Source organism: Streptomyces sp. NPDC091209 (genome assembly GCF_044757755.1).
Lineage (GTDB): Bacteria > Actinomycetota > Actinomycetes > Streptomycetales > Streptomycetaceae > Streptomyces.
Genome location: NZ_JBIVVR010000016.1, coordinates 101090 through 157890, shown reverse-complemented (window position 1 = coordinate 157890; position 56801 = coordinate 101090). Strand labels below are relative to the sequence as shown.

At 70.9% G+C, this 56801-nt stretch carries 48 protein-coding genes and 1 pseudogene; 25 read left to right on the top strand and 24 right to left on the bottom strand.

What is annotated here, in order from left to right:
- Positions 1-49: 49 nt before the first annotated feature.
- Positions 50-1075, bottom strand: coding sequence for an ATP-dependent 6-phosphofructokinase (locus tag ACIQRL_RS35310; protein WP_401339292.1), 1026 nt, complete (start codon positions 1073-1075; stop codon positions 50-52).
- A gap of 256 nt (positions 1076-1331) precedes the next feature.
- Here ACIQRL_RS35310 and pta point away from each other — a divergent pair, with 256 nt between their 5' ends.
- From pta to pyk, 3 genes are all read left to right on the top strand, one after another.
- On the top strand, positions 1332-3422 hold the full coding sequence (gene pta, locus ACIQRL_RS35305) for a phosphate acetyltransferase (RefSeq protein ID WP_401339290.1): 2091 nt from the start codon (positions 1332-1334) through the stop codon (positions 3420-3422).
- Positions 3419-4681: an acetate kinase gene (locus ACIQRL_RS35300; protein WP_401339289.1), complete on the top strand. Its 1263-nt coding sequence runs from the start codon at positions 3419-3421 to the stop codon at positions 4679-4681. Before pta ends, ACIQRL_RS35300 begins: the two co-directional genes overlap by 4 nt.
- A gap of 96 nt (positions 4682-4777) precedes the next feature.
- Positions 4778-6208, top strand: a complete 1431-nt coding sequence (pyk, locus tag ACIQRL_RS35295) for a pyruvate kinase (RefSeq protein ID WP_401339287.1) — start codon at positions 4778-4780, stop codon at positions 6206-6208.
- A gap of 92 nt (positions 6209-6300) precedes the next feature.
- Here pyk and ACIQRL_RS35290 read toward each other — a convergent pair whose 3' ends face one another.
- The 4 genes from ACIQRL_RS35290 to ACIQRL_RS35275 form a co-directional block, all read right to left on the bottom strand.
- The gene (locus ACIQRL_RS35290) at positions 6301-7590 is read right to left on the bottom strand and encodes a hypothetical protein (protein WP_401339286.1); all 1290 of its coding nucleotides are present in this window, start codon (positions 7588-7590) and stop codon (positions 6301-6303) included.
- Positions 7580-8155, bottom strand: a complete 576-nt coding sequence (locus tag ACIQRL_RS35285) for a DUF6114 domain-containing protein (RefSeq protein ID WP_401339284.1) — start codon at positions 8153-8155, stop codon at positions 7580-7582. Before ACIQRL_RS35285 ends, ACIQRL_RS35290 begins: the two co-directional genes overlap by 11 nt.
- A gap of 121 nt (positions 8156-8276) precedes the next feature.
- Positions 8277-8912, bottom strand: coding sequence for a DUF6230 family protein (locus tag ACIQRL_RS35280; protein ID WP_401339281.1), 636 nt, complete (start codon positions 8910-8912; stop codon positions 8277-8279).
- A 621-nt stretch (positions 8913-9533) separates the two neighbouring features.
- Positions 9534-10511: a tetratricopeptide repeat protein gene (locus ACIQRL_RS35275; RefSeq protein WP_401339279.1), complete on the bottom strand. Its 978-nt coding sequence runs from the start codon at positions 10509-10511 to the stop codon at positions 9534-9536.
- A 245-nt stretch (positions 10512-10756) separates the two neighbouring features.
- Here ACIQRL_RS35275 and ACIQRL_RS35270 point away from each other — a divergent pair, with 245 nt between their 5' ends.
- On the top strand, positions 10757-11419 hold the full coding sequence (locus ACIQRL_RS35270; protein ID WP_401339277.1) for a TetR/AcrR family transcriptional regulator: 663 nt from the start codon (positions 10757-10759) through the stop codon (positions 11417-11419).
- 424 nt (positions 11420-11843) lie between these two features.
- On the opposite strand, the gene ACIQRL_RS35265 is transcribed toward ACIQRL_RS35270, so the two are convergent.
- The 4 genes from ACIQRL_RS35265 to ACIQRL_RS35250 form a co-directional block, all read right to left on the bottom strand.
- The gene (locus tag ACIQRL_RS35265) at positions 11844-13544 is read right to left on the bottom strand and encodes a methylmalonyl-CoA mutase (RefSeq protein ID WP_401339275.1); all 1701 of its coding nucleotides are present in this window, start codon (positions 13542-13544) and stop codon (positions 11844-11846) included.
- Positions 13545-13617: 73 nt separating this feature from the next.
- The gene (locus ACIQRL_RS35260; RefSeq protein WP_401339273.1) at positions 13618-13956 is read right to left on the bottom strand and encodes a DUF3817 domain-containing protein; all 339 of its coding nucleotides are present in this window, start codon (positions 13954-13956) and stop codon (positions 13618-13620) included.
- A 120-nt stretch (positions 13957-14076) separates the two neighbouring features.
- Positions 14077-14586 carry a MarR family winged helix-turn-helix transcriptional regulator gene (locus ACIQRL_RS35255; RefSeq protein WP_401339271.1) on the bottom strand — a complete coding sequence of 170 codons (510 nt, stop codon included), beginning with the start codon at positions 14584-14586 and terminating at the stop codon, positions 14077-14079.
- Positions 14587-14731: 145 nt separating this feature from the next.
- On the bottom strand, positions 14732-16084 hold the full coding sequence (locus tag ACIQRL_RS35250; RefSeq protein WP_401339268.1) for an MFS transporter: 1353 nt from the start codon (positions 16082-16084) through the stop codon (positions 14732-14734).
- A gap of 160 nt (positions 16085-16244) precedes the next feature.
- Here ACIQRL_RS35250 and ACIQRL_RS35245 point away from each other — a divergent pair.
- Positions 16245-16571, top strand: a pseudogene (locus ACIQRL_RS35245) (ArsR/SmtB family transcription factor); the annotation flags it as partial.
- A 127-nt stretch (positions 16572-16698) separates the two neighbouring features.
- Positions 16699-17697, top strand: a complete 999-nt coding sequence (locus ACIQRL_RS35240) for a glycoside hydrolase family 6 protein (RefSeq protein ID WP_401339266.1) — start codon at positions 16699-16701, stop codon at positions 17695-17697.
- Positions 17698-17767: 70 nt separating this feature from the next.
- Here ACIQRL_RS35240 and ACIQRL_RS35235 read toward each other — a convergent pair whose 3' ends face one another.
- The 4 genes from ACIQRL_RS35235 to ACIQRL_RS35220 form a co-directional block, all read right to left on the bottom strand.
- The gene (locus ACIQRL_RS35235; protein WP_401339264.1) at positions 17768-19732 is read right to left on the bottom strand and encodes a galactose oxidase-like domain-containing protein; all 1965 of its coding nucleotides are present in this window, start codon (positions 19730-19732) and stop codon (positions 17768-17770) included.
- A 3-nt stretch (positions 19733-19735) separates the two neighbouring features.
- A complete protein-coding gene (locus tag ACIQRL_RS35230; protein ID WP_401339262.1) occupies positions 19736-21517 on the bottom strand; it encodes a glycosyltransferase family 2 protein in 1782 nt (593 codons plus the stop codon).
- 239 nt (positions 21518-21756) lie between these two features.
- A complete protein-coding gene (locus ACIQRL_RS35225; protein WP_401339260.1) occupies positions 21757-22050 on the bottom strand; it encodes an MTH1187 family thiamine-binding protein in 294 nt (97 codons plus the stop codon).
- Positions 22047-22391: a DUF3817 domain-containing protein gene (locus tag ACIQRL_RS35220; protein ID WP_401339258.1), complete on the bottom strand. Its 345-nt coding sequence runs from the start codon at positions 22389-22391 to the stop codon at positions 22047-22049. The genes ACIQRL_RS35225 and ACIQRL_RS35220 overlap by 4 nt, the downstream gene beginning before the upstream one ends.
- Positions 22392-22582: 191 nt before the next feature.
- Between ACIQRL_RS35220 and ACIQRL_RS35215 the strand changes: the two genes are divergently transcribed.
- The 4 genes from ACIQRL_RS35215 (at position 22583) to ACIQRL_RS35200 (ending at position 25245) form a co-directional block, all read left to right on the top strand.
- Positions 22583-23215, top strand: coding sequence for an AIM24 family protein (locus tag ACIQRL_RS35215; protein ID WP_401339337.1), 633 nt, complete (start codon positions 22583-22585; stop codon positions 23213-23215).
- 1 nt (position 23216) lies between these two features.
- Positions 23217-23867, top strand: coding sequence for an AIM24 family protein (locus ACIQRL_RS35210; protein WP_365879607.1), 651 nt, complete (start codon positions 23217-23219; stop codon positions 23865-23867).
- Positions 23864-24664, top strand: coding sequence for an AIM24 family protein (locus ACIQRL_RS35205; RefSeq protein ID WP_401339257.1), 801 nt, complete (start codon positions 23864-23866; stop codon positions 24662-24664). The genes ACIQRL_RS35210 and ACIQRL_RS35205 overlap by 4 nt, the downstream gene beginning before the upstream one ends.
- A 104-nt stretch (positions 24665-24768) precedes the next feature.
- A complete protein-coding gene (locus ACIQRL_RS35200) occupies positions 24769-25245 on the top strand; it encodes a MarR family winged helix-turn-helix transcriptional regulator (RefSeq protein ID WP_401339255.1) in 477 nt (158 codons plus the stop codon).
- A gap of 2 nt (positions 25246-25247) precedes the next feature.
- On the opposite strand, the gene ACIQRL_RS35195 is transcribed toward ACIQRL_RS35200, so the two are convergent.
- The 3 genes from ACIQRL_RS35195 to ACIQRL_RS35185 form a co-directional block, all read right to left on the bottom strand.
- Entirely contained in the window at positions 25248-26534 is a 1287-nt protein-coding gene (locus ACIQRL_RS35195) for an MFS transporter (RefSeq protein ID WP_401339253.1), read from the bottom strand.
- Between the two features lie 965 nt (positions 26535-27499).
- Entirely contained in the window at positions 27500-28456 is a 957-nt protein-coding gene (gene meaB / locus ACIQRL_RS35190; RefSeq protein ID WP_401339334.1) for a methylmalonyl Co-A mutase-associated GTPase MeaB, read from the bottom strand.
- Positions 28457-28496: 40 nt separating this feature from the next.
- Positions 28497-29699 carry an acetyl-CoA C-acetyltransferase gene (locus tag ACIQRL_RS35185; protein ID WP_261707192.1) on the bottom strand — a complete coding sequence of 401 codons (1203 nt, stop codon included), beginning with the start codon at positions 29697-29699 and terminating at the stop codon, positions 28497-28499.
- A 148-nt stretch (positions 29700-29847) separates the two neighbouring features.
- Between ACIQRL_RS35185 and mce the strand changes: the two genes are divergently transcribed.
- The 5 genes from mce to ACIQRL_RS35160 all read left to right on the top strand — a co-directional run bounded on the left by mce (position 29848) and on the right by ACIQRL_RS35160 (position 37400).
- On the top strand, positions 29848-30288 hold the full coding sequence (gene mce, locus ACIQRL_RS35180; RefSeq protein ID WP_261707191.1) for a methylmalonyl-CoA epimerase: 441 nt from the start codon (positions 29848-29850) through the stop codon (positions 30286-30288).
- 243 nt (positions 30289-30531) lie between these two features.
- Positions 30532-34380: a polarized growth protein Scy gene (gene scy / locus ACIQRL_RS35175; protein ID WP_401339251.1), complete on the top strand. Its 3849-nt coding sequence runs from the start codon at positions 30532-30534 to the stop codon at positions 34378-34380.
- 182 nt (positions 34381-34562) lie between these two features.
- Positions 34563-35498: a cellulose-binding protein gene (locus ACIQRL_RS35170; protein ID WP_401339249.1), complete on the top strand. Its 936-nt coding sequence runs from the start codon at positions 34563-34565 to the stop codon at positions 35496-35498.
- Between the two features lie 136 nt (positions 35499-35634).
- Entirely contained in the window at positions 35635-36630 is a 996-nt protein-coding gene (locus ACIQRL_RS35165) for an ABC transporter ATP-binding protein (protein ID WP_401339248.1), read from the top strand.
- A gap of 2 nt (positions 36631-36632) precedes the next feature.
- Positions 36633-37400 (top strand): ABC transporter permease, encoded by a 768-nt coding sequence (locus ACIQRL_RS35160; RefSeq protein WP_401339246.1) that lies wholly within the window; start codon positions 36633-36635, stop codon positions 37398-37400.
- Here ACIQRL_RS35160 and ACIQRL_RS35155 read toward each other — a convergent pair.
- Positions 37381-37794: a VOC family protein gene (locus ACIQRL_RS35155; RefSeq protein WP_401339244.1), complete on the bottom strand. Its 414-nt coding sequence runs from the start codon at positions 37792-37794 to the stop codon at positions 37381-37383. The two genes, ACIQRL_RS35160 and ACIQRL_RS35155, sit on opposite strands and share 20 nt — an antisense overlap.
- A 93-nt stretch (positions 37795-37887) precedes the next feature.
- Between ACIQRL_RS35155 and ACIQRL_RS35150 the strand changes: the two genes are divergently transcribed.
- Positions 37888-39000, top strand: a complete 1113-nt coding sequence (locus tag ACIQRL_RS35150) for a WYL domain-containing protein (protein ID WP_401339242.1) — start codon at positions 37888-37890, stop codon at positions 38998-39000.
- 342 nt (positions 39001-39342) lie between these two features.
- On the opposite strand, the gene ACIQRL_RS35145 is transcribed toward ACIQRL_RS35150, so the two are convergent.
- The gene (locus ACIQRL_RS35145) at positions 39343-40230 is read right to left on the bottom strand and encodes a hypothetical protein (protein WP_401339241.1); all 888 of its coding nucleotides are present in this window, start codon (positions 40228-40230) and stop codon (positions 39343-39345) included.
- 302 nt (positions 40231-40532) lie between these two features.
- Between ACIQRL_RS35145 and ACIQRL_RS35140 the strand changes: the two genes are divergently transcribed.
- The 3 genes from ACIQRL_RS35140 to ACIQRL_RS35130 all read left to right on the top strand — a co-directional run bounded on the left by ACIQRL_RS35140 (position 40533) and on the right by ACIQRL_RS35130 (position 43777).
- The gene (locus tag ACIQRL_RS35140; protein ID WP_401339239.1) at positions 40533-41456 is read left to right on the top strand and encodes a hypothetical protein; all 924 of its coding nucleotides are present in this window, start codon (positions 40533-40535) and stop codon (positions 41454-41456) included.
- 228 nt (positions 41457-41684) lie between these two features.
- The gene (locus ACIQRL_RS35135) at positions 41685-42935 is read left to right on the top strand and encodes an ABC transporter ATP-binding protein (RefSeq protein ID WP_401339238.1); all 1251 of its coding nucleotides are present in this window, start codon (positions 41685-41687) and stop codon (positions 42933-42935) included.
- Positions 42932-43777 carry an ABC transporter permease gene (locus tag ACIQRL_RS35130; RefSeq protein ID WP_401339236.1) on the top strand — a complete coding sequence of 282 codons (846 nt, stop codon included), beginning with the start codon at positions 42932-42934 and terminating at the stop codon, positions 43775-43777. Before ACIQRL_RS35135 ends, ACIQRL_RS35130 begins: the two co-directional genes overlap by 4 nt.
- Positions 43778-43817: 40 nt before the next feature.
- Here the strand turns inward: ACIQRL_RS35130 and ACIQRL_RS35125 are convergent, their stop codons facing one another.
- On the bottom strand, positions 43818-44150 hold the full coding sequence (locus tag ACIQRL_RS35125) for an ATP/GTP-binding protein (RefSeq protein ID WP_401339233.1): 333 nt from the start codon (positions 44148-44150) through the stop codon (positions 43818-43820).
- Positions 44151-44371: 221 nt separating this feature from the next.
- Between ACIQRL_RS35125 and ACIQRL_RS35120 the strand changes: the two genes are divergently transcribed.
- On the top strand, positions 44372-45400 hold the full coding sequence (locus ACIQRL_RS35120) for an LLM class flavin-dependent oxidoreductase (protein WP_401339231.1): 1029 nt from the start codon (positions 44372-44374) through the stop codon (positions 45398-45400).
- Between the two features lie 101 nt (positions 45401-45501).
- On the opposite strand, the gene ACIQRL_RS35115 is transcribed toward ACIQRL_RS35120, so the two are convergent.
- A complete protein-coding gene (locus ACIQRL_RS35115; protein WP_328553369.1) occupies positions 45502-45894 on the bottom strand; it encodes an SCO5389 family protein in 393 nt (130 codons plus the stop codon).
- Positions 45895-46258: 364 nt separating this feature from the next.
- On the opposite strand from ACIQRL_RS35115, the gene nucS reads away from it, so the two are divergent.
- Complete coding sequence (gene nucS / locus ACIQRL_RS35110; protein ID WP_401339228.1) at positions 46259-46930, top strand: endonuclease NucS; 672 nt, start codon at positions 46259-46261, stop codon at positions 46928-46930.
- A 70-nt stretch (positions 46931-47000) separates the two neighbouring features.
- On the opposite strand, the gene ACIQRL_RS35105 is transcribed toward nucS, so the two are convergent.
- From ACIQRL_RS35105 to ACIQRL_RS35090, 4 genes are all read right to left on the bottom strand, one after another.
- Positions 47001-49541, bottom strand: coding sequence for an ATP-binding protein (locus ACIQRL_RS35105; RefSeq protein WP_401339226.1), 2541 nt, complete (start codon positions 49539-49541; stop codon positions 47001-47003).
- Positions 49542-49810: 269 nt separating this feature from the next.
- Positions 49811-50134 carry an STAS domain-containing protein gene (locus ACIQRL_RS35100; RefSeq protein WP_401339225.1) on the bottom strand — a complete coding sequence of 108 codons (324 nt, stop codon included), beginning with the start codon at positions 50132-50134 and terminating at the stop codon, positions 49811-49813.
- A 216-nt stretch (positions 50135-50350) separates the two neighbouring features.
- Positions 50351-51199, bottom strand: coding sequence for a 3-hydroxyacyl-CoA dehydrogenase family protein (locus ACIQRL_RS35095; RefSeq protein ID WP_401339222.1), 849 nt, complete (start codon positions 51197-51199; stop codon positions 50351-50353).
- A 160-nt stretch (positions 51200-51359) separates the two neighbouring features.
- Positions 51360-52001, bottom strand: coding sequence for a TetR/AcrR family transcriptional regulator (locus tag ACIQRL_RS35090; protein ID WP_401339219.1), 642 nt, complete (start codon positions 51999-52001; stop codon positions 51360-51362).
- Positions 52002-52082: 81 nt separating this feature from the next.
- On the opposite strand from ACIQRL_RS35090, the gene ACIQRL_RS35085 reads away from it, so the two are divergent.
- The 4 genes from ACIQRL_RS35085 to ACIQRL_RS35070 all read left to right on the top strand — a co-directional run bounded on the left by ACIQRL_RS35085 (position 52083) and on the right by ACIQRL_RS35070 (position 56424).
- Positions 52083-52865, top strand: a complete 783-nt coding sequence (locus tag ACIQRL_RS35085; RefSeq protein WP_401339216.1) for an ABC transporter ATP-binding protein — start codon at positions 52083-52085, stop codon at positions 52863-52865.
- Between the two features lie 13 nt (positions 52866-52878).
- Positions 52879-53628 (top strand): ABC transporter permease, encoded by a 750-nt coding sequence (locus ACIQRL_RS35080; protein ID WP_401339214.1) that lies wholly within the window; start codon positions 52879-52881, stop codon positions 53626-53628.
- Positions 53629-53641: 13 nt separating this feature from the next.
- On the top strand, positions 53642-54214 hold the full coding sequence (locus ACIQRL_RS35075; protein WP_401339213.1) for a cob(I)yrinic acid a,c-diamide adenosyltransferase: 573 nt from the start codon (positions 53642-53644) through the stop codon (positions 54212-54214).
- A gap of 383 nt (positions 54215-54597) precedes the next feature.
- Positions 54598-56424, top strand: a complete 1827-nt coding sequence (locus ACIQRL_RS35070; RefSeq protein ID WP_401339212.1) for a glycosyl hydrolase family 18 protein — start codon at positions 54598-54600, stop codon at positions 56422-56424.
- Positions 56425-56801 lie beyond the last annotated feature (377 nt).

Genomic DNA, 56801 nt, shown 5'->3' with positions numbered 1-56801 from the left:
GAGGGCCCGTCCACCGGCCCGGTTCCGGTCCCCGAGGGGACCGAGGGGACTAGAACACCGACTCGGCCTCGTCCATCCGGTCCTTCGGGACCGTCTTCAGTTCGGTGGTCGCGTCCGCGAGCGGCACCATCTCGATGTCCGTGCCGCGCAGCGCGGTCATCATGCCGAAGTCACCGCGGTGCGCGGCCTCGACGGCGTGCCAGCCGAAGCGGGTGGCGAGGACACGGTCGTACGCGGTCGGCGTGCCGCCGCGCTGGACATGGCCGAGGATGACCGGCTTGGCCTCCTTGCCGAGCCGGCGCTCCAGCTCGTACGCGAGAGCCGTGCCGATGCCCTGGAAGCGCTCGTGGCCGAACTTGTCGATCGCGCCGTGGCCGTAGTCCATGGTGCCCTCGGCGGGGTGGGCGCCCTCGGCGACGCAGATGACGGCGAACCGCTTGCCGCGCGCGAACCGCTCCTCGACCATCGCGACGAGGTCGGAGGGGTCGAAGGGGCGCTCGGGCAGGCAGATGCCGTGGGCGCCGGCGGCCATGCCGGACTCCAGGGCGATCCAGCCCGCGTGCCGGCCCATGACCTCGACGACCATCACGCGCTGGTGGGACTCGGCCGTGGTCTTCAGGCGGTCCATGGCCTCGGTGGCGACGCCGACGGCGGTGTCGAAGCCGAAGGTGCGGTCCGTCGCGGAGATGTCGTTGTCGATCGTCTTCGGCACGCCGACCACGGGCAGTCCCGCGTCCGCCAGCATCCGGGCCGCGGTGAGGGTGCCCTCGCCGCCGATCGGGATGAGCACGTCGATACCGAACTCGCGGGCCATGTCCTGAGCGTTGTCACAGGCCTCGCGGAGCCGGTCGCGCTGCAGCCGGGAGGAGCCGAGGACGGTGCCGCCGCGGGCGAGGATGCCGCTGACCGCGTTGAGGTCGAGGGTGCGGTAGTGGCCGTCGAGGAGCCCGGCGTAGCCGTCCTCGAAGCCGATGACCTCGTCCCCGAAGTTGGTGACCGCTCGGTGCACGACCGACCGGATCACTGCGTTCAGGCCAGGGCAGTCGCCGCCTGCGGTGAGAACTCCGATGCGCATCGTGCTGTGTCTCCTGCTCCCTGCTGGTTCGTGTGAGCCGCTTCGATTGTTTCACGGCCCGGGGTGGGCCGCCGATTCCCTCCGACGGCCCAGCCGCCGGGCCACCGGGACGCCGGTTCCGGCGGCCCGGCACGTCTGCCCTGGCGGGCGTCCTAGCCAGCGCCGGAGGTATTGTCAAGAGGGTTCTGCTCACGTTGGTGGGCCCTTTTTCCGAGCCCAGAAATCAGCCTGGCGACGAAACGGATGGAGAGCACGCGTGACGCGCAGCGTGTACGTGACCGGGATCGACCGAGGTGACGGCCGTCAGGTCGTCGAACTGGGGGTCATGGAGCTCCTGACCCGCCAGGTCGACCGGGTGGGGGTGTTCCGTCCGCTCGTGCACGACGGTCCGGACCGGCTCTTCGAGCTGCTGCGGGCCCGCTACCGGCTGGCGCAGGACCCGGCGACGGTGTACGGCATGGACTACCACGAGGCGTCCGCGCTCCAGGCCGAGCAGGGTACCGACGAACTGGTGTCCACGCTCGTCGACCGGTTCCACCTGGTCGCCCGTGACTACGACGTCGTCCTCGTGCTCGGCACCGACTTCGCCGGCACGCAGGTCCCGGACGAGCTGGCGCTCAACGCCCGTCTGGCGAACGAGTTCGCCGCGTCCGTGATCCCGGTCGTCGGCGGCCGGGACCAGAGTGCCGAGTCGGTGCGCTCCGAGACGCGCAACGCCTACCGCGCGTACGACGGGCTGGGGTGCGACGTCCTCGCCATGGTGGTGAACCGGGTGGCCCCCGAGGACCGGACGGCGGTCCTGGAGCGGCTCGACTCGCGGCTTCCGGTGCCCTGTTACGTCCTTCCGGACGAGCCCGCGCTCTCCGCTCCCACGGTCGCGCAGATCACCCAGGCGCTCGGCGGCGAGGTGCTCCTCGGCGACGACGCGGGGCTCGCCCGTGACGCGCTCGACTTCGTCTTCGGCGGCGCGATGCTGCCGAACCTCCTGCGGGCGCTGACCCCCGGATGCCTTCTGGTCACCCCGGGGGACCGGGCCGATCTGGTGATCGGCACGCTCGCCGCGCACAGCGCTGGCACCCCGCCCATAGCCGGCATCGTGCTCACCCTGGACGAGCGGCCCAGCAGCGAGATCCTCACGCTCGCGGCCCGCCTCGCGCCCGGCACCCCGGTCGTCTCGGTGGCCGGGAACTCCTTCCCCACCGCGACCGCGCTGTTCGCCATGGAGGGCAAGCTGAACGCGGCCACGCCCCGCAAGGCGGAGACCGCGCTCGGCCTGTTCGAGCGGTATGTGGACACCACCGACCTGCTGAAGCGGGTCTCCGCGCCCAGCAGCGACCGGGTCACCCCGATGATGTTCGAGCACAAGCTGCTGGAGCAGGCCCGGTCCGACAAGCGCCGTGTCGTGCTTCCCGAGGGCACCGAGGAGCGGGTCCTGCACGCCGCCGAGGTGCTGCTGCGCCGGGGTGTTTGCGATCTGACCCTGCTCGGCCCGGCCGACCAGATCCGCAAGAAGGCCGCCGACCTCGGCGTCGACATCAGCGCCACGCAGCTCATCGACCCGCAGACCTCGCCGCTGCGGGACTCCTTCGCCGAGAAGTACGCGAAGCTGCGCGCCCACAAGGGCGTGACGGTCGAGCTGGCCTACGACGTGGTGGCGGACGTGAACTACTTCGGGACGTTCATGGTGGAGGAGGGCCTCGCCGACGGCATGGTGTCGGGGGCCGTGCACTCGACGGCCGCGACCATCCGGCCCGCCTTCGAGATCATCAAGACCCGGCCGGAATCGAGGATCGTCTCGTCGGTCTTCTTCATGTGCCTGGCCGACAAGGTCCTGGTCTACGGCGACTGCGCGGTGAACCCCGACCCGGACGCCGAGCAGCTCTGCGACATCGCCATCTCCTCGGCCGCCACCGCCGAGCAGTTCGGGGTGGAGCCGCGGATCGCGATGCTGTCGTACTCCACGGGCACCTCGGGTTCGGGCGCCGACGTCGACAAGGTGCGCGAGGCCACCGAGCTGGTACGCCAACGCCGCGGCGACCTGCGGATCGAGGGACCGATCCAGTACGACGCCGCCGTCGAACCGTCGGTCGCGGCGACCAAGCTGCCGGAGTCGAAGGTCGCCGGGCAGGCGTCCGTGCTGATCTTCCCCGACCTCAACACCGGCAACAACACCTACAAGGCCGTGCAGCGTTCGGCCGGCGCGATCGCCGTCGGCCCGGTGCTCCAGGGTCTGCGCAAGCCCGTCAACGACCTGTCCCGCGGCGCGCTCGTCCAGGACATCGTCAACACGGTCGCCATCACGGCGATCCAGTCCCAGACCCCCGACCGGAAGGCTGCCCGGCAGTGAGCGCCCACCCGTCCCCCTCCGCCGCCCCCGCCGACGAGCCCTCCTCCCCGTCGGCCACCCGCGTCCTCGTCCTCAACTCCGGTTCCTCGTCGGTGAAGTACCAGCTGCTCGACATGCGCGACAGCTCGCGGCTCGCCGTCGGCCTGGTGGAGCGCATCGGCGAGGGGACCTCGCTGCTGCGGCACACCGCGCTGACGACGGGTGAGACCCGGGAGAGGGCCGCGGAGTTCGCCGGCCACGAGGCCGCGCTGAAGGCGGTGGCGGCGGAACTGGCGGTGGACGGACTCGGCCTGGACTCCCCCGAACTGGCCGCGATCGGCCACCGGGTGGTGCACGGCGGGCGGTCCTTCAGCGCGCCGACCGTCATCGACGAGGCGGTCCTGGCGGAGATCGAGCGGCTGATCCCGGTGGCGCCGCTGCACAACCCGGCGAACCTCACCGGCATCCGCACCGCGATGGCGCTGCGCCCCGACCTCCCGCAGGTCGCGATCTTCGACACGGCGTTCCACACGACGATGCCGGAGTCGGCCGCGCGCTACGCGATCGACGTGGCGACCGCCGACGAACACCGCATCCGCCGCTACGGCTTCCACGGCACCTCGCACGCCTACGTCTCCCGGGCGACCGCCGAACTCCTCGGCAAGGCGCCCGAGGAGGTCAACGTCATCGTGCTGCATCTGGGCAACGGGGCCTCGGCGTCGGCGGTCAGGGCCGGCCGGTGCGTGGACACCTCGATGGGGCTCACGCCCCTGGAGGGCCTGGTGATGGGAACACGCTCCGGCGACGTGGATCCGGCCGTCATCTTCCATTTGGAGCGCGTTGGCAAAATGTCCACGGACGAGATCGACACTTTGCTCAACAAGAAGAGCGGTCTGATCGGTCTGTGCGGCGACAACGACATGCGGGAGATCCGCCGCCGTGTCGACGAGGGCGACGAACAGGCCCGGCTCGCCTTCGACATCTACATCCACCGACTGAAGAAATACATCGGCGCCTACTACGCGGTCCTCGGCCGGGTGGACGCCGTCGCCTTCACCGCCGGAGTGGGCGAGAACGCCGCCCCGGTGCGGGAGGCCGCGATCACGGGCCTGGAGGAACTGGGGCTCGCGGTCGACGGCGAACTGAACGCCGTGCGCGGCGGTGAGCCCCGGCTGATCTCACCGCCGTACGCGCGCGTCGCGGTCGCCGTGGTGCCGACGGACGAGGAACTGGAGATCGCCACACAGACGTATGCGCTGGTCGGAAAGGGCAACGCCTGAGCGGGCCGGAAAGCCACGCCTGAGCGCCCGCCCGCCCATTTGTATCTTCCACCAGACGGAATATTCCGTAGCGAAACAAACCGATAGGATCGCCCCATGCGCCGTTCGAAAATCGTCTGTACTCTCGGCCCCGCGGTCGACTCCCACGAGAAGCTGGTCGAGCTGATCCAGGCCGGCATGAATGTGGCCCGCTTCAACTTCAGCCACGGATCCCACGCCGAGCACCAGGGCCGGTACGACCGTGTCCGCGCCGCCTCGGCGGAGACCGGTGTCGCCATCGGTGTGCTCGCCGACCTGCAGGGCCCGAAGATCCGCCTGGAGACCTTCGCCGAAGGCCCCGTCGAGCTGGAGCGTGGCGACGAGTTCGTCATCACGGCCGAGGACGTGCCGGGTGACAAGCACATCTGCGGCACGACCTACAAGGGTCTGCCCGGGGACGTCTCCCACGGCGACCAGATCCTCATCAACGACGGCAACGTCGAGCTGCGCGTCGTCGAGATCGACGGCCCCCGGGTCAAGACGGTCGTCATCGAGGGCGGCGTGATCTCCGACCACAAGGGCATCAACCTGCCCGGCGCGGCCGTGAACGTGCCGGCGCTGTCGGAGAAGGACGTCGAGGACCTGCGCTTCGCCCTGCGGATGGGCTGCGACATGGTCGCGCTGTCCTTCGTGCGTGACGCCAACGACGTGAACGACGTCCACAAGGTGATGGACGAGGAGGGCCGCCGCGTCCCCGTCATCGCCAAGGTGGAGAAGCCGCAGGCGGTCGACAACATGGAGGGCGTCGTCGCGGCGTTCGACGCCGTCATGGTGGCCCGTGGCGACCTGGCCGTCGAGTACCCGCTGGAGCGGGTCCCGATGGTACAGAAGCGCCTCGTGGAGCTGTGCCGCCGCAACGCCAAGCCGGTGATCGTCGCGACCCAGATGATGGAGTCGATGATCACCAACTCCCGTCCGACGCGCGCCGAGGCCTCCGACGTGGCCAACGCGATCCTGGACGGCGCGGACGCGGTCATGCTGTCGGCCGAGTCCAGCGTGGGCGCGTACCCGGTCGAGACCGTGAAGACGATGTCGAAGATCGTCGTCGCGGCCGAGGAGGAGCTCCTCTCCAAGGGCCTGCAGCCGCTGGTGCCGGGCAAGAAGCCGCGCACGCAGGGTGGTTCGGTCGCCCGTGCCGCCTGCGAGATCGCCGACTTCCTCGGCGGCAAGGGCCTGGTGGCCTTCACCAAGTCCGGTGACACCGCCCGCCGGCTCTCCCGCTACCGCGCCGCCCAGCCGATCCTGGCCTTCACCACGGACGAGGGCACCCGCAACCAGCTCACGCTGAGCTGGGGCGTCGAGTCGCACGTCGTGCCGTTCGTGAACAGCACCGACGAGATGGTCGAACTGGTCGACCGCGAGCTGCAGAAGCTCAAGCGGTTCAACGAGGGCGACGTCGTCGTGATGACCGCGGGTTCGCCCCCCGGTGTTCCCGGCACCACCAACATGGTCCGGGTGCACCACCTGGGCGAGGTCGACCACGCCTGATCCCCCGGCCTCCGTACGCCGCTGAGGGCGCCCCCTGCGAACAGGGGGCGCCCTCAGCGTTTTGTGCGGCTCCCGGACGGGCTCTGGACGACTCAGCCGGTCGTGTACTGGTGGAGTCCGGGGACGGTCAGGGTGCCGCCGAACTGACCCGCCTGAACGACCGTCACCTTGGTGAAGTAGATCAGCGGGATGTTCAGCGGCGGAGGGTTGTCCGGGTCGAACGTGATCGGGATGAGCCCGAGCAGGTTCCCGGAGATGCTCTCCGTGTACATGATCGTCTTGCCGTCACGGATGGTGGACGTCGAGCCCTTGGCCGCCTGCACGTGGTAGGTCTTGCCGCTCAGCTTGTCGTCCACCGTCTGGTGCAGGTCCCCGATGTCGGTGCCGTCGGAGATGACGTACTTCAGGACCTTCTTGATCGTGCCGTCGGCGGTCCGCACCTTGACGATGCCCTGGTAGTCGGCGCCCTTGAGGGTCAGCGAACTGGCGCTGAGGTGCCAGGGGTCGACCGGCAGGGTGACCGCGTTGTCCACACCGCCCGTGTCGTCGGTCGCGACCGGGCAGTCCGCGGCGTTCGTGGTGGCGCTCGCGGACGGGCTGGGCGACTCGGTGACCGCGTCGGCCGCCTTCTTGTCCGTCTCGGTGGTGTCCGAGGCGGCCTTCGACGCCGTGTCGGTGGCCTTCTTGGTGGTGTCGTCCACCGTATCGGCGACCTTGCCGGTCGTGTCCTTGACGGTGTCGGAGACGCTCGTGCCGTCGGACGCGCTCGCGCTCGCACTCGCCGAGGCGGACGGCGCGGGGGTGGAGCTCGCCGTCTCGTCGGGCGTGAGGATGTCCTTGATGGCGTCGCCGACGCCCAGCGGGTCGAGCGGGTTCGTGGTGCTCGCCGACGCCGAGGGGGTCGGCGTGGACGCGCTGCTGTCCGCCACCTTGCCCGACGTGCTCGCGGCGGAGGACCCGGAGGGCGTGGGCGTGGCCTTGTCGTCGGAACCTGAATCCGACGAAGAGGTCTTGCCCGGTACCGCGGACTCCGACGACGCGGAGGGGGTCGGTGTGGCCTGGTCGGAGGACGCGCTCGCGCTCGCCGAGGCGGACGGCGTCGGGGTGGCCGACGCGTCCGTGCCGGTCACGGCCTCGACGCACGCCTGGTACTCGTCCGCCGTGAGGGTCTTGGACGTGGAGTGGTCGTCGGCCTGGGCGAGCGTCGGGACGAAGCCCATGCCCATGAGGACGGCCGTCGGCATCGCCGCGATGGCTATCGCCTTGCCGGCAGGCATCTGGATCCTGGTGAGCAGCGGCTTCCTCGGGGCCGCATGGCGCGGCCCGGTTCTCACACGGGACGCCTCCACATCAGTCCCGTGGGTCACCTCGTCAGCCGGCACTGTGCCTCCCGTCCGCCCCGTTGCTCGGGCTCGTTCCTGACAGATCGTTCGGGTCGTCCGCACCGTCCGCCGCCTCGGGTCCGACGGGCTCGGCCGCCGCACTGTCCGGCAGGCCCTCCTTGCCGAGGGACCGCTGCGTGGAGTACCCCTCGTCGGGTTCGCCGGGAACCCAGGAGACCGCCATGGCGCCGCCGACCAGGGCGAACAGGAAGCCGACCAGGAAACCGCCGAGGTTGGCCACCGGGATGGACACCAGAGCGAGGAGGATCGCGGCGACACCCGCGAACGTCCGTACGTGCTTCTGGAACCAGAGGCTGATCCCGAGCACGACGAGGAGTACGCCGATGATCAGGGAACCGGCGCCGGCGGTGGTGGACATCGCCAGCGTCAGATGGCCGAGCTGAAGGTGCGCGTACGGGAAGTAGGCGATGGGGACACCGCCGAATCCGATGAACAGACCGGCCCAGAACGGGCGGTCGCCCCTCCAGTCACGGAAGTTCCGCCGGAACACCTGAAGGTAGTGCTCATCGTTCTGGCCGGGCGCGGCAGGAGTCTCGGCGCTCATGGAAACAGCTCCCTGGAACGGCATTGCTGTGAGAAGTACGCGTTGAATGCTCCGCGTACGACGGGCGGAGCGGGCGGGGCGGGCGAAGCGGCCTGGGCCTCCTCGCCCACCCCTGGGGTGCTCAGTAGCACTCGTGGGTGCCCGCGGACACCGACATCCTCAGACCGCTGAGCTTGAACGTGCCGGCGGTGGTCGCCCACGCCGTCTGCTTCACGTCGGTCAGCGTGGCCGAGTCGGCCTGCTGGGCGAACCCGTAGGGGTTGGCCTGCTCGTTGCCACCCTTCATGCCCGGACCCTTGGAGGCGTCCTTGGCGGCAACACCGATGTCGATGCCACGGAACGTCGCGTCGGCGCCGAGGTCCTCGACGTCGATGTACAGGTTGTCCGCGTGAACCGGCGTACCGCTGCCGCCGGCCTTCAGCACGAGGCTGACGGAACCGAGGTAGGGGATACCCGGGGTCACGACGGACTGGCACATGTTGGTGATGTCAGCGCTCTTGAACGCCGACACCGCGACGGGGTGCAGCGCCGACTTGCCGTCAAGGCTGGTACCGGTGTCGAGGGCTCCGTACTGCGAGAAGCCCGTGCCGTCAAGCTTGTCCGCGGACACCTTGAACGACTGACCGGAAACGCTGAACGACGCGGCGAGGGCACCCTGCGCGAGGGCGACACCTATCGCTGCCGTGGCTGCCACGCTGGGCACCATGACGACGGCGAACCGCTTCCATCTGGTACCGCCACGCACCTGGGACATCATAATTTCCTCCTTCTCGGACGTACATCTCCTGGCCCTGACTGCCACGTTGCGGCGGCTCAGCCGGGCAGGGATGGGAGAAGTGCTACGTCCTCGGGAAGGAGAGCGCCTGTACCCGGAGGTGCAAATGCACCCGAATCACCGGCGATCACCCCCGAGCGACAACCACTGGTCGCGCCTGACACACATCACGCACAACCTGCTGGACAGGCTCTGCCGAACGGCAAAGACCCCCCTGCCCAAGAACCGACCGCACTGGCCGCCGGCCCTACTCGGTGGGGACCCAGAAAGTCCGCCGACCCGATTGGCTGTCGGGGTGCGGGAATGGACCGAGCGTCGCCGATCGTGGTGCATTCTCGCCGCGTGCACAAGGGGGTTCGTTACTCGCTAGTAACGGCGGGATAACCGAAGAACGACCCGTCGGTATCGGGCGGCGACTCAGGGTGGCACCACCGGGGGTGACACAACGGTCAAATGCCGGACGGAACCAGACAGTTCAACGCCCTCGACTTACTACGAGTAACAGCGGCCGCGTTTACCAAGTTTTGGTAAAGCGCGGCCACATGTACCCCTCTCGCCCAATCTTTCACCTGGGCGTCACAGGCCCTGACGTTTAGGGACTGGTCAGAACAGAGCCCGGGCCAGTGCCCGGCGCGCCGCGACCACGCGCGGGTCGTCGGCCCCGACCACCTCGAAGAGCTCCAACAGCCGCAGCCGTACGGAGTCCCGGTCGTCGCCCGCCGTGCGCCGCACCGTCTCGATGAGCCGCCCGAAGGCGTCCTCGACATGGCCGCCGACGAGGTCCAGGTCGGCCCCGGCGATCTGCGCCTGCGCGTCACCGGGCTTCTCGGCGGCGTCCTTGCGCACCTGCTGCGGGTCGAGGCTCTGCACCCGGTGGAGCAACTCGGCCTGGGCCAGACCCAGTTTGGCCTCCGTGTTGCCCGGGTCGTCGCCCAGCACGTTCTTGTAGGCCTGGACGGCACCGCCGAAGTCACCCGCGTCCAGCGCCTGGACGGCGGCCTCCAGCAGCGCGTCGTGCGGTCCGGCCGGCATCTCCTGCGCAACGGGGGCCCCGCCCGGCTCGGCGTCGGCGTCGACCGCCAGACCGGTCAGTCCGAAGCGCTGCTCGGCGACCTGGACGAGCTGGTCGAGGGTCCCGCGGATCTGCGCCTCGGCGGCGGCTCCCTGGAAGAGCGGCAGGGCCTGTCCGGCCACCACCGCGAAGACGGCCGGGATCCCCTGGACCCCGAACTGCTGCATCAGCATCTGATTGGCGTCGACGTCGATCTTGGCGAGCACGAAGCGCCCGTTGTATTCGACGGCCAGCCGCTCCAGGACCGGGCTGAGTTGCTTGCAGGGCTCGCACCACTCGGCCCAGAAGTCGATGACGACGGGCACCTCGGTGGAGCGCTGCAGGACGTCGTGCTCGAATCCCGCCTCGTCGACGTCGATGACAAGGCTCGCGGGGGTCACCGCGCCACCCCCGCCGCCCTGCCTGGCGGCTTCGGCGCGCGCCTGCTCCGCCTTCGACTTGGCCTCCTGGGCCGCCTTCACCGCGGCGAGGTCGACGACTCCGCTCATGGACATGTTCCGTGGCTGCATGAGTACATCCTCCCCCTTCCTCGCGCACGTGTGAAAAGCGTTGTGAAAGCCAAGCCGTTTCCTGCGTGTTCGGCGCCGGGTCCCCACCTGGCGCCAGTGCGGTTGTCGCCGCGTTCGAGCTTTCGCTACGAGTCGTAGCGTAACTGGACGGGAGCATGCCCGTGCGCCGTCTCCCGGTGATCTCCCTCACGACTTCACAGAACTGCCGGATATGGCCACCGAAGCGGCCGGATATGGTCACTGACATGCAATGTCGCTCCCAGGCCGCCCGTACGGGCCGCCCCCGCAGCGCCGCCGCGGACGCCGCGATCCTGGAGGCGACGCGCACGGCCCTGGTCGAACTGGGCTGGTCCAAACTGACGTTGGGGTACGTGGCGACCCTCGCCGGGGTGGCCAAAACGACCCTCTACCGTCGCTGGGCGGGCAAGAACGAACTCGTCGTGGACGCGGTGGCCGAGCTCTTCGACGAGCTGGAACTCCCCGACCGGGGCAGTCTGGCCGCCGACATCGAGGGCGTGGTGCTGCAGTTCGCGGCGATTCTGGACCGCCCGGAGGCGAAGACGGCGCTGATGGCCGTGGTCGCGGAGTCCACCCGGGACGAACCGCTGCGCGAACGCATCCGCACGTCCATCGTCGACCGGCAGAAGCGTCTGGTCATGGAGGGCCGCGCCCGCGCCCAGGCGCGCGGCGAACTCCCCCCGGAGGCGGACCCGGCCAGCGCCGACCGCACCGCCGCCCTGATCTTCGACGTGGTCGCCGGAGCGGTCGTCCACCGCACGCTGGTCAGCGCGGAGCCCGCGGACGAGGAGTGGGTGCGCTCGTTCACCCGGATCCTGCTCCTGGGCCTGACCGGAGCGGCAGCCGACGAACCGGCGCCTCCCTCGACGGAGGGCCCGGCCGGAGTCTGACAGGGCGGCCGGGAACGTCGTGGGTCGGGGCCGCGCCGGTGCATCAGCCCGTCGCTGTCGGACGAGGCGTGACCGTCGGTGGCGACGGGCATCGATGTACCGGCACGTCCCCTCGCACCGGATGCCGACTGCGGGTGCATCGTGGCGGCCGCGCCACATTTCAGCCCGGCCGCGGCAAGTTTCAGCCCCGGCCAGGGAAATCCAGCCCCTCCGGCGATTGAGGAGCGGGGGTCCGGGGGCGGAGCCCACGGGTACGGGACGGGTAGGGGTGGAGGGGGCGCGAAAAGGGCACCCGGCGCCGGGCAGGCCTCGGTGGCGGAGCGAGGGCCCGGAGCCCCGGGCCCGGCCCGGATGCCGGGCAGCCAGGAACGCCGGGCTGCCAGGGGCGCCGGGCTGCCAGGGGCGCCGGGCTGTCCGGAGTGGGTCAGAAGCCCGCCGGCTCGGTGTACACCCCCCACTCGTCCCGCAGGACACCGCAGATCTCGCCCAGGGTGGCCTCGGCGCGGACCGCCTCCAGCATGGGGGCGATCATGTTGGACCCGTCGCGCGCGGCGGCGAGCATGGCGTCCAGCGCGCCGCGCACGGCGGCCTCGTCACGAGCCCCCTTGCGCGAGCCCAGCTCCCGCACCTGCTCACGCTCCACCTCATGGCTGACCCGGAGGATCTCCAGGTCACCGGTCACGGACCCGTGGTGGACGTTGACGCCGACGACCCGCTTGTCGCCCTTCTCGACCGAGCGCTGGTACTGGAACGCCGACTCGGCGATCTCCCCGGTGAACCACCCGTCCTCGATCCCTCGCAGGATGCCGGAGGTGATGGGACCGATGGGGTGCTTCCCGTCGGGGTGCGCCCGCAGTCCGCGCTCCTTGATCTGCTCGAAGATCTTCTCCGCGTCGGCCTCGATGCGGTCGGTGAGCTGCTCGACGTACCAGGAACCGCCCAGCGGGTCGGCGACGTTGGCGACGCCGGTCTCCTCCATGAGGACCTGCTGCGTCCGCAGGGCGATCTCCGCGGCCTGCTCGGACGGCAGGGCGAGCGTCTCGTCCAGCGCGTTGGTGTGCAGCGAGTTCGTCCCGCCGAGAACCGCCGCGAGGGCCTCCACGGCCGTGCGTACGACGTTGTTGTACGGCTGCTGGGCCGTCAGCGAGACACCGGCGGTCTGCGTGTGGAAGCGCAGCCACTGCGCCTTCTCGGAGGTCGCGCCGTACACGTCCCGCATCCAGCGGGCCCAGATCCGGCGGGCGGCGCGGAACTTGGCGATCTCCTCGAAGAAGTCGACGTGCGCGTCGAAGAAGAAGGAGAGACCGGGGGCGAAGACGTTGACGTCGAGCCCGCGGGAGAGCCCCAGTTCCACATAGCCGAAGCCGTCCGCCAGCGTGTAGGCGAGCTCCTGCGCGGCCGTGGAGCCCGCCTCCCGGATGTGGTAGCCGGACACGGACAGCGGCTTGTACGCGGGGATCTTCTCGGCGCAGTGCTCCATCAGGTCGCCGATGAGGCGCAGGTGAGGCTCGGGCTGGAAGAGCCACTCCTTCTGCGCGATGTACTCCTTGAAGATGTCGGTCTGGAGCGTGCCGTTCAGTACGGCGGGGTCGATGCCCTGGCGCTCGGCGGCGACCAGGTACATGCAGAAGACGGGCACCGCGGGACCGCTGATCGTCATCGACGTCGTGACGTCACCGAGCGGGATGTCCTGGAAGAGGACCTCCATGTCGGCCGCCGAGTCGATCGCGACACCGCAGTGCCCGACCTCGCCGAGCGCGCGGGGGTCGTCCGAGTCTCGGCCCATCAGCGTGGGCATGTCGAAGGCCACGGAGAGGCCCCCGCCGCCGTTGGCGAGGATCTTCTTGTAGCGCTCGTTGGTCTGCTCGGCGTTGCCGAATCCGGCGAACTGCCGGATGGTCCACGTGCGCCCTCGGTAGCCGGTCGCGTACAGCCCGCGCGTGAAGGGGTACTCCCCGGGCCAGCCGATCTGCTCGAAGCCCTCGTAGTTGTCCCCGGGCCGGGGACCGTACACCGGCTCCACGGCATCGCCGGAGAGCGTGGTGAAGTCGGCCTCGCGCTTGCGCGAAGCGTCGTAGCGGGCCTGCCAGCGTCGGCGGCCTTCCTCGATGGCGTGAGCGTCCATGCTTCAAATTTACTAGGACGTCCTAGTAAATGTCGATGGCAAACCGCCGTACGGTCCCGTACGGCGGTGTGGATCAGGCCTTGGCGACCGCGGGAGCTGCCTCCGCGACCTGGGATTCGAGCTCGTGGCTGATGCGGCGCTCCACGAAGAAGGCGGCCGTGGGGATCGTGCCCGCCAGCAGCACCCAGAGCTGCTTGCCGACCGGCCACTTCGCCTTGGAACCGAGATCGAAGGCGAAGATCAGGTAGACGACGTACAGCCAGCCGTGCGCGATGGCGACGACACGGGTGAAGTCCGCGGCCCCGTCGACGCCCATGCCGTACTTGGCGATCATGCTGAGGCACAACAGGACCAGCAGCACGCCGGTGACGTAGGCCATGACGCGGTAGCGGGTCAACACGCTCTTCTTCATGGCACGAGGGTAACCACCCTTTTCGCGCGATCTTCACGCGCCCCCACGCCTCGCCGCCCGCCCCGGTCCGGCGTTCCGCCCGCCGTCGGACCACCGGCTGCCGGACCACGCGCCGTCGGACTACTCGTCGTCGAAGTCGTGCGCGGCGACCCGCAGCGGCCGCAGCATCGCGAAGATCTCCCCGCACTCCTCGGCGTCGTAGACCCCGAGCCCGAAGTCCATCGCCATCAGGTCGCGGGTGGCCGCGTCGCAGACCTCGCGGCCCTTGTCCGTGATGGAGGCGAGGGTGCCGCGCCCGTCCTTCGGGTTCGGGCGCTTGTCGACGAGCCCGGACAGCACCAGCCGGTCCACCGTGTTGGTGACGGACGTCGGATGCACCATGAGCCGCTCGCCGATCTTGGACATCGGCAGCTCGCCCGCCTTGGAGAACGTGAGCAGCACCAGCGCCTCGTAGCGCGCGAAGGTCAGTCCGTACGGCTTGACGACCGCGTCCACCTCGGCCAGCAGGATCTGGTGCGCGCGCATGATCGAGGTGATCGCGGCCATGGACGGCACGGAACCCCAGCGCTGCTGCCAGTGTTCGTCGGCGCGGGCGATGGGATCGAAGGCAAGACTGAGCGGCTTCGGCACGCCAAAGACCTTACCGGCCGGTCACATCGTGGTCAGCCCTGTCTCGCGTTTCGGTACACGACCCCACGGCGGCCGGGTTCAAGGCCCCGCCGAGCGACCGGATCCGCCTGCCGTCCGCGCCGCCCTCCTCACCTGTCCACCGTGTCTACTCGCCCCGCGCCCCGCCGTGTTCGGTCCGCCGTGCCGCGACCGCCAGGCCCACGCAGAACACGGTGCCGAGCGCTCCCGCGCCCACGACCGTCGCCCGCACCCCGGCGAACTCCGCCACCACGCCCGACAGCGCCATGCCCACGCCCTGAACGGTCATCAGCCCGGCCGAGTTCAACGTCATGGCCCGCCCGAGCAGCTCGTCCGGCACCGCCCGCACGAACCACTGGTCCAGGCCGAGGGTGTACGCCGATCCGGCGCCGGCGAGCGCGAGCAGGGCCAGCGACCAGCCGAGCCCGGGCCGCAGCGCGTACCCGGCGAAGGGCAGCAGCGTGACGCAGACCAGCGGGAGCGCGAGCCGGTTCCGGGTGGCCGGCCGCAGCCGAGACCCCGCGAACAGCTCCCCCGCGATCGTGCCGACCGGCATCGCGCACATCAGCAGGCCGAGCCCGGCGGTACCCGCCCCGAGCCCTTCGGCGTACGGCGCCGCCAGCGCCTCGGGGGCCACGATGAACATCGGCGGCACCCAGAACAGCAGGAGCAGCACGAGGATCCGGCGGTCGGCCAGCACCTGACGGGCGCCACGGAGGGAGTCCCGCACGAGCGCCTGGCCCCCGTGCGCCCGCGCGGGCCGCCGCCGGGTGCCGAACCGCAGCAGAACGGCGGAGACCAGGAAGGTGCAGACCGTCACGAGCAGCGCGTGACGCGGGGACACGACGGTGAGGAGCAGGCCGCCCGTCCCGAACCCGGCCAGCAGCGCGCTCTGCGAGAGGATCCGCAGCAGGGAGCGCCCGAGCACGAATAGTTCCCCGTCGCCGAGGACGTCCGCGAGGGTCGCCGTCCGCGTCCCCTGGAAGACCGGGGCGACCAGGGCGAGCGCGGCCCGCATCGTGAGCAGCACCGCGATGGGCGCGCCCGGCACCACCATCACGGCCACACAGCCCGCGCACACCAGGTCGCACACCACCAGGACCCGGCGGGCCGGGAAGCGGTCGGCGACGCCGGCGAGCAGGGTCCCGCCGATCAGATAGGGCAGAAAGCCGAGCGCGAACGTCAGGGCGCTCAGCAGCGGAGAGCCCGTCAGGTCGTAGACGAGGACGGAGAGCGCGATCTCGCTGACGACGAGTCCGAGCAGCGAGAACGCGTGCGCGACGAAGACGGCCCGGAACTCGGGCACGGCGAACACGGGTCCGTACCCGGTGCGGCCGGGGACGGTCCCGGGTGCGCCCTTCGCGCCGCTCGAAGCACCCGAAGCACCCGAAGCACTCGGGACGCCCGGAGTGCTCCCCGAGCCGGCCTCCCCGACACCCTCGACGCCAGGCGTCCCGGCGTTCTCGACGACGGGAGTCACGGCACTCTCCCCAACGGGCGTCCCGGTGTTCTCCGCGGCGGGCGTCACCGTGTTCTCCACGACCGGCGTCACCGTGTTGCCCCCGGCGGGCGTCACCGTGTTCTCCACGACCGGCGTCACCGTGTTCTCCGCGGCGGGCGTCACCGTGTCGTCCGCCGCGCTCGGCGGTGCGGGCACGGTCGTCGTGCCCCTCGTCTCTGCTCACCCCGCGCGGGGCATCGGCGGCCTGTGGGCCGAGCCGACGGACCGCACCCCCGACGCGCTCGTACGGCTCCTCGGGCGCGGCCGGGCCGCCGTGCTCACCGCGCTCGACGAACCGGCCGGCACGACGGCCCTCGCCGCACGGCTGCGCCTCGCGCCGTCGTCGGTCTCCGCGCACCTCGCCGCCCTGCGCGACGCGGGCCTGCTCGTCTCGCGCCGGTACGGCCATCAGGTGCTGTACGAGCGGACGCCGCTCGGGATCGCGCTGGCATCGGGCGGGAACTGACCCGAGGACACGGACCCGAGGACGCCGAGGCGCTCGCTCACTGCGCCACGCCGCTCCCCCGCCCGCATTGAATGTCCCCTTATGCAACGATTGGTGACCGATCGTCACCCTCGCGCAAGGGAGCAGCATGCCCCGGCTGATCCACGCCCTCGCGGCGCTCGCGGCGCTCGGACTCGGGGCGGGCTGTACGCCCGCGCCCGAGGCCGGCGAGGCCTCCGTCGTCAGTGCCGCCTCGAAGCAGGCGGGTCCCGCCTCCCACTCGCCCTTCTGGGTCGACCCGTCCGGCCCGGCGGCCCGGCAGATCGAGCTGTGGCGGCAGCAGGGCCGCACCCGGGACGCCACCTTGCTGGAGCGGATCGCGGACGAGCCCGTCGCGCTGTGGCCGGCCGGTGAGCTCGACCCGGGCCCGGCGGTCCGGTCGGCGACCGCGTCCGCGACCAGGGAGGGGCGGACGGCGCTGTTCGTGGCGTACGACATCCCGCACCGGGACTGCGGCCAGCACTCGGCGGGCGGGGCGGCCGACGCGGACGCCTACCGGGAGTGGATCGGCCGGTTCGCCGACGCGCTCGGCGACGGCCGGGCGCTGGTGATCCTGGAACCGGACGCGGTCGCGCACATCGTGGACGGCTGCACGCCCGGCGAGTACCAGGACGAACGCGTACGCCTGCTGAACGAGGCGGTCGTCCGGCTGAAGCGCCAGCCGGGCACCAAGGTCTATCTGGACGCCGGAAACCCCGCCTGGATCCTCGATTCCGGGAAGCTGGTCGAGCCCCTGGAACGGGCGGGCATCGCGGACGCCGACGGCTTCTCGCTCAACGTCTCCAACTTCCAGACGAACGCCGCCGACAAGCAGTACGGAGTCCGCCTCTCCGACCGGCTCGGCGGCAAGCACTTCGTCGTCGACACCAGCCGCAACGGCAACGGCCCGCTGGAGGGCGTCTGGTGCAACCCGCCGGGCCGGGCGCTGGGCACCCCGCCGACCACGGCCACCGGCGAACCGGTCCTGGACGCCTACCTGTGGATCAAACGGCCGGGCGAGTCGGACGGAGAATGCGGGGGCGGACCGGCGGCCGGCCGGTGGTGGCCGGACTACGCCCTGGAACTGGCACGCGATTCCACCGGCTGAGGACGGCCGACACCTGCCCGCCCGGCTGCCCGCCCGTCCCTCTGTCCCGGCGTCCGACCGTCGTACGCCGTCACCTGACGTGGATCCATTTCGCCTCGGACGGCGTGCCCTGGGCGTCCGTCACGAACAGCATGTACCAGCCGGGCGGCACCAGCGCGGGGTCCCGCGGTACGTCGACGGTGACCGAGTCCGCGGTCTTCGTCAGCCCCAGTTCGATCGACCGCTGCTCGACGTCCGTGGTGTGGGTGACGGCGCTGGGGCGCATCAGCCGCGCCTTGACGACCCGTTCCGGGTGGTCGGTGGCGAACGTCGCCCGGTGGTTCCCGTCGAGTTCCTCGGGGCCCCGGCCGAGCACCGGACGGTTCTTGCCGTTGCGGTGCAGGGCGGGCGGGGTGAAGACCTCCATGCGCTGTTCGAAGTGGCCCAGTTTGGTGTTCCGCCGGTCGTCGAACAGCGGGTCGGAGCCGAAGGTGGCGACCCGGCCGTCGGGCAGGAGCAGCGCCTCGGAGTGGTAGTTGCGGCCCACGCGCGGGGACGCCGCCTCGTGGAAGGCGTTGGCCTTGGGATCGTAGAACTGCGCCTTGAGGATGTTGCTGGCGCCGCGGCCTCGGTAGTCCTTGGAGCCGTTGGTGGTGAAGACGGAGTCGTCCGGCATGATCACGCTGTTCAGATAGCGCGTGCCCTGGGGAAGGTCGGGGCCGTCCTGGAAGACCGGGCCGGCCTTCTTGAGGTCGACGACGGCGGTGCGGGCGGTGGACTTCCGGGACTCGCCGACGCCTCCGCCGCCGAGGATCATCACCTTCTGGTCCTGCGCGGGCGGGAGCAGGAGCGAGGCGGAGGTCTCCGTCCGGTCGGCGTCCCGCAGGCCGGGCACCTTCTGGAACGTGTTGGTCCCGAGGTCCCACAGGCCCGGCTCGCGGCCCTGGTCGGCGGGTCCGTATCCGGCGTTGGAGGCCGGGTAGAAGAGTTTGCCGCCCTTGGTGAGGAAGAGGGCCGGATAGGTGGGGAAGTAGCGGTGCGGGCCGGGGCTCCACTTCTTCGTCACCGGGTCGTAGATCTCGTTGTCGCCGGGGTCGATGACCCCGACGTCGTCGAGGCCGGAGACGGCGAGGACCCGTCCGTCGTCGAGTCCGACGAGGGTCGGGTACCAGCGGGCCTTGGCCATCGGGGCGACGGGGATGTACTTCTCGGCCTTCGGGTCGAACTCGTAGGCGGCCCTGATGCCCTGGAAGTCCTGCTTCGCCAGGGTGATCTTCTCCGAGAGGCCGTACGTGTTGGACGCGTCCTCGCCGCGCAGGCCGACGATCTCGTACTGGGCCTGCCGGTCGGTGACCGCCCCCGGTCCCTTCTCCTCCGCCTCCACGAAGACACGGGCCTCGCCGGCGGTGACCTCGGTCTTCCACGGCTGCATGACGCCGGCCCTGTCGTACGTGATGACCTGGTTCCGACTGGCCCTGGGGACCGTCACGTCGGCCCTGCTGACGTAGTCGACGCCGGCGGGTGAGCGGAAGACGGTGCCCTTCTTGAGGACGATGGCCCTGTCGGGGTTCTCGTTCTTCACGCGCATGCCGCCGCCGGCCCGGACGACCTCGCCGTCCAGCCGTTCGTAGCGGGCGGTGCCGCCGGCCACGAGCAGTCTGCCGTCGGGGAGCTGGGCGTGTCCGGAGCAGAAGAAATCGTCCGGGGTGGGGATCCTCTTGAAGGTGTCCGTCCTCGGATCCCACAGGACCGTGTCGAAGGACCCCGCGTCGAACTTCTTCTGTTCGTTGCCCGACCCGGCGACGATGAGCACCTTCCCGGTGTGCAGCAGGGCCGCGTGGATCGCGTTGGTGCGGTACTCCGCGGGGATGTCGACGCCGCTCCACGAGCCGTACTTCGCCTGGTAGGCGGGCCGGGAGATCTTGTACTCGTAGTACTGCTCCCCGGCGAAGCCGAGCGCGGCCGGGGCGTTGAGTCCCGCGAGGACGGCGATTCCCGTGATGCCGAGCAGCGTCTTCTTCGTCTTCTTCGTCTGCCTGGAGGGCCGGTGCGCCATGGCCTAGGTACCTCCTGTCGTGGAGCCGGTGACCGTGACGGGGGTGGCGACCGCGGCGGGCACCGGTTCCTTGCCGCCGGGGACCCGGGCGGGGGCGGGCAGTACGAGCCTGGTCCGGCGCCCCGCGACGCGGGTGTGGGCCCAGACCGCGACCGGCGCGAGGGCGATGCCCATGGCCAGCAGCGCCCAGGTCCGCATGGCCGCGTGCGTGTGGCCGAGGACGGCCGACGCGCCGAGCGAGACGGCGAGCAGCGCGGCCCAGCCGAGGTGGACGCGGAAGGTCGAGAGCCGGTCGGGGCTGGCGCCGCCCTTCGGGGTGACGACGAACCGGCTGGGGCGCCGTATCAGGGCCTCACCCAGCGACTTCAGATAGATGGGGGCCGACAGTGCCGACATCGCCATGCCGGCCAGGCCGCCGGATCCCTCGGGTTCGTGCGGCGAGACGTTGTGCCGTCGGTTCCACAGGTACAGGCAGATCTGGAGGGCGGCGGCGTCGCTGTAGAGCATCAGCCACAGGGAGGCCGTGACCTGTGTCCCGGAGGCCCCGAACCACAGGAAGAGGAAGCAACTGAGCATGCCCAGAAGCCAGTTGACGGCGGTCATCGGGTAGTAGAGGAGCATCAGGGTGTACGAGAACAGCCGGCCGGGAGGCATGGTGAACGGTGCCTTCCAGTACTGCTTGAACAGGGTCTCGTAGGTGCCGCGCGACCAGCGGGTCTGCTGGGTGAAGAAGTCGGTCCAGGAGGAGGGGCCTTCGCCGACGGCGAGGACGTCCGGGGTGTAGACGGACCGCCAGTGCCGGCCCGTCCGCGGGTTCCGGTGCCGGTGCAGTTCGAACCCGGTGGCCATGTCCTCGGTGATGGAGTCGTACAGCCCGCCGATCTGCTTGAGGGCCGCGATGCGGACGACGTTGTTGGTGCCGACGAACATGGGCGAGCCGTAGCGGTTGCCGGCGCGCTGGATCAGGGCGTGGAAGAGGAACTGCTGGGACTCGGCGGCCTTGGTGACGGGGTTCTCGTAGTTCCCGTACACCTGGGGGCCGACGACGAACGCCACGTCGGGGTCCCGGAAGTAGCCCATCATCCGCTCCAGGAATCCGGGCAGCGGGACATGGTCGGTGTCGACGGAGGCGAAGAAATCGTACGCGTGACCGTAAAGGGAGAGCCACGCGTTGTAGTTGCCGTGCTTGGTGCGGGCCTTGTGTCGTCCCTCGGGGCGGTTCCACTCGGGCACCCCCCTGCGGGTGAAGTGCCTCACCCGCAGCTCGGCGCACAGGGCCCTGGCCTGCTCGTCGTCGCCCTCGTCGAGGAGCCAGACGTCGAGGGGACCGGTGTGGGTGAGCCCGACCGCGCCTTCGAGGGTGGCCCGGAGCGTGGCGAGGGGTTCCTTGCCCGGGACGTAGGTGGTGAGGAACGCGACCCGGGTCCCCTGCGCGGGGAGGACGGGAACGGGGTCGCGCGCGACCATCGCCGCGTGGGCGATGCTCATGACGTTGACGACCATGAAGAACTCGATCAGGGCGATGGCGACGAGCATGGTGGTGTCGAGGGCGATCAGCCAGGGCTCGCCGCCTGCGCGCTCCACCCAGTGGGTGGGCCACACGAGGTAGACGAGGAGCGCGCCGGTGAGGACGGGCGCGAGGGTCATCAGCAGGACGGCCCTTTTCCGGTGCGGTTCTCGCGAGAGGAGCTGGGTGTACTGCACCCGGTAGCCGGTGCCGGACGGCTGGGTCAGGGGTCCGGCGAGTCGGCTGCAGGTGTCGTAGTCGTAGCCCTCGGGCCGCACATCGCCCTCCAGTGGTGGAACGTGCCCCGCGATCGTTCTGGCTGGTACCCACACATAAGTGGAGTTTTGACGACGTGTCGAACGGGGCGCGTCCGGTTGGGTGCGGGGGCGTGCGGGCGGGTGGTCTTTCGTCCCCGCCCGCCCGGGACACGAAAGAACCCCGGTCCTGGGGACCGGGGTTCTCGGTACGGGGCGTGCGCCCGGGGTCATGCCCGTCGTGCCGACGTGCCGTCATACCCTCACGCCGACAGGTGTCGCTCCACTGTCTCCACCTTGGAGGTGAGGCCGTCGGTCACGCCGGGGCGGATGTCCGCCTTGAGGACGAGCGAGACGCGGGGCGCGCGTTCCTCGACGACGGCCACGGCACGCTTGACGACGGCCATCACCTCGTCCCAGTCACCTTCGATCGAGGTGAACATCGCGTCGGTGCGGTTGGGCAGGCCGGACTCACGGACGACACGGACGGCGTCGGCGACGTACTCCCCCACGTCGTCGCCGACACCGAGCGGTGTCACGGAGAACGCGACGATCATGCGTTCACGACCCCTTCCTTGCGGGCGCGGGACGCGATGACCGCGTCCTCGGTCTCGCGCTTGAGCTTGCGCTCGGCGAAGAAGCCGCCGGTGGGCAGGACGGAGAGGACGAAGTAGAGGACGCCGGTACCGGCGCTCCACCGGGTGCGGTTCCAGGCGTCCGCCCAGAAGATCACGTACAGGATGAAGAGGACGCCGTGGACCGCGCCCATGACGGGGACGGCGTTGAAGTCCGTGGTCCGCTTCAGCACCGAGCAGACGAGCAGCAGCAGGAAGGAAACGGCTTCGGGCGCCGAGACCAGACGGAGCCGGCGGAGTGCGGTGGCGGTCTTTATGTCCACGGGTCACCTTCGGTGGGATTCGCTGTCGGGGGGAACGCTTCCTTGTGAACGCACGCACAAGCGTCCCGGACATTGTGGCATCCGAAGGGCGCGATCCCGGTTCCGGGGCCCTTAGGGGTCGGCTCAGGGGTGAGATCCACCTCTGGACTCTGTCCGCGGTCCGGCACTGCGGCTACCTTCACACCGTGGCGATGTTTCGACTTCAGGGCAGCAAGGTGCTGGCCGTCGACATGACCGGGGACGCCGTGAAGGCGAAGAACGGCTCCATGGTCGCGTACGACGGTCAGATGGCCTTCAAGAAGCTCAGCGGGGGCGGTGAGGGGATCCGGGGGATGGTGACCCGGCGCCTCACCGGTGAGCAGATGACGGTGATGGAGGTGAAGGGGCACGGCACCTGCTGGTTCGCGGACCGGGCCTCGGAGATCAACCTGGTGGCTCTTCAGGGGGACAAGCTGTACGTGGAGTCGAGCAATCTGCTCGCCACGGACGCGGGTCTGCGCACGGGCACGACATTCACGGGCCTGCGCGGCGCCTCGCAGGGCAACGGACTGTTCACGACCACCGTCGAGGGCCACGGCCAGGCGGCGATCATGTCGGACGGGACCGCGGTGGTGCTGCGGGTCAGCGACCGGTACCCGCTGACGGTCGACCCCGGGGCGTACATCGCGCATCAGGGCAACGTGCGCCAGTCGTTGCAGTCCGGTGTGACGTTCCGCACGTTCCTCGGCGAGGGCGGTGGCGAGGCGTTCCAGATGCGCTTCGAGGGCGACGGGCTGGTCTACGTCCAGCCCAGTGAGCGCAACACGATCGCGGGGGATGTGTGACATGCCGTTCCGCGAGGTGAACTCGAAGATGGTCGAGGCGACGGTGGTGCCGGGCCAGCGGCTGTTCAGTCAGCGCGGCGCGATGCTCGCGTACAAGGGCGAGGTGTCGTTCACGCCCAACATCCAGGGCGGGCAGGGCGGCGTGATGTCGATGATCGGCCGCCGGCTGGCCAACGAGGCGACTCCCCTGATGACCGTCGAGGGCGCCGGCACCGTGCTCTTCGGGCACGGCGGCCACCACGTCCACGTGATCAGCCTCACGGGCGACACGCTGTACGTCGAGGCGGACCGGCTGCTGGCCTTCGACGGGGCGCTGCAGCAGGGCACGATGTTCCTCGGCTCGCAGGGCGGCGTGATGGGCATGGTGCGGGGCCAGGTGACGGGCCAGGGGCTCTTCACGACCACGCTCAAGGGGCACGGCGCGGTGGCCGTCATGGCGCACGGCGGAGTCTTCGAGGTCCCGATCACCCCGCAGCGGACGGTGCACGTCGACCCGCAGGCGTACGTGGCGCACCACGGCGACGTGCGCAACAAGCTGTCCACCGCGCTGGGCTGGCGCGACATGGTGGGCCGCGGTTCGGGCGAGGCGTTCCAGCTGGAGCTGAGCGGAAGCGGTTCGGTGTACGTCCAGGCCTCGGAGGAGAAGCTGTGAGCGGGTACGGAGCCCCCGGCGGCCCGGTGATCCACGATCCGATGTCGCTGCCGGTCGACGACAATGTCAACAAATACACCTTCTGCGTGGAGCTCAAGGGAAGCGAGTGGTTCCTGCAGAAGGGCAAGATGATCGCCTACTACGGATCGATGGAGTTCAACGGCATCGGGCACGGCCGACTTGACCGTCTTGTCCGTACGTCTTTTCATTCGCCTCTGCACGCGAGCGACTGGGTCGTGGCGCAGGGCTCGGGCAAGATGCTGCTCGCCGACCGGGCCTTCGACGTGAATTCGTACGACCTCGACGACGGCAACCTGACCATTCGCTCGGGCAACTTGCTCGCTTTTCAGCCAAGTCTCGCGCTCAAGCAGTCGATCGTGCCGGGCTTTCTGACCCTGATCGGAACCGGCAAGTTCGTGGCCGCGTCGAACGGTCCGGTGGTGTTCATGGAACCCCCGATCAGGGTGGACCCGCAGGCCCTCGTCGGGTGGGCGGACTGCCCGTCCCCGTGCCACCACTACGACCATGGGTACATGACAGGCGTGATGGGCGGTCTACGTGCGATGACGGGCCTCGGAGGGGCCTCGGGCGAGGAGCACCAGTTCGAGTTCGTCGGGGCCGGCACGGTGCTGCTCCAGTCCACCGAGATCCTGATGGCGGAGCAGGCCACGGGGGCGGTCCCGCACCAGGCCGGAGTGCCCGGCGCGGGAGGGGTGCCCGGTCAGCACGGAGGGCAAGCCGGCGCACCGCGCCTTCCCGGACAGCTGGGGGACCTCCAGCGTCGCTTCGGGCTGTGAGCGGTAGTCTGCGGAGTGTGACATCGAACGCGCATCGAACGTGTGCGCACGGTCACATAACCCCTCACTAGTTCGCCTTTCAACATTTTAGGTAGACTTCATTCATGGAGACCGAGACGGCCACGCGCTGGCTGACCGATGCGGAGCAGTGCGCCTGGCGCACCCACCTGGAGGTCAACAGGCTGTTGACGTACCAGCTCGAAAGGGACCTTCAGCCGTTCGGGCTGACGATGAACGACTACGAGATCCTGGTGAACCTCTCCGAGTCGGAGGGCGTACGCATGCGGATGAGCGATCTGGCGTCCGCCACCCTCCAGTCCAAGAGCCGCCTCTCGCACCAGATCACGCGCATGGAGAACGCGGACCTGGTGCGCCGCGAGAACTGCGAGTCCGACCGGCGAGGGCTCTACGCGGTCCTCACCGAGCACGGCATGGAGACGATGAAGAAGGTCTCGCCGCATCATGTGACGTCCGTACGACGGCACTTCATCGATCTGGTGTCACCCGAGGCGCTGGAGGACCTGCACAAGTCGCTGCGGCCGATCGCCGAGCACCTGCTGGGACAGCGCGGCAAGCCGTAGGACTAGCACGGGAGTTGCGCGCCGTCCGGTTCGACGGGGGGCGCGCTCCCGGCCGCACGGTGCCCCGCGTCCGCTTCCGGACGCGGGGTTCTCGCGCTTCGCGCGCAGACCAGGGCCGCCGCCAGCGCCAGTGCCCCCGAGAACGCGAAGCACAGCCCCAGGGGCAGCCGGCCCACCAGCAGGCCCGCGCCGGCGGAGCCGCCCGAACTCCCCGCGTTCACCGCGGTGTTGACCCAGGCTCCGGCCTGGGTGCGGAAGCCGGGCGGGGCGGCCGCGTCGGCCATCAGATAGGACGTCGTAAGAGCCGGGGCGACGAAGAAACCGGCGCAGGCGACGGCCACCGTCAGCGTGCCGAGGCCGGGGGCGAGCCCCGCGGCGAGCAGCGTGAGGCCCAGGCAGCCGGCCAGCAGTGGCAGCCGTACGCCGGGGGCCGTACGCCAGTCGACCGCGCCGTTCAGCACGCCGCCCAGCGCGCTGCCCAGCGACAGCGCGGCCAGCACCCAGGCCACCGCGCCCGCGCCGTGGTGATGCCGCCCGGCGAACGCCATGACCAGGAGGTCGACGGCGCCCAGGGACAGGCCGACGCCGAGCGCGACGACGACGGGCTGGGCGAGGGCCCGTCCGCCGCGCCACCGGCGGCCGCCGCGTGTCGCCCCGGCCGCTTTCGCCGCGGCCGGACGGACGCCCGCCACGACCGGGGACAGAACGAACGCCAGGGTTCCCGACCACACCAGCAGGGCGCTCAGCGCGACCGCCGCGGCAGGCGGCGCCACCTGGACGACCGCGCCGACGAGCAGCGGTCCGGAGACGAACAGGATCTCCTCGACGACACCGTCGAGGCCGTACGCGCGCTGCAACAGCCGTTCGTCCTGGACCACTTCGCCCCACACGGCGCGCATCGTGGGGCCGAGCGGGGGTGTGCAGGCGCCCGCGGCGACCGCCAGCGCGCCGATCGCCGCGGCCGGTGCGCCGGGCCGCCAGGCCGTGGCCGCGAACACGGTGAGCAGGCCCGCGTACAGCGAGGCCATGGGGACCAGGGCACGGCGGGCGCCGTACCGGTCGATCAGCGCCGCCCGCGCGGGCGACAGGAACACGCTCATCGCGCCGAACAGCGCCATGACCGTGCCGGCCACGGCGTACGAGCCGGTGGCGCGGGTGGCGGTGAGCATCATGGCCAGGGAGACCACGCCGTACGACAGACGGCCGGTCATGGCCGCCGCGAAGGTGCGGCGGGCGTGGGGAATGCGGAAGAGCGCGGCGTAGGACGGCCGCGAAGGTGACGCAGACATGGGTGGAGTTCCTCAACAGCGAGGCGGGACAGGGGTCGCCGGAGTGCCGCGACGCCGCAGCCACGGTGCTGCGTTCACGTCGCGGGCCTGGGCGGGCCCTATGCCAAGAGGAGGAACATGCCGCCCAAGGTAACAGCGGCCACGGAGGGTCGGCCAGGTATTTCCCGACCGCGCTACCCGGACCAGCACCGTCCCGCTCGACACCGCCTGACCCAGCCCCCGGAGCACACACGCCCCGCTGGACGCCACCGCGGGCCCCACGGCCCGGCTACCCGGCACCCGCACGCGGCACGCGGCACGCGGCACGCGGCACGCGGCACGCGGCACAGCCTCCGCCGCCTCCGCCGCCTCCGTCGCCTCCCGGCCCTGCGTCCGCAGGACACCGCCTCGCAACGGACAGCCCAAGCACCCGGCGGGCGCCGGGCGCCGGGAGCACCACCGCATCAACTCCGCCCGGTGCCGTCGCCGCACGGCACCGCACCGCAGCGCCGCCCCCAGGGGCCACCCGCGCGGCTCGGCGCCCCGGGACCGCACGGCGGTGCCCCGCACGGGCGCGCGCCGGGAGCACCGTCGCATCAACTCCGCCCGTCCGCTGATCGCCTTCGCGGCGCGCGTCGCAGGGCTCCGCCCGGGAGGGAAGCCGGACGGCCTCGTACCGTCCCGGCGCGCGGTTCGACGTCGGCGGCGGCGTCAGAGGGGAGTGTGGGTGGTGCGAGGTGCTATCTCGGACTGTGGGACGGGTGTGCACCGCTTCGGCGGGCGCCGTGCCGTGCGACACGGCACAGCCGGGCTCGTCGGCACCCCGAAGCTCACCGCGCTGCGGTGGCCCCCTGGGAACGCACGGCGCGCGCCGAGCTGTGCCACATCGCGCCGGGGCGCACCGCGCCGACTACGGCCCGGAGTGCGCGCGGCGGCTCCGGAGTGTGTGCCCGGAGCAGAGGCCGGGCCGGCTCGCGTCGGCGTGCTCAGCTCTCCGTCAGGCCCTCGATCAGGGTGTCGGCGGCTCGGTAGGGGTCCAGTTCGCCCGCGACGATGCGCTCCGCGAGGGCGCTCAGTCGGCGGTCGCCATGGAGGTCGCCGATCCGCCGGCGCAACGCCGTGACCGCGATCGTCTCGACCTCCTGGGAGGCCCGGGCGAGCCGGCGCTCGGTCAGTACGCCGTGCTCCTCCATCCACGCCCGGTGCTTCTCCAGGGCCTCGACGACCTCGTCGATGCCCTCGGCGCGCGCGGCGACGGTCTTGACGATCGGCGGGCGCCAGTCCCCCGGACGCCGGGACTCACCGAGGCTGAGCATGTGGTTGAGCTCGCGGGCGGTGGCGTCGGCACCGTCACGGTCCGCCTTGTTGACGACGTACACGTCACCGATCTCCAGGATTCCCGCCTTGGCGGCCTGGATGCCGTCGCCCATCCCGGGGGCGAGGAGGACGACGGAGGTGTCGGCCTGGGAGGCGATCTCCACCTCCGACTGGCCGACGCCGACGGTCTCCACCAGGATCACGTCGCAGCCCGCCGCGTCCAGGACGCGGATCGCCTGGGGGGCCGACCAGGCCAGTCCGCCGAGATGGCCGCGCGTCGCCATCGAGCGGATGTAGACGCCCGGGTCCGAGGCGTGGTCGGACATCCGGACACGGTCGCCCAGCAGCGCGCCCCCGGAGAACGGCGAGGACGGGTCGACGGCGAGGACACCGACCCGCTTGCCCTGCCGCCGGTAGGCCGTCACCAGCGCCGACGTCGACGTCGACTTGCCGACGCCGGGCGAGCCGGTGAGGCCCACCACGTACGCGTTGCCGGTCAGCGGGGCCAGCGCGGCCATGACCTCACGGAGCTGTGGTGCCGCTCCCTCCACGAGGGAGATCAGCCGGGCCACCGCCCGCGGCCGTCCTTCCCTGGCCTGGGTCACCAGCGAGGAGACGTCCTGCATCACAGCTCCGTTCACGAGAGGTCGGTCGGTCGAACGCGGGTCAGGCCTTGGCCACCCGCACGATCAGCGCGTCGCCCTGACCGCCGCCGCCGCACAGGGCGGCCGCGCCCACACCGCCGCCGCGCCGCTTCAGTTCGAGGGCGAGGTGCAGCACGACCCGGGCGCCGGACATGCCGATCGGGTGACCGAGGGCGATGGCGCCACCGTTGACGTTCACCTTTTCCGTGGACACCCCGAGGTCCTTCATCGACTGGACCGCGACCGCCGCGAAGGCCTCGTTGATCTCGATCAGGTCGAGGTCCTCGACCTCCAGGCCCTCCTTCTTCAGGGCGTGCAGGATCGCGTTCGAGGGCTGCGACTGCAGGGAGTTGTCCGGCCCCGCCACATTGCCGTGGGCGCCGATCTCCGCGATCCACTCAAGACCGAGCTCCAGCGCCTTGGCCTTGCTCATCACGACCACGGCGGCCGCGCCGTCCGAGATCTGCGAGGAGGTGCCGGCGGTGATGGTGCCGTCCTTGGCGAAGGCGGGGCGCAGCTTGCCGAGCGACTCGGCGGTCGTCTCGGCGCGGATGCCCTCGTCCTTGCTGAAGACGACGGGCTCGCCCTTGCGCTGCGGGATCTCGACGGGTGTGATCTCCGCCTCGAAGATGCCGTTCTTCTGGGCGGCGGCCGCGCGCTGGTGGGAGAGGGCGGCGATCTCGTCCTGCGCCGGGCGCTGGATCCCGAGGCGGGTGTTGTGCTTCTCCGTGGACTCGCCCATGGCGATGCCCTCGAAGGCGTCCGTCAGACCGTCGTACGCCATGGCGTCGAGCATCTCGATCGCGCCGTACTTGTATCCCTCACGGGACTTCGGGAGCAGGTGCGGGGCGTTCGTCATGGACTCCTGGCCGCCGGCGACGACGATGTCGAACTCGCCGGCGCGGATGAGCTGGTCCGCGAGGGCGATGGCGTCGAGGCCGGAGAGACACACCTTGTTGATGGTCAGGGCCGGGACGCTCATCGGGATGCCCGCCTTGACGGCGGCCTGGCGTGCCGGGATCTGCCCTGCCCCGGCCTGGAGCACCTGGCCCATGATCACGTACTGCACCTGGTCGCCGCCGATGCCCGCACGGTCGAGGGCGGCCTTGATCGCGAAGCCGCCGAGGTCGGCCCCGGAGAAGGACTTCAGCGAGCCCAGCAACCGTCCCATGGGCGTACGGGCGCCCGCGACGATAACCGAGGTACTGCTGTTCGTTCCAGACATGAGGTGCGATCCCCTTACCGGCTTGCACAGCCGAGGAGTGAACGAGGGTTTACTGAGAATGTACTGAGCGGTAGGCCAACCGTCATCCGGCCCGCAGTGTGATCGCGCGCACGTTGCGTAACCACGCCAGGAGCGCTGCACTGACTCCATGCTGACGCGAATCGACCACATCGGGATCGCCTGTTTCGACCTCGACGCCACTGTCGAGTTCTACCGTGCGACGTACGGCTTCGAAGTCTTCCACTCCGAGATCAACGAGGAGCAGGGCGTCCGGGAGGCCATGCTCAAGATCAACGAGACGTCCGACGGCGGCGCCTCCTACCTCCAGCTGCTCGAACCCACCCGCGAGGACTCGGCCGTGGGCAAGTGGCTGGCCAAGAACGGCGAGGGCGTGCATCACATCGCCTTCGGCACCGCGGACGTCGACGGCGACGCCGCGGACATCCGGAACAAGGGCGTCCGAGTCCTCTACGACGAGCCCCGGACCGGGTCCATGGGGTCCCGGATCACGTTCCTCCACCCCAAGGATTGCCACGGAGTACTGACAGAACTGGTCACTTCGGCGGCGGTTGAGTCGGCTGAGCACTGACCTCCGTATATCTGGGCCGGTAGGGTTGGGGTCGGCCGTCGCCTTTCGAGGGGGACGGCCGTGGTCCCGGCGCCTTCCGGCGAGCGGGACCAAGGGCCGGGGTCCAGGTTTCGGGGGGCGAGCGTCGGGGCAGCAGCCCGTGCTCAGCCGTTGATCTGACACCATTCCCCGGGGGCCCCGTTCGGCGGAAGAACGGTGCTCGTTCGGATTTACTTGCGACCAGGGGACGGATGGGACCGCGCAGTGCGGGGCTACGAACGCCAGGAGCGAGAGCCGGCGGCTGACGTCGACCACCTCTCTCGGTTCGAGGCCGAGATGGAACGGCTGAAGACCGAGCGGGAGAAGGCCGTCCAGCACGCCGAGGACCTCGGCTATCAGGTCGAGGTGCTGCGCGCCAAGCTGCATGAGGCGCGCCGCAGTCTGGCGACCCGTCCTGCCTACGACGGGGCCGACATCGGCTATCAGGCCGAGCAGATGCTCCGTAATGCCCAGATGCAGGCCGACCAGCTGCGCGTCGACGCCGAGCGCGAGATCAGCCAGGCCCGGGCGCAGACCCAGCGCATCCTCCAGGAGCACGCCGAGCAGGCCGCCCGGCTCCAGGCGGAGCTGCACCAGGAGGCGGTCACCCGCCGTCAGCAGCTCGACCAGGAGCTGGCCGAGCGCCGGCAGACCGTCGAATCGCACGTCAACGAGAACGTGGCGTGGGCGGAGCAGCTCCGCGCCCGCTCCGAGTCCCAGGCCCGCCGTCTGCTGGACGAGTCGCGTGCCGAGGCCGAGCAGGCGCTCGCCGCGGCCCGCGCGGAGGCCGAGCGGGTCGCCGCCGAGGCCCGCCAGCGGCTCACCAACGACGCCGAGGCGACCCGCGCCGAGGCCGAGGCGCTGCTGCGCCGGGCCCGCACGGACGCCGAGCGGCTGCTGAACGCCGCGTCGACGCAGGCCCAGGAGGCCACCGACCACGCCGAGCAGCTGCGCAGCTCCACGGCCAACGAATCGGACAACGCCCGCCGTCAGGCCACCGAGCTGAGCCGGGCCGCCGAGCAGCGGATGAGCGCAGCCGAGAACGCGCTGCGCGAGGCGCAGGCCGAGGCCGACAAGGTCCTCAACGAGGCCAAGGAGGCCGCGGCCAAGACGGTCGCCGGTGCCGAGTCGGTCAACGAGCAGCGCACGCGGACGGCCAAGGAGCAGGTCGCCCGGCTGGTCAGCGAGGCCACCAAGGAGGCCGAGACCACCAAGTCCGAGGCCGAGCAGATCGTCGCCGACGCCCGTTCGAAGGCCGAGACGATCGTCGCCGAGGCCGAGGACAGCGCCCGCAGCCTCACCGCCGAGGAGACCGCCTCCCAGCTCGCCAAGGCCGCCCGGACCGCCGAGGACGTGCTCAACCGCGCCTCCGACGAGGCCAAGAGGACCACGAAGGCGGCGGCCGAGGAGGCCGAGCGGATCCGCACCGAGGCGGAGACCGAGGCCGACCGGCTGCGCGCCGAGGCGCACGACATCGCCGAGCAGCTCAAGGGCACGGCGAAGGACGACACCAAGGAGTACCGCGCCAAGACGGTCGAGCTCCAGGAGGAGGCGCGGCGGCTGCGCGGTGACGCCGAGCAGCTGCGTTCGGACGCGGTCGCCGAGGGCGAGCGCATCCGTGCCGAGGCCCGGCGCGAAGCCGTCCAGCAGATCGAGGAGGCGGCCCGGACCGCCGAGGAGCTGCTCGGCAAGGCGAAGGCGGACGCGGACGAGCTCCGCCAGGCCGCCACGGCCGACAGCGAGAAGGTCCGCACCGAGGCCATCGAGCGCGCCACGAACCTGCGCCGGCAGGCCGAGGAGACGCTGGAGCGGACCCGCGGGGAGGCCGAGAAGCACCGCGCGGACGCCGTCGAGCAGGCCGAGACGATCGCGGCCGACGCGGAGCGGGCCGCCGAGCGGCAGCGCGAGGACACCGAGCGGGCCATAGCGGCCCGTCAGGCCGAGGCCGCCGAGGGTCTTGCCCGGCTGCACACGGAGGCCGAGGACCGTCTCACCTCCGCCGAGCAGGCGCTGACGGAAGCGCGTGCGGAAGCCGAGCGGATCCGCCGCGAGGCCGCCGAGGAGACCGACCGGCTGCGTTCGGAGGCCGCCGAGCGCATCCGTACGCTCCAGGCGCAGGCCGAGACGGAGGCCGACCGGCTGCGCGACGAGGCCGCGGGGGACGCGTCGGCGTCCCGGGCCGAGGGCGAGGCCATCGCCGTACGGCTGCGTTCGGAGGCCGCGGCGGAGGCCGAGCGGCTGAAGGCGGAGGCCCAGGACAGCGCCGACCGGGTGCGGAGCGAGGCCCAGGCCGCGGCCGAGCGTCTGGCGACCGAGGGTGCCGAGACGCTGGCCGCCGCCCAGGAGGAGGCCGCCCGGCGCCGCCGCGAGGCCGAGGAGACCCTCGGTTCGGCACGCCAGGAGGCCGACCAGGAGCGTGAGCGGGCCCGCGAGCAGAGCGAGGAACTGCTCGCCTCCGCGCGCAAGCGCGTCGAGGAGGCCCAGACCGAGGCCGTACGGCTGGTCGAGGAGGCGGACCGGCGCGCGACCGAGATGGTCTCCAACGCCGAGCAGACCGCGCAGCAGGTGCGCGACTCCGTGGCGGGGCTGCACGAGCAGGCCCAGGAGGAGATCACCGGGCTGCGCTCGGCCGCCGAGCACGTGGCGGACCGTACGCGCACCGAGGCGCAGGAGGAGGCGGACCGGGTCCGCGCCGACGCTTACGCCGAGCGCGAGCGGGCGTCCGAGGACGCGGCACGGGTACGGCGCGAGGCGAGCGAGGCGTCGGAGGCCGCGAGCGCCCTCGCGGAGCGCACGGTCGCGGAGGCGATCGCCGAGGCGGAGCGGATGCGTTCGGACGCGGCCGACCACGCCCAGCGGGTGCGCACCGAGGTGTCGGACGCCATCGCGAACGCCGACCAGGACGCCGCGCGCACCCGTGCGGACGCCCGGGAGGACGCGAACCGGATCCGTTCGGACGCGGCCGCGCAGGTGGACACGCTCATCACCGAGGCGACGGCGGAGGCCGAGCGGCTCGGGATCGAGACCGCGGCCGAGGCCGAGCGGGTACGCGCCGAGTCCGTGGCCAAGGCCGAGAAGCTCATCTCGGACGCGACCGGTGACGCGGAGCGGCTGCGCGCCGAGGCCGCCGATGCGGTCGGTTCCGCGCAGCAGCACTCCGAGCGGATCCGCACCGAGGCCGAGCGCTTCAAGGCGCGGGCGACGGAGGAGGCCGAGCGGCGCACGGCGGCGGCGCGCGAGGAGGCCGAGCGCACGCTGGACGCGGCCCGTCAGGAAGCCAACAAGCGGCGCTCCGAGGCGGCCGAGCAGGTCGACACGCTCATCTCCGAGACGGCTTCCGAGGCGGACAAGCTGCTCTCCGAGGCGCAGCAGAGCGCGCAGAAGACGACGGCGGACGCCGAGTCGCAGGCCGACACGATGGTCGGCGTGGCGCGGGGCGAGGCCGAGCGGCTCGTCTCGGAGGCGACCGTCGAGGGCAACACCCTCGTGGAGCGGGCCCGTACGGACGCGGACGAGCTGCTGATCGGCGCGCGCCGGGACGCCACGGCGATCCGGGAGCGCGCGGAGGAGCTGCGCGACCGCGTCACGTCCGAGATCGAGGATCTGCACGAGCGGGCCCGCCGTGAGTCGTCCGAGGCGATGAAGAACGCGGGTGACCGGTGCGACGCGCTCATCAAGGCCGCCGAGGACCAGCTCGCCGAGGCCGACGCGAAGGCCAAGGATCTGCTGGCGGAGGCGAACTCCGAGGCGAGCAAGGTCCGTATCGCCGCGGTGCGCAAGGCCGAGGGGCTCCTGAAGGAGGCCGAGCAGAAGAAGTCCTCGCTCGTCGCCGAGGCCGAGAAGATCAGGTCGGAGGCCATCCAGGAGGCGAAGGCCGCCGTGGAGGAGGGCAAGCGCGACCTGGAGGTCCTGGTCCGCCGGCGTGAGGACATCAACGCGGAGATCTCCCGTGTCCAGGACGTCCTGGAAGCGTTGGAGTCTTTCGAGGCGCCATCGGGTGGCAAGGACGGTGGGGTGAAGGCGGGTGCTGCCGCGGGGGCTGCCCGTTCGGGTGGCAAGGCGTCGGAGAGCTAGCCGGAAGCACTGATTCCGTGCTTTGTGGGAGGTTTGTCACAGGTTCTGGCAAGCCATCCGACAGCTAGCCACCCAAAAGGAGTGTCATTCTCCAGATCAAACACGTATCCGCTCGATGACACACCGCATTGCCCCCTAGGATTCCACCTATCACCTCACCGGTCTCATTCGACAGGAACCCCATGAGCGACACTTCCCCCTACGGCTTCGAGCTTGTGCGGCGTGGATACGACCGCGCTCAGGTGGACGAACGCATCTCGAAGCTCGTCTCCGACCGTGACAGCGCTCTGGCCCGTATCACCGCCCTTGAAAAGCGCATCGAGGAACTCCATCTCGAAACGCAGAACGCCCAGGCCCAGGTGAGCGACGCCGAGCCGTCGTACGCGGGTCTCGGCGCGCGCGTCGAGAAGATCCTCCGCCTCGCCGAGGAGGAGGCCAAGGACCTGCGCGAGGAGGCCCGTCGCGCGTCCGAGCAGCACCGCGAGCTCGCCGAGTCGGCGGCTCAGCAGGTGCGCAACGACGCGGAATCGTTCGCCTCGGACCGCAAGTCCAAGGCGGAGGACGAGGGCGTCCGGATCGTCGAGAAGGCCAAGAGCGACGCCTCTCAGCTGCGCGGCGAGGCACAGAAGGACGCGCAGTCCAAGCGCGAGGAGGCGGACGCCCTCTTCGAGGAGACCCGTGCCAAGGCCGCCCAGGCCGCCGCCGACTTCGAGACGAACCTCGCCAAGCGCCGCGAGCAGTCCGAGCGCGACCTGGCGTCGCGGCAGGCCAAGGCCGAGAAGCGCCTCGCGGAGATCGAGCACCGCGCCGAGCAGCTCCGTCTGGAGGCCGAGAAGCTGCGCACGGACGCCGAACGCCGTGCCCGCCAGACGGTGGAGACGGCTCAGCGCCAGGCCGAGGACATCGTGGCCGACGCGAACGCCAAGGCCGACCGCATCCGCTCGGAATCCGAGCGCGAGCTGGCCGCCCTCACCAACCGCCGCGACTCGATCAACGCGCAGCTCACGAACGTCCGCGAGATGCTCGCGACGCTCACGGGCGCCGCGGTGGCCGCCGCCACCGGCCCGGCCGACGACGAGCCGATCTCTCGCGGGGTTCCTGCCCAGCAGTCCCGGTGACCGCACACCGGTACCGGTAACCGCACAGCACGACACCAGGGCCCGTTCCCTCTCCCGAGGGCGCGGGCCTCGTCGTGCCCGCGAGGGAGTCCTCGCCCAAGTGGCAGGCCCCCGGGGGCCGTCTTAGCGTGGCCGCATGATCGAGCTCGCGGGGCTGACCAAGCGGTACGGCGAGAAGGTGGCGGTCAACAACCTCACCTTCTCCGTCAGACCGGGCATCGTGACCGGCTTCCTCGGTCCCAACGGTGCCGGGAAGTCCACGACGATGCGGATGATGCTCGGGCTCGACCGTCCCACCGCGGGCGACGTACGGATCGACGGACAGCACTACGACCATCTCAAGGACCCCCTGAAGTACATCGGCGCCCTGCTCGACGCCCAGGCCATGCACGGCGGCCGCAGTGCCTTCAACCATCTCCTCTGCCTGGCCCAGAGCAACGGCATCCCGAAGGCGCGGGTGCACGAGGTCCTCGACACCGTCGGTCTCACCGCGGTCGCACGGAAGAAGGCGAAGGGGTTCTCGCTGGGCATGGGCCAGCGGCTCGGCATCGCGGGCGCCCTCCTCGGCGACCCGCGGATCCTGATGTTCGACGAGCCGGTCAACGGCCTCGACCCCGAGGGCATCCACTGGATCCGCAACCTGATGAAATCCCTGGCCACGCAGGGCCGTACGGTCTTCGTCTCCTCGCACCTCATGAGCGAGATGGCGCTGACCGCCGACCACCTCGTCGTCATCGGCCAGGGCAGACTGCTCGCCGACACCTCGATGGCCGACTTCATCCAGCAGAACTCGCGCTCGTACGTCCGGATCCGCTCCCCGCAGCGCGAGCGGCTGCTCGACGTGCTGCAGGGCGCGGGGATCACCGTCGTCCGGACGGGCAGCGGCGCACTCGAAGTGGACGACGGGAAGCCGGAGCACATCGGCGAGCTGGCCGCGCGGCACCAGATCGTGCTGCATGAGCTGAGCCCTCAGCAGGCCTCGCTGGAGGAGGCGTTCATGCAGCTCACCGCGGAGTCGGTGGAGTACCACGCGCACACCGACGAGCCGGGTCCGCAGAGCCTGCCCAGCTCGTCGAGCCCGCCGAGCGCGCCCCCGGCCCCGCAATGGGGCGGCGACTGGAAGAAGGACTGACGATGGCGGCCACCCAGGTCCTCAAGTCCGAGTGGACCAAGATCCGGTCCGTGTCGTCCACGGTGTGGACGCTGAGTCTCGCCGCGGTCGTCACGATCGCCCTGGGCCTCCTCATCTCGCTCCTCTCCAACAACGAGTGGGACAACCTGAGCGCGCGGGACCGGCTCACCTTCGACCCGACGTTCATCAGCTTCGCGGGCATGACACTGGGCCAGCTCGCGATGATCGTGTTCGGGGTGCTCGTCGTGGGCAACGAATACAGCACCGGCATGATCCGCACCTCGCTCGCGGCGGTTCCCCAGCGCGGCACGTTCCTCTTCAGCAAGATCGCGGTGGCGGCCGGCCTCGCCCTCGCCGTCGGCATGGTCACCAGCTTCATCACGTTCTTCGTGGGCCAGGCCGCGCTCGGCACGCACAAGGCGTCGATCAGCGACCCGGGGGTGCTGCGCGCCGTGATCGGCGGGGGGCTCTACATGACGCTCATCGCCGTCTTCTCGATGGGCGTCGCGGCGATGCTGCGCAGTCCGATGCTCTCGCTCGGCATCCTGATGCCGTTCTTCTTCCTGATCTCCAACATCCTGGGAGCCGTGTCCGCGACGAAGAGGGTGGGCCGCTACCTCCCCGACCAGGCCGGCAGCAGAATCCTCCGGGTGGTGACCCCTCTCGACGACACCCCCTACGGGCCCTGGGGCGGCCTCGGCATCATGCTGCTGTGGGTGGCCGCGGCCCTGATCGGCGGCTACGCGCTGCTCAAGAGGCGGGACGCGTAGGGGCGAACTTCCGGATCGCGTCAGGGGTGACGGGGGTGAAGAAGTTGACGAGGTTGCCGTCGGGGTCGCGGAACAGCAGCGAGCGGTTGCCCCAGGGCATGGTGGTGGGCTCCTTGACGAAGTCGGTGACGAAGGCGGTCAGGTTGGCGTGGACCCGGTCCACGTCGTCCACCAGGAACTCGATGATCACACTGTGGTTGTCGGCCGGGTGGGAGGAGCCCGGCGCGAACAGCGGGACGGTGCGGGTGCCGGCGATGGCGAGGGTGGCACCGGGGGTCTCCAGTTCGGCGAAGTCCTCGGTGGACCAGGTCGCCGGCAGTCCGGTGACCTTCTCGTAGAACTCGACGAGGCGGGCGACGTCGCCGGTGATGACGCGGATCGAGACGAGATTCATGACGTTCTCCCTGGGGTCGTGATGTCGTTGCCCTTCGCACGCTAGGACAGATAGTGGACAGAATCGGTCCACTATTCGCGTTAAGGTCGGTCCGTGTCCCGACCCACCGGCCGCGTGCTCACCCTGCTGGAGCTGTTGCAGTCGGGCGGCACCCGGACCATGGCCGAACTCGCCGACCGGCTGGGCGTCGACGGGCGCACCGTGCGCCGGTACGTGGAGCATCTGATCGACCTCGACGTGCCGGTCGAGGCGGTGCGCGGCCGCTACGGCGGTTACCGTCTCGCCCCCGGCTATCGCCTGCCTCCCCTCATGCTCGGCGAGGAGGAGGCGGTCGCCGTGCTGCTCGGTCTGGTCGCCGGCCGCCGGGCGGGGCTGACGACGAACACCCCCGCGGGCGAGACGGCGGCGGCGAAGATCCGGCGGGTGCTGCCCGAGCGCCTGGCCCACAGGGTGGACACCGTCCTGGAGTCCCTCGCGTTCACGGAACCGGCCGACGCGTTCGCCGGCCCCGACGCGGAGGTCCTGCTCACCATGGCCGACGCCGTACGTCACCGCCGGCCGGTCTCGTTCAGGTACACCGACCGCGCCGGGCGGCGCGGCGACCGCACGCTGCACCCGTACGGGGTCGTGGCCCACGCGGGCAAGTGGTACGTCACCGGGACGGACCCCGGAGCCGGGGAGGAGCGGACCTTCCGGCTCGACCGTGTCACCGGCGCGAGGCCCCTGCCCGGTTCGTTCGAGGCGGTCGACGAGCCGGATCCGGCGCGCCGTGTGCTGTCCGGGTTCGCCACGGCGGCGTACCGGCACGAGGTGACCCTGCGGATCGACGGGACGGTCGAGCAGATCCGGGCCCGGCTTCCCGCGAGCGTCGCGACCGTGGAGGAACCGATGTCCGCGCCGGGCGCGGAGCCCGCGAGCGCGGAGAACCCGGCGTCCGAGCCAGACGCGGAACCGCCGAGCGCGGAGAACCCGGCGTCCGAGCCAGGCGCGGAACCGCCGAGCGCGGAGAACCCGGCGTCCGAGCCAGACGCGGAACCCGGATCCGGGCGCTGGCTGATCGTCGACCTGCGGGTGGAGCGGCTCGACTGGCTGCCGCCGGTGCTCGCGGCCCTCGATCTGCCGTTCGTCATCGAGCGCCCCGAGGAACTGCGCGACCTCGTCGTCGCGTTCGCGGCCCGCTTCGCGGCCCGCGCGCGCGAGGCGTGACGCCGACGGGAGCGACTCGTCCGGGTCGCCGGTGCTCACGGCCCGCGCGCGAGGCCCGGCCTGGGTGTCCTCGGCGTCCTGGGTGTCCTCCGCAAACGCGGGACACCGAGGACACCCGGGACACCCAGGACACCCAGGACACCCGGGACACCCGGGACACCCGGGACACCCGGGACGCCCGGGGGCACCCCGCGACACCAGGACACCCGGGGACACCCGCGACACCCAGGACCCGGGACCCCCAGGACACCCGCGACGCCCAGGGCAGCGCCCGCGACACCCGCGGCGCCCAAGGCTGCAGGAGCCGAAGAAGCCGGTACCAGGGGGACGGGGGAACCGGGGTCACGTCTGGGCGGGCTCGTCTCCGTCGGGTCCGGGGGCGGTGGTCAGTCCGTCGAAGTCGGACCAGCCCTCCCAGCGCCACACGTCCTTGTCGAGGTCCGGCTGGAGCGGCACGAAGCGGCCCAGTTCGAAGTCCCCGGCCTCCAGGTCGAACCAACGCTCGTCGGCGACCTCGGTGCCGAGCCCGACGGTCCGCGCGGTCAGCCGGACGAGAAGCTTCACCCCGGACGAGCCGGCCAGGTCCTTGCCCTGGATCCTGCGGAACGGCAGCTCGGCCACGGGCGCCTCGACCGGTATCCACACCGTGAACGGCGCCCCGCGTTCGACCGCGAGCCAGCTCCGCTCGTCGGCCGGCTCACCCTTCGCGTCCAGGACCTTCAGCCACTGCTTGTAGATGACGAGGCTGCCGTCGTGCGGGGAGCGTTCCAGATAGCGCAGATGGGCGCGGGCCCGCAGGTCGACGACCGAGAGATTGTCGAAGCGGTTGTAGAAACGGACGGCGATGATGGCGTCGTCGCTGCCGGCGTTCATTCGCGAGTAGCCCGGGAAGTCGGCGGTCCAGGCGTGCGAGATGCTGGCCCGCCGCCGCCAGACGAAGGGCCGCAGCGCGAACAGCTTGATCAGGACAATGCCGAGCAGCACCGCCGGCACCAGCGCGCCGGTCACGGAGGCGACCGTGGCGAGGAACTGGTGGGCGGTGCTGTCCGGTTCGGGGCTGAGGTTGTCGGTGCCGACGCAGGCCCGCAGCACGGCCAGGCTGAGGTCCAGGAGCCGCTCCTCGTCGGAGAACCTGTCCGCCATCGAACGCGGTGAGTTCTCGGTCAGCGTCCACGCCGCCGCCACGATCACCGAGAGTCCGCCCAGCGCGCCCAGCGTCATCAGCAGCAAGGCGTGGACCGTGCGTCCCGCGATCCACCAGCGAACGGACGTACGGAACCGCGGATGCGCCGATCCCCGGCCCGACCGCCCCGCGCGTCCCAGCGCCCGTCTCGCCGCGCCTCCCACCTCGCGTCCCATCGGCCTCAACTCGCCTCCCCCGTAACCCATTTCGACCCCACTCGTACAATGGGGACGGCATGATTCCCGGCGCCGGTTCAGGCCAACCCCGCTCAGCCGGGGAGTCCGGGACCCGCGCCGGGTACATCTCATGTGAAGGCCCGGGTACATCCCGCGTGAAAGGCTGTGCCCGCATGCGCGCGACACCACCCCCGAAGGGCGTCACCGTGACGACGAAGGACCGAAGCCTCGCGGCGCTGGGCCTGGACGACGTGCCCGCGAAGAAGCCGCTCACCTATCCGGGCCGGCCCACCACCGAGCCGTCCCTGCTGACCGGCGGTGAGCTGCTCCAGCTCGACGTCCGGCCCCTGCGGCTCGGCGAGTGGTTCGTCGAGGAACGCCGGGAGCAGCAGCGGCTGGACGAGGCCCTCGCCGACCTCGGCCAGGTGGGCACCGGGCTGCGCCACCCGGTCATCGCCGTCGGCTCGAACGCCTCCCCCGGCCAGGTCGCCCACAAGCTGACCCGGCTGGGCATCCCGGCGACGGTGCCGATGGTTCCGGTGCGGGTGCGCGGAGTCGCGGTGGGCTGCTCCGGGCACATCAGCCCGGCGGGTTACGTGGCCGGGACGCCGTACGTGGACCGGACCGCCGAGTCGACGCTGGTGGTGACCTGGCTGGACTCGGCGCAGCTCAAGGCCGTCGACGACACCGAGTTCCCGGACTACCGGCGGGCCATACTCCCCGGTGACGCGTTCACGATGACGATGCCCTCGGGGGAACGGCTCGGCGGCGCGTACATCTACTTCAGCGCGCACGGTGTGCTCGCCGAGCCGGAGACCGGGCGGCCCCGCCGGGGCGGCGGCGACCAGTCCGACCTGCTCTCCGCCCTGCTCGCCGACTCCGCGCGCCTGCGGGACCTGCTCGGGCCCGACCCCGCGGCCTGGGTGCGCCGTGCGGGGGCCGACCGGTCGCTGCGCGAGGCGGGCACGCTCATCTTCGGCGAGGAGGGCTGGGTTCTGCCGCAGACCGACTTCCTGCCGTACCTGGACGAATCGGCCGAGCTGCGGCTGTACGACGACCTGCCGCCGCTGGACGATTCGCTGCCCGAGGGGCTCTGAGAATTCCCCGTCGACCGGACGGACGCGGATTCCCTTTTCCCGTCTGACCAGGAAAGACGAGTACCTGACAGGACACCCGTACGAAACGTCGCCCTCTACTGGATCTTTCACCGGGTCATGGGCACGACTTTACTTTCTCTTGAGTGGAACCACCCGCGCCCGGATATCCTCCTAAGCCTTACGGGGGCGCGCGCCCCGACGTCCTGAACCTTTCGATGGGTGCGGAGAATGATCGAGGCAGTCGGCCTGACGAAGCGCTATGGCGCCAAGACAGCCGTGTACAACCTTTCCTTCCAGGTCCGGCCGGGTGCCGTCACCGGTTTCCTCGGGCCCAACGGCTCGGGCAAGTCGACGACCATGCGCATGATCCTCGGACTCGACAACCCTTCCTCAGGGCAGGTGACGATCGGCGGCTTCCCTTATCGCAAGCTGCCGAACGCCCCCCGCCAGGTCGGCGCGCTGCTCGACGCCAAGGCCGTGCACGGCGGCCGGAGCGCCCGCAGCCACCTGCTGAGCCTGGCCCAGCTTTCGGGCATCCCGGGCCGCCGCGTGGACGAGGTGCTCGGCGTCGTCGGTCTCCAGGACGTGGCCCGAAAGCGCTCCAAGGGCTTCTCGCTCGGCATGGGCCAGCGGCTCGGCATCGCCGCCGCGCTGCTCGGCGACCCCCAGGTGCTGCTCTTCGACGAGCCGGTCAACGGTCTCGACCCCGAGGGCATCCTCTGGGTGCGCAACCTGATGAAGTCCCTGGCGGCGGAGGGCCGTACGGTCTTCGTCTCCTCGCACCTGATGAGCGAGATGGCGCTGACCGCCGATCACCTCATCGTGATCGGCCGCGGCCAGCTCCTCGCCGACCAGAGCATCAAGGACTTCATCTCGCACAACTCGGCCGACTTCGCCCGGGTACGCACCCCCGACACCGAGCCGCAGCAGCGCGAGAAGCTGACCGCCGCGCTGACCGAGGCGGGCGGCCAGGTGCTGCCCGAGCAGGACGGCGCGCTGCGCGTCACCGGGCTGCCGCTCCCCCGCATCAGCGACCTCGCGCACTCCTCCGACGTCCGCCTGTGGGAGCTGTCGCCGCACCAGGCCTCGCTGGAGGAGGCGTACATGCGGATGACGCAGGGCGCCGTCGACTACCGCTCGACCATCGACCAGAAGGCCGGGCTCCAGCAGCAGCTTCCGCCGGGCGCCATGCCCCCGCCGCAGCTTCCGGTCGCGGGCCAGGGCCAGCCCGGCTGGTACGCGCCGCCGCCGCCCCAGCAGGGCGGGCAGCCCTTCGCGATGCCGCAGACCGGGCCGTACGGCGCTCCCGTCGCCCCCGGCGGCACGGACGTCAACCCGTACGCCCAGACGGCCCCCCAGGCCCCGGCGGGCTCCCCGGCCCCCGCCGCCACCCCCGCCCCCGCCCCCGTGCCGGCGCCCACGCCTGAACCCGCGCCCGCGGCCGCCGCCGACCTGACCAAGCCCGAGGACGCCCGATGAGCACGCCCCAGCCCCCGATGCCGCAGCAGGCCGCCGCTGCCCCCGACTGGCAGGCGGCGCCCGGCACTTCGTACACCTCGCCGATCCCCGTCACCCCCACCCACCTGGGGCACGCGCTCAACTCCGAGTGGACGAAGATCAAGTCGGTGCGCTCCACGATGTGGACGCTCGGCATCTTCCTGCTCCTGGTGATCGGCATCGGCTTCCTGGTCGCCACGCAGACCACGAACGAGGACTTCCACGACACGCCGTACACGATCCCCGCGTTCTTCGGGCTGATGCTCGGACAGATCTGCCTGCTCACGCTGGGTGTGCTGGTGGTCTCCTCCGAGTACGGCACGGGCATGATCCGTACGACGTTCACGGCCTCGCCGCAGCGGCACCGGGTGCTCGCCGCGAAGCTGATCATCTTCTTCGCGGTCGCGTTCGCCGTCTCGGCCTTCGCGATCGCGCTGGTCGGCCTGCTCACCGCGGGATTGCACAGCGGTGAGGCCGGCGTCCCGTGGGGCGGCACCGTCGTGATGGCCGCGCTGTACGTCTCGCTGCTCGGCGTGCTCGCGCTCGCGGTGGGCTCGATGCTGCGTCACTCGGCGGGCGCGATCACCACGATGCTCGGTGTCGTGCTGCTGCCCTCGATCATGCCCGCGTTCCTGATGATGTCCGACAGCCTGCGGTCGTTCGGCGAGAAGATGCAGGAGTACGCCGCCCCCAACGCCCTCGCCAAGATCTTCCGGCTGGGCAGCGAGGACAGTCACGGCGGCGCGCAGCTCGGCCTGCTCGCCGCGGTGACGGCGGCGGCGGTCGTCGGCGCCTTCGTGCTCCTGGACCGCCGGGACGTGTGACGGGGGCACCCGTCCGACAGTCCGGACCGTCCGAAGTCGCCTAGAACCTGGGCGCGTTACGGGACCGCTGCACCCGCGAGGTGCGGCGGTCCTTCGCGTTCCAGCAGGCCTTGTGCCAGTGCCGCCGCTCGTCGACGCCCGAGTGCTCCGGCCAGGCCACCACATGCGGGACCCCGGACGGGATCAACTGGTCGCAGCCGGGGCAGCGGTAGGTCTTGCCCTGCGCGCTCGCGCCCGCCACATGGCGCACGCTCCACCCCTCGCCCCGCCAGCTCTCCGTGGACTGCCAGCCGCCGTAGCGGTCCGACGCGTCCTCCTCGGGGCTCCTGCCGGACGATCCGGCGTCCTTCGGACGGTTGCGACGCGGGGACAAGGGACACCTCACGGAGCTATACAGGGAGCAGGGGCCAAGTCCAGCCTACGCGGCACGCACACGGGTACGCGTACTCCGCCGACCCGCACAGATCCCCCATCGGACAGCCCAATTCCCAGACAATCCGCAAATCTCTCCGCAAGGCCGTGTCTTCGGCACGTGTCAGGCGGTTATGCCGGGTGGGGGAGCTCCGTGTCGGAGCCGAGGAAGCAGGAAGTTCGATGCACGTTGGAAGCTTTGTACTGGCCGCCCAGTTCCCTGGGCAGGGCCAGGGGGAGGCCCTGCACCGCGCGGTGCGGTCGGCCGAGGTCGCCGAGGAGGCCGGTCTCGACGCGGTCTGGCTGGCCGAGCACCACTTCGTGCCGTACGGCACATGCCCGTCGGCCATCACACTCGCCGCCTATCTGCTCGGCCGCACCCACCGTATCCGGATCGGTACGGCGGTCAGCGTGCTGCCCACCGTCCACCCCGTGGCCCTCGGCGAGCAGGCCGCGCTGCTGCACCTGACGTCCGGCGGGCGGTTCTCGCTGGGCGTCGGCCGCGGCGGCCCCTGGGTCGACCTGGAGGTCTTCGGCGCGGGCCTCGCGGCGTACGAGCACGGGTTCCCGGAATCACTCGATCTGCTGGTCCGCTGGCTGCGTGAGCCGTCGGTCGCCGGCGCCTCCGAACGGTTCTCGTTCCGTGAAGTCCCCGTCGTGCCACGCCCGTCGGAGGCATTGAGCGGGGTCCCGGGTCCCGAGGTCGTCGTCGCGTGCACCTCGCCGGCGAGCGTCCGGCTCGCCGCCGAGCGCGGTCTGCCGATGCTTCTCGGCATGCACGTCGGGGACGAGGAGAAGGCCGAAATGGTCGCGCTGTGGCGGCAGCACGCGCGCACGGCGGGCCGCTCGCCGGACGAGATCCTCACGGCCGCCCATGTCTCCGCCGGCGTCTGCCAGATCGCGGACCGCCGTACGGACGCCGTCGAGACGCTCGTCAAGGCCATGCCGGGCTGGCTGAAGCAGGGGCTGGACGCCCATGTGACGGTCGACGGCCGGCCCCGCTCGATGCGGGACCCGGTGGCGTACACCGAACTGCTCTGCGGGCTGCACCCGGTGGGCACACCGCGGCTGTGCGCCGACCGGCTCGCGGCGACCTCGGAGCGGACCGGCATCGCACGTTTCGCCCTGCTCGTCGAGGGCTCGGGCGATCTGGCGGCGACCGAGGAGAACGTACGACGGCTCGGGGCCGAGGTGCTGCCTCATCTCAGGTGACCGCACGGTCCGGCCCCAGGGGCCGGGACCGCGGGGAGCTTGCCGCCCCGGTACCAATGCACCTCCCGCGTACGGAGCGGCAAGCAATGCGGCTCAGTGCGTCAGCAGTCCCTGAACTCCGGGGACTGGTTGAGCAGCTGACTGCGGACCGAGGTGAAGCGTGCCAGTGTGTCGTCCACCGAGTCGTCCAGTGGGAACACCGCCACCCGGTGGCAGTTCTGGAAGGCCAGCCGCACTCCGAAGTGCCGCTGCAGCGCGCCGCGTATCGCGTCACTCGCGAGCGCACGCAGCAGCTGGCCACGTGCCTGCTCGTCCGGCGGGGGCGTCTGGTTGTCGGCGAACTTGCCACCGTCCACCTTCAGCTGGGCCACCAGGGAGCTGACCATCTCCCACGCGTAGGGCAGGGAGGTCCGGACGCAGTCGACGAAGTCAGCTTCGTCGACCTCGCCTCGCTCGGCCTGTTGGAGTAGGGCCGGTGAGACGTCGAGCGACATGGGTTCTCCTCTCGCACCCCCATACCTCGGGGGTTGCCGGACAGGGACGGGGATCGCAATATCGAACACGCTGAGTACATGCATCGCGACCTCCCGTTCATACGGTAAGCATCGCCAGGTAACGGCACCAGGAGAATGCGCACATAGCGAACGCCCAGTAGGCCGACTATCAGCCACGACCGAACAGGGAACCTTCAGGATCAATGGGGTGACCCGCGAAAACGCCGGCCGGGCCGGGCGACGGAAGCCAGGAGAACAAAAGGGGTGAACCGCGGGTTCTCCGTCGGGGCCGACGGCCGGGGACGGGTGGGATCCTGGCCGGAGAATCGCGTGCACCACCGCCGGTCGAGTAGCGTTGCCGACCATGCGTCTCGTCATTGCCCGCTGTTCCGTGGACTACGCGGGCCGGCTCACCGCCCATCTCCCGTCGGCTCCCCGCCTGATCCTCGTGAAGGCGGACGGCAGCGTCTCGATCCACGCGGACGACCGGGCCTACAAGCCCCTCAACTGGATGTCGCCGCCCTGCACACTGAAGGAGGGGTCAGGCGACGACGAAGGCACCTGGACCGTCATCAACAAGGCGGGCGAGAAGCTCATCATCACGATGGAGGAGATCCTCCACGACTCGTCGCACGAACTCGGCGTGGACCCCGGCCTGATCAAGGACGGCGTGGAAGCGCACCTTCAGGAGCTGCTGGCCGACCGCATCGAGACCCTCGGCGAGGGCTACTCGCTCATCCGCCGTGAGTACATGACGGCCATCGGCCCGGTCGACATCCTGTGCCGGGACGCCGAGGGGAAGACCGTCGCCGTGGAGATCAAGCGCCGCGGCGAGATCGACGGCGTGGAGCAACTCACGCGCTACCTGGAGCTGTTGAACCGCGACCCGCACCTCGCGCCGGTCCGCGGCATCTTCGCCGCCCAGGAGATCAAGCCGCAGGCCCGCGTCCTGGCCACCGACCGCGGCATCGGCTGCGCGGTCCTCGACTACGACGCCCTGCGCGGCATCGAGGACGACAAGCTGCGGTTGTTCTGATCCCTCGGGTTCGTATACGAAAGAGGGCCGGGTCCGATGGCGGACCCGGCCCTCTCCTTTGCCCGTACGGTCAGATCACCGTGCCGCTCGGCGACGCGGCGACGCCGGTGCTCGCCGGAACGCTGCTCGCCGGGACGCCGGCCGACGTGCTCGCCGGCGCGCTGCTCACCGGGCCACTGGCGGAGTTCGAGGTGGCCGGAGGGGTCGGCGTGCCGGCCGAGGGGGACGCGGACGCCGAACCGCTCGGCGAACCGGACGCCGACGGCGAACCGCTCGACGACTTCGAGGGGGACGACGACGGCCTGCCCGTGGACGACTTCGAGGGCGACGCGGTCGCCGACTTCGAGGGCTTGCCCGAGGCCGTGTGCGTCCCGCTGGGTTCGCCGGACGGCTGATGGCCCGTCGTGGCCGTGGCCGGGGGCGTCGGGTCGTCCGAGGTGCCGTACGTGCCGTCGGGACCCGGGTCGGTGGGCGAGGGCACGACGGAGGGAGTGGAGTCGTCGCCCTTCTTCGCCTTGTCCGCGCCCAGGCTGTCGTCCTGGCTGTCCTGCGTGGCCGAGGGGTTGACGCCGACCTTCTCGGACGGGAGTTCGTTCTTGTGTTCCGAGGTCGCGCCGAGGGTCACCACGGTGCCGAGGACGGCGACGAGGAGCGCGCCCGCTCCCGCCGCCACCAGGTTGCGCCTGGTGCCGGTGACCAGCCGCCCCGCGACGCCCTGCCGCTTGGCCGCGGAGGTACCGGGGCCGGCCGGGTGGGCGAGCACCGTGACGGTGTCGCCGGACGGGTCGGTCCGGGAGTAGGCAGCCACCACACCACCGGGCGGCGACATCGACTCGTCGTGCCGCGCGTCGGGCACCTCTTCGCCCGCCGGGGTGCGCCCGGCGGTGAGCTGCAGGGTCCCGGAGCGGTCGGCGACCAGCGCGAGGGCCCGGCGGCCGGCGGTGGTGCCGCGCTTGTCGGCGAGCGCGCCCCGCATGGCGACCGAGGCCTCCAGCTCGGCGCGGGCCCGGTCGAGCTGATGGCCGCAGAGCGCGAGGACGCCCAACTCGTGGTGGAAGTAGGCCTGTTCGCCGACGTCCTCGGCCAGTTCGGAGGCCTCGACGCCGAGGCGCAGGCCGCGTTCCCAGGCGCTCCAGTGCAGCCCCGCCGCGAAGGCGGGCGCGGCCGTGCGGGCGAGCTGGACGGAGGCGCTCTCATCCTCCTCGTCCGCGGGGGCGGTGGTGACCGGGACGAGCACGTCGAGCGCGGCGAGCAGCGCGTCGGCCTCGGCGCAGACCCGCTCCGGGGTGACCGAGGGATGCCCGGCCCACCAGGTGTAGTGCTGGGCGGCGGCGAGCGCGCTCTCCTGGAGGGTTTCCGCGTATCCGGAGGCCTCCAGCTGGGCCTGCACCCCGGCGGCGAGCCGGTAGCGGGAGCCGACCGGGGAGACCAGCGCGCTGTTCGCGAGTTCGGCGAGCGCCGCGTCGGCGTGGGTGTCGCCCACGAGCGCGGGCAGATGGGCCTGGTGGGGCACCTCGCCGCCGAGCGCGACGGCGAAGCGCAGGGTGGCGCGCGCCGAGTCGCTCAGCCGGGAGGCGAGCAGCGCGGCGGGCGCGGCGCCTTCCGCGAGGGAGGGCAGCGGTGTGTCGTGGCCGTCGCCGACCTCGAAGGGCGCGTCGGCCGGGGTCTCCTGGAAGACGCCGTAGTCGTCGAAGGCGTCCTCGCCGGCCTGCAGCCGGTCGCGTTGCCGCAGCAGGGCGCCGGCCTGCATGAAGCGCAGGGGCAGTCCCTCGGACTCGAACCAGAGGTCGCCCGCCCAGTTGGACTCGTCCTCCGTCAGGACCCGTCCGACGGCACGCTCCAGCAGTTCGAGACCACCGCTGCGGTCGAGGCCGCCGAGGACGACCTCCTCGACGAGCGCGTGCGCGGACGGGGCGGGTATGTCGGGGGTGGCGGCGATCACGAAGGCGCACTCGGGAGTGGCGTCCAGCAGCTCGTCGAGAGCGCTGCCGCCGATCTCCGCGTCGTCGAGGACGACGACCGCGCCGATCTCGTGGACGAGCCGGAGCAGTTCCTCGCGGTCCGGGCGGTGCAGGGGGGCTTCGTAGACGACGGCGAAGAGGTCGTACACCAGGTCGCTCGCCGTGCGCCGGTAGCCGGAAAGGCGGATGACGCCGTCGGGGGCGAGGTCCGCGCAGTCGTCGGCCACGGCGTCCAGCAGGACGGTACGGCCCGATCCCGAGGGGCCGGTGAGGCGCACCGAGCGCCCGCGCGCGAGGAGGCGTACGAGCTGCTCGCGCTCCTCCTGACGCTCGAGGAGCGGCAGCCGCGGCTGCGCCGGGCCGGGCGGAACGGGCGGCTGCGCCGCGCGGGCGCGCTCGGCACGTTCGGCGGCTCCGCGCTTGACCGGCGGCTGCGGGCGCTCGTGCGGCGGGCAGTTCTCTATCTCGCTGCCGTCGACGGGGTTGACCGTCAGCAGGAATTCGCCCGCGACGAGCCGGACCGTGCGGACGACCACGGGCTTGTGCTGGCCCAGGTCGGTTGCGAGCGGGTCGCGCGGCGGGCGCGGGCGAGGCGCCTGGCCGTCGTCGTCATGGCCGTACTCTTCGGATCCCCGGTTGTTCGGGTCCATGTTCCCAGCCCCCCAAAAGCGTCGTGTGCCGATGCCCTCCCGGCCTGGCTGCACACCGCTCTGTCGCTTCTGGTCCGGTGCCCGCTCGTAGGGTTTCGGTCGGCGGGCAGCCGAACCCTAAACCTTCGCACAGTATCTACGAACAGGCGGGGTACCGCGCCGTCCGAACCGTCACAGCTTCGTGAGGATTGTGCACGTGGTGCGCCTCGTACGCCGGTCAGGGCGCGTACGCGGTCGCGCGCGCGGAGCGATCGGGGCGCGCGCTCAGGTCACACCCGGGGCAGCGAGTCGACCCCGATACCGCCCTCGATCGCCAGGATCCGGTGCAGCCGGGTGGCGACCAGGAGGCGCTGCATCTGTGGTGGTACGCCGCGCAGTACGAGCCGTCGGCCGCACCGGCCGGCGCGTCGGTGGGCCCCCATGATGACACCGAGCCCGGTGGCGTCCCAGGAGTCCAGCTCGGACAGGTCCAGCAGCAGATCGCCGGCTCCGTCGTCGACGGCCGAGTGCAGGACCGTACGGGCGTCCGCCGCGCTGCGTACGTCGAGGCGGCCCCCGACGACCAACTCGGCGTGGTCGCCCCTGATGTACATATGCGCTCCCCGAGAATGCGTCTCGTAACTCCGCGTGTGTCTGTTTCCGCGTCTTCGCGTCTGCATGTTGTGCATGGTCTGACTGTCTGAGGGCCGCGGAGGTTGCCGTCTGTAAGCGAACCGATACCGAATTCACCTCATGGGGTGACACCCGAGAGGCGCGTACGGCTTCCGCGGCACATGCGGCGACCGGTTCTCCGGTCGCCGCGTGATCATTCAGTGCTTGTAGAAGCCCTGCCCGCTCTTGCGCCCGATGTCACCGGCGTCAACCATCCGGCGCATCAGCTCGGGCGGTGCGAACTTCTCGTCCTGGGTCTCGGTGTAGATGTTGCCGGTGGCGTGCAGCAGGATGTCGACGCCCGTGAGGTCGGCGGTGGCCAGCGGCCCCATGGCGTGGCCGAAGCCCAGCCGACAGGCGAGGTCGATGTCCTCGGCGGTGGCGACGCCCGACTCGTACAGCTTCGTCGCCTCGACGACGAGGGCCGAGATGAGGCGGGTGGTCACGAACCCGGCGACGTCGCGGTTGACGACGATGCAGGTCTTGCCGACGGACTCGCTGAACTCCCGCGCGGTGGCGAGCGTTTCGTCGCTGGTCTTGTAGCCGCGGACCAGCTCGACGAGCTGCATCATCGGCACCGGCGAGAAGAAGTGCACGCCGACGACCCGCTCCGGGCGCTCCGTGGCCGCCGCGATCTTGGTGATCGGGATCGCGGAGGTGTTGGAGGCGAGCACGGTGTCGGGGCGGACGATCTTGTCGAGCGCCTGGAAGATCTCGTGCTTGACCTCGAGCTTCTCGAAGACCGCCTCGACGACGATGTCCGCGTCGGCGGCCGCGTCCAGTTCGGTGGTCGCCGTGATGCGCGCGAGCGCCGCGTCCGCGTCCGCGGCCTCCAGCTTGCCCTTGCTCACGAACCTGTCGTACGAGGCCCTGATGCCGTCGAGGCCGCGGTTCAACGCCTCGTCGGTGACATCGCGCAGGACGACGTCCCAGCCCGCCTGTGCGGAGACCTGGGCAATACCGGACCCCATGAGTCCGGCTCCGATGACGGCGAGCTTCCCTGCCACTCCGACTCCCTCAACACGCTTAACACGCTGCTTGTGTATGCCTCTTCGGCGGAGAGTAGCGTTCGGGAGGGGCCGGGAAACCCGTAAGTAACGCGTGTCACGGTCTCAGGGCGTGAGACGCCGGTCACGTCGCGTCCGACGGCCCTCACCCGTGGGCGGGTCACCCGACCGCCCGTACGGCGTAGTTGAGGACCTTCCGGCTCAACAGGTCCTCGATGTCGTCGAGGAGCACGAGGATCTCGCGGGACACTTCGTCCGGATTGCGTCCCGCCATCATCTCGCGGGCGATGGCCGACACGACGGTCTGGTGCACCCAGTTGATCTGACCGGCGACGAGGCCCGGCAGCGGATCCTCGGGCGGTGCGCCGGTCTCCTCGCGCAGGGCTTCCGCCAGGTTCCCCAAGGCCTCCTGGCCGATCGCCCAGAGCCGCGAGCGGAGCGCGGGGGCCTCGTCGACGACCTGCATGAAGCGGGCGACACCCGCCGCCAGGCCGAGCCGGGGCGAGACCGCCTCCACCTCCTCGCGCAGTTCGCGCAGGACGGCGACGGCGGCGGACTCGCCCTTCGCACGGCCGCGCACCCAGCGGGCGAGCCGGTCGACCGCGCCCGCGGACCGGTCGAGGAAGAGGTCCTCCTTGGCCGGGAAGTAGTTGTAGACGGTGTTCACGGAGACGTTCGCGGCGTCGGCGACCTCCGCGACCGTCACCCCGTCGAAGCCCCGCTCCAGGAACAGTCCCGTGGCGACATCGGAGATGTACTGCCTGGTCTGCCGCTTCTTCCGCTCTCTGAGTCCCTCGGCCATGTCCGCATCGTAGCTTTCGCTGGACATCCTGAAATTTTGGGGTCATTGCAAAATTGCAGGGACTCTGTTTTTCTTGACGGCATGCCCATCATCAGCACGGCCGGTCTTGCCCGCACCTTCCGGACCAGGCACGGCCCCGTGGAGGCGGTGCGCGGCATCGACCTCACGGTGCGTCCCGGCGAGATCCTCGGCTTCCTCGGCCCGAACGGCGCGGGCAAGACCACCACCCTCAAGATGCTCACCACCCTGCTGGCGCCCACCGGTGGCGCGGCCACCGTCGCGGGCTGTGATCTGGTTTCCGATCCGGCCGGTGTGCGCCGCGCCTGCGGTTACGTGGCCCAGTCGGGCGGCGTCGACCCGCAGGTGACCGTGCGGGAGGAGCTCGTCACCCAGGGACGGCTGTACCGGCTGGCGAAGCCGCAAGCGAGGGAGCGGGCCGAGGAGCTGGCACACGAGCTCGGCCTCGGAGACCTGATGGACCGCAGGACGGCAGCGCTGTCCGGCGGCCAACGACGGCGTCTGGACATCGCGCTCGGCCTCACCCGCCGCCCCCGGGTGCTCTTCCTCGACGAACCGACGACGGGCCTCGACCCCGCCGCCCGCGCCGACCTCTGGGACCTCGTCCGCCGGCTGCGCGACACGCACGGCACCACGGTCTTCCTGACCACCCACTACCTCGACGAGGCGGACGCGCTCGCCGACCGGCTCGTGATCGTCGACCGGGGGGTGGTGGTCGCCGACGGCACGCCCGGCGCGCTGAAGCTGGCCCACGGCGGCTCCCTCGACGCGACCCTCCAGGACACGTTCCTCGCCATCACCGGCCGCGGCCCCGAGCCGGCCGGGACCACCCCCGTAGCCGTATAGGACGTATCGACCGATGCTTCTCCACGACACCGCGCTGATCTTCGGGCGCTACGCCCGTCAGACCCTGCGTTCCCGCTTCGCGATGCTCTTCGGCGTCCTGATGCCGCTGCTCTACCTGTTCTTCTTCGGCCCGCTCCTGACCGGTCTGCCGCTCGGCACCCGGGGCACCTCCTGGCAAGTCCTGGTTCCCGGACTGCTGCTCCAACTCGGCCTGTTCGGAGCCGCGTTCGCCGGGTTCGGCGTGATCGTCGAGAAGAACCTGGGCATCGTGGAGCGGATGCGGGCCACTCCCGTGAGCCGCCTCGCGCTGTTGCTCGGCCGCATCCTGCGCGACGCCGCCGTCATCGTCCTCCAGGCGGTGCTGCTCGTCCTGGCGGCGCTGGCGATGGGCCTGCGCGCGCCGCTCGCCGGCGTCCTGATCGGCCTCGCCTTCGTCGCCCTGCTGACGCTCTCGCTCGCCTCCCTGTCCTACGCCCTCGCCATGAAGGTCCGTACGCCCCAGGAGTTCGGCCCCGCCGTCAACGCGCTGACCATGCCGTCCATGCTGCTGTCCGGCTTGATGCTGCCGATGACGCTGGCCCCCGGCTGGCTGGACGTCCTCTCGCGTCTCATGCCGTTGCGCTACCTGGTGGACGCGGTGCGGGACGCCTACGTCGGCTCGTACGCCACGGCGCACATGCTGTACGGGGTGCTGGTGGCCCTCGCCTTCGCCGCGACCGCCGTGACCGTGGGCACACGGGCCTTCCGGAGGGCCGGGGCGTAACTAGGCTGGGCCCATGGTCAATCTGACGCGCATCTACACCAGGACCGGCGACCAGGGCACCACCGCCCTCGGGGACATGAGCAGGGTCGCCAAGACCGATCTGCGGATCTCTGCGTACGCCGACGCCAACGAGGCCAACGCGGTGATCGGTACGGCGATCGCGCTGGGCGGCCTGGAGGCGGAGGTCGTCCAGGTCCTCACCCGCGTCCAGAACGACCTGTTCGACGTGGGCGCGGACCTGTCGACGCCGGTGGTCGAGGACCCGAAGTTCCCGCCGCTGCGGGTGGAGCAGTTCTACGTCGACAAGCTGGAGGCGGACTGCGACCTCTTCAACGAGCGGCTGGAGAAGCTCCGCTCCTTCATCCTGCCCGGCGGCACCGCCGGCGCGGCCCTCCTGCACCAGGCGTGCACGGTCGTGCGCCGGGCCGAGCGCTCCACCTGGGCGGCGCTGGAGGTCCACGGCGAGGCGATGAACCCGCTCACCGCTACCTACCTCAACCGGCTCTCCGACCTTCTGTTCATCCTGGCCCGCACGGCGAACAAGGACGTGGGCGACGTGCTGTGGGTCCCGGGCGGGGAGCGCTGACCCGACTCCTCGGCCCCGCACGCCGTACACCCGCACACCCCCTACACGCCGTACAAGCCGAACAAGACCAGGGCGTCCGCGCCGGGCTCGAAACGACCTTCGAGCCCGCTGCCGCAGGCGCCCTTCGTCGTTCCCGCCGAAGGCTCCGGCCGACCGCACGCGGGAACGCGAAGCCCCACGTCATTCGCCTGCCGGACCGTCAGAACCGGGCGAACCGGTCGCCAACCCGCCTCGGCGGCAAGGGAGTTGATGATCAAGTGCAAGAATGAACAAGTGGTCCAGACCTATTGACCTATGGTCCAGACCTTCCTATTCTCACGGGCACTGTGGGCGTGAAGGCTCAGTTACGCCCCTCCCCTCCCCCAACTCCCCCGAGGAGCGGAATGCGCTTCAGACAACGAGCTACGGCAGGGCTCGCCACCCTGCTGCTCCCCCTGGCCGGTCTGGTCGGTCTCGCGAGTCCCGCCCACGCGGCCGACACCGCCACCGCCACGTACGCCAAGACCCAGGACTGGGGCACCGGCTTCGAGGGCCACTGGACCGTCAAGAACACCGGTACCACCGCGATCAGCTCGTGGACGATCGAGTGGGACTTCCCCTCCGGCACCTCGGTCACCTCGGCCTGGGACGCGGACGTCACGAGCTCCGGCAACCACTGGACCGCCAAGAACAAGTCCTACAACGGCAGTCTCGCGGCGGGTGCCTCCGTCTCCTTCGGCTTCAACGGCGCCGGTGCCGGTTCTCCGTCCAACTGCAAGCTGAACGGCGGCAGTTGTGACGGCGGCACCACCGTCCCCGGTGACAGCGCGCCCTCCGCGCCGGGCACCCCCACCGCCTCCTCCGTCGCCGACACCTCGGTGAATCTCTCCTGGAGCGCGGCCACCGACGACAAGGGCGTCAAGAACTACGACGTCCTGCGCGGCGGCACCAAGGTCGCGACCGTGACGACGACCTCGTACACGGACACCGGTCTGACCGCCGGCACCGACTACTCGTACACCGTCCAGGCCCGTGACACCGCCGACCAGACCGGTCCGGTCAGTGGCGCGGTCGCGGTCCACACCACCGGTGGCACCACCACCCCGCCGCCCACCGGCAACGCCGTCCGGCTCGGCTACTTCACCGAGTGGGGCATCTACGGCCGCAACTACCAGGTCAAGAACCTGGTGACGTCGGGCTCGGCCGCCAAGATCACCCACATCAACTACGCCTTCGGCAACGTCACCAACGGCCAGTGCGCGATCGGCGACTCGTACGCCGACTACGACAAGGCCTACACCGCCGACCAGTCGGTCAGCGGCGTCGCCGACACCTGGGACCAGCCCCTGCGCGGCAACTTCAACCAGTTGCGCGAGCTGAAGGCCAAGTACCCGAAGCTCAAGATCCTCTGGTCCTTCGGCGGCTGGACCTGGTCCGGTGGCTTCGCGCAGGCGGCGGCCAACCCGACCGCGTTCGCGGACTCCTGCTACAACCTCGTCAAGGACCCGCGCTGGGCCGATGTCTTCGACGGCATCGACATCGACTGGGAGTACCCGAACGCCTGCGGTCTGTCCTGTGACACCAGCGGTGCCGCGGCCTACAAGAACCTGATGCAGGCCCTGCGGGCCAAGTTCGGCACGAGCAACCTGGTCACCGCGGCCACCACGGCCGACGGCACCTCCGGCGGCAAGATCGACGCCGCGGACTACGCGGGCGCCTCGCAGTACGTCGACTGGTACAACGTCATGTCGTACGACTTCTTCGGCGCGTTCGCCGCGCAGGGCCCGACGGCCCCGCACTCCCCGCTCACCTCGTACAGCGGCATCCCGACGCCCGGCTTCGACACGGCCGACGCGATCGCCAAGTTCAAGTCGAAGGGCGTGCCCGCGAGCAAGCTGCTCATCGGCATCGGCTTCTACGGCCGCGGCTGGACCGGTGTCACCCAGTCCGCGCCCGGCGGCACGGCGACCGGCCCGGCGGCCGGTACGTACGAGCAGGGCATCGAGGACTACAAGGTCCTCAAGACGTCCTGCCCCGCCACCGGCCTGGTCGCCGGCACGGCGTACGCCTTCTGCGGCAACAACTGGTGGTCGTACGACACCCCGGCCACCATCGGGACGAAGATGTCGTGGGCCAAGAGCCAGGGCCTGGGCGGCGCCTTCTTCTGGGAGTTCAGCGGCGACACCAGCAACGGTGAACTCGTCAGCGCCATCAACTCCGGCCTGAGCTAGTCCCCGCCCCACCCCGCACCACCGCCGCGGGCAGACCTCCGGGTCTGTCCGCGGCGCACTTGTGTCCGGCTTGCGGACCAGGGGCGGAGAACGGGGCACCGGGCTGCCGAGAACCTGGACGCGAACCCTGGGCGGGGTGCGGAGCGCGAGGTGTGGGACGCCGGGCGCGGGACGCCGGACGCGGGCGGGGGACGCCGGACGCGGGCGGGGGACGCCGGACGCGGGCGCGGAACGCGGGACGCGGGACGCCGGACGCGGGACGCCGGACGCGGAACGCGGGCGCGGAACGCGGGCGCGGAACGCGGGCGCGGAACGCGGGCGCGGAACGCGGGCGCGGAACGCGGGCGCGGAACGCGGGCGCGGAACGCGGGCGCGGG

Bases quoted from the DNA above. Each gene is read 5' to 3' on its own strand.
- ACIQRL_RS35080 (WP_401339214.1), top strand. From the start codon at position 52,879: ATGCTTCTCCACGACACCGCGCTGATCTTCGGGCGCTACGCCCGTCAG.
- ACIQRL_RS35155 (WP_401339244.1), bottom strand. From the start codon at position 37,794: ATGAATCTCGTCTCGATCCGCGTCATCACCGGCGACGTCGCCCGCCTC.
- ACIQRL_RS35090 (WP_401339219.1), bottom strand. From the start codon at position 52,001: ATGGCCGAGGGACTCAGAGAGCGGAAGAAGCGGCAGACCAGGCAGTAC.
- ACIQRL_RS35310 (WP_401339292.1), bottom strand. From the start codon at position 1,075: ATGCGCATCGGAGTTCTCACCGCAGGCGGCGACTGCCCTGGCCTGAAC.
- ACIQRL_RS35160 (WP_401339246.1), top strand. From the start codon at position 36,633: ATGGCGGCCACCCAGGTCCTCAAGTCCGAGTGGACCAAGATCCGGTCC.
- ACIQRL_RS35210 (WP_365879607.1), top strand. From the start codon at position 23,217: ATGCCGTTCCGCGAGGTGAACTCGAAGATGGTCGAGGCGACGGTGGTG.
- nucS (WP_401339228.1), top strand. From the start codon at position 46,259: ATGCGTCTCGTCATTGCCCGCTGTTCCGTGGACTACGCGGGCCGGCTC.
- ACIQRL_RS35265 (WP_401339275.1), bottom strand. From the start codon at position 13,544: ATGGACGCTCACGCCATCGAGGAAGGCCGCCGACGCTGGCAGGCCCGC.
- ACIQRL_RS35170 (WP_401339249.1), top strand. From the start codon at position 34,563: ATGAGCGACACTTCCCCCTACGGCTTCGAGCTTGTGCGGCGTGGATAC.
- ACIQRL_RS35115 (WP_328553369.1), bottom strand. From the start codon at position 45,894: ATGTCGCTCGACGTCTCACCGGCCCTACTCCAACAGGCCGAGCGAGGC.
- ACIQRL_RS35075 (WP_401339213.1), top strand. From the start codon at position 53,642: ATGGTCAATCTGACGCGCATCTACACCAGGACCGGCGACCAGGGCACC.
- ACIQRL_RS35185 (WP_261707192.1), bottom strand. From the start codon at position 29,699: ATGTCTGGAACGAACAGCAGTACCTCGGTTATCGTCGCGGGCGCCCGT.
- ACIQRL_RS35225 (WP_401339260.1), bottom strand. From the start codon at position 22,050: ATGATCGTCGCGTTCTCCGTGACACCGCTCGGTGTCGGCGACGACGTG.
- ACIQRL_RS35120 (WP_401339231.1), top strand. From the start codon at position 44,372: ATGCACGTTGGAAGCTTTGTACTGGCCGCCCAGTTCCCTGGGCAGGGC.
- ACIQRL_RS35100 (WP_401339225.1), bottom strand. From the start codon at position 50,134: ATGTACATCAGGGGCGACCACGCCGAGTTGGTCGTCGGGGGCCGCCTC.
- ACIQRL_RS35085 (WP_401339216.1), top strand. From the start codon at position 52,083: ATGCCCATCATCAGCACGGCCGGTCTTGCCCGCACCTTCCGGACCAGG.
- ACIQRL_RS35235 (WP_401339264.1), bottom strand. From the start codon at position 19,732: ATGGCGCACCGGCCCTCCAGGCAGACGAAGAAGACGAAGAAGACGCTG.
- pyk (WP_401339287.1), top strand. From the start codon at position 4,778: ATGCGCCGTTCGAAAATCGTCTGTACTCTCGGCCCCGCGGTCGACTCC.
- ACIQRL_RS35280 (WP_401339281.1), bottom strand. From the start codon at position 8,912: ATGATGTCCCAGGTGCGTGGCGGTACCAGATGGAAGCGGTTCGCCGTC.
- ACIQRL_RS35105 (WP_401339226.1), bottom strand. From the start codon at position 49,541: ATGGACCCGAACAACCGGGGATCCGAAGAGTACGGCCATGACGACGAC.
- ACIQRL_RS35260 (WP_401339273.1), bottom strand. From the start codon at position 13,956: ATGAAGAAGAGCGTGTTGACCCGCTACCGCGTCATGGCCTACGTCACC.
- ACIQRL_RS35215 (WP_401339337.1), top strand. From the start codon at position 22,583: ATGTTTCGACTTCAGGGCAGCAAGGTGCTGGCCGTCGACATGACCGGG.
- ACIQRL_RS35070 (WP_401339212.1), top strand. From the start codon at position 54,598: ATGCGCTTCAGACAACGAGCTACGGCAGGGCTCGCCACCCTGCTGCTC.
- ACIQRL_RS35270 (WP_401339277.1), top strand. From the start codon at position 10,757: ATGCAATGTCGCTCCCAGGCCGCCCGTACGGGCCGCCCCCGCAGCGCC.
- ACIQRL_RS35200 (WP_401339255.1), top strand. From the start codon at position 24,769: ATGGAGACCGAGACGGCCACGCGCTGGCTGACCGATGCGGAGCAGTGC.
- meaB (WP_401339334.1), bottom strand. From the start codon at position 28,456: ATGCAGGACGTCTCCTCGCTGGTGACCCAGGCCAGGGAAGGACGGCCG.
- ACIQRL_RS35165 (WP_401339248.1), top strand. From the start codon at position 35,635: ATGATCGAGCTCGCGGGGCTGACCAAGCGGTACGGCGAGAAGGTGGCG.
- ACIQRL_RS35240 (WP_401339266.1), top strand. From the start codon at position 16,699: ATGCCCCGGCTGATCCACGCCCTCGCGGCGCTCGCGGCGCTCGGACTC.
- ACIQRL_RS35275 (WP_401339279.1), bottom strand. From the start codon at position 10,511: ATGCAGCCACGGAACATGTCCATGAGCGGAGTCGTCGACCTCGCCGCG.
- ACIQRL_RS35135 (WP_401339238.1), top strand. From the start codon at position 41,685: ATGATCGAGGCAGTCGGCCTGACGAAGCGCTATGGCGCCAAGACAGCC.
- ACIQRL_RS35195 (WP_401339253.1), bottom strand. From the start codon at position 26,534: ATGTCTGCGTCACCTTCGCGGCCGTCCTACGCCGCGCTCTTCCGCATT.
- ACIQRL_RS35130 (WP_401339236.1), top strand. From the start codon at position 42,932: ATGAGCACGCCCCAGCCCCCGATGCCGCAGCAGGCCGCCGCTGCCCCC.
- ACIQRL_RS35285 (WP_401339284.1), bottom strand. From the start codon at position 8,155: ATGAGCGCCGAGACTCCTGCCGCGCCCGGCCAGAACGATGAGCACTAC.
- mce (WP_261707191.1), top strand. From the start codon at position 29,848: ATGCTGACGCGAATCGACCACATCGGGATCGCCTGTTTCGACCTCGAC.
- ACIQRL_RS35140 (WP_401339239.1), top strand. From the start codon at position 40,533: ATGCGCGCGACACCACCCCCGAAGGGCGTCACCGTGACGACGAAGGAC.